The 56,697-nt window shown below is 69.4% G+C and carries 51 protein-coding genes and 1 pseudogene (1 of these 52 cut by a window edge); 29 read left to right on the top strand and 23 right to left on the bottom strand.

Annotated elements, in window-relative coordinates; genetic code table 11:
* The first annotated feature begins 259 nt into the window (after positions 1–259).
* From ACZ60E_RS08970 to ACZ60E_RS08960, 3 genes are all read left to right on the top strand, one after another.
* Entirely contained in the window at positions 260–481 is a 222-nt protein-coding gene (locus tag ACZ60E_RS08970) for a hypothetical protein (protein ID WP_385838099.1), read from the top strand.
* Positions 482–575: 94 nt separating this feature from the next.
* A complete protein-coding gene (locus ACZ60E_RS08965) occupies positions 576–1,655 on the top strand; it encodes a sporulation protein (protein ID WP_469439130.1) in 1,080 nt (359 codons plus the stop codon).
* Positions 1,656–1,859: 204 nt separating this feature from the next.
* Positions 1,860–2,543: a S1 family peptidase gene (locus ACZ60E_RS08960; RefSeq protein WP_384815838.1), complete on the top strand. Its 684-nt coding sequence runs from the start codon at positions 1,860–1,862 to the stop codon at positions 2,541–2,543.
* An 89-nt stretch (positions 2,544–2,632) separates the two neighbouring features.
* Here ACZ60E_RS08960 and ACZ60E_RS08955 read toward each other — a convergent pair whose 3' ends face one another.
* From ACZ60E_RS08955 to ACZ60E_RS08945, 3 genes are all read right to left on the bottom strand, one after another.
* Entirely contained in the window at positions 2,633–2,998 is a 366-nt protein-coding gene (locus ACZ60E_RS08955) for an ArsR/SmtB family transcription factor (RefSeq protein ID WP_384815835.1), read from the bottom strand.
* Between the two features lie 164 nt (positions 2,999–3,162).
* Positions 3,163–3,537, bottom strand: coding sequence for a hypothetical protein (locus tag ACZ60E_RS08950; protein ID WP_384815832.1), 375 nt, complete (start codon positions 3,535–3,537; stop codon positions 3,163–3,165).
* A 260-nt stretch (positions 3,538–3,797) separates the two neighbouring features.
* A complete protein-coding gene (locus tag ACZ60E_RS08945; protein WP_469439129.1) occupies positions 3,798–4,244 on the bottom strand; it encodes an anthrone oxygenase family protein in 447 nt (148 codons plus the stop codon).
* A gap of 91 nt (positions 4,245–4,335) precedes the next feature.
* Here ACZ60E_RS08945 and ACZ60E_RS08940 point away from each other — a divergent pair, with 91 nt between their 5' ends.
* Positions 4,336–4,914, top strand: a complete 579-nt coding sequence (locus tag ACZ60E_RS08940) for a TetR/AcrR family transcriptional regulator (RefSeq protein WP_384815827.1) — start codon at positions 4,336–4,338, stop codon at positions 4,912–4,914.
* Positions 4,915–5,196: 282 nt separating this feature from the next.
* On the opposite strand, the gene ACZ60E_RS08935 is transcribed toward ACZ60E_RS08940, so the two are convergent.
* The gene (locus ACZ60E_RS08935) at positions 5,197–5,805 is read right to left on the bottom strand and encodes a TetR/AcrR family transcriptional regulator C-terminal domain-containing protein (RefSeq protein WP_469439128.1); all 609 of its coding nucleotides are present in this window, start codon (positions 5,803–5,805) and stop codon (positions 5,197–5,199) included.
* A gap of 98 nt (positions 5,806–5,903) precedes the next feature.
* On the opposite strand from ACZ60E_RS08935, the gene ACZ60E_RS08930 reads away from it, so the two are divergent.
* Positions 5,904–7,139 carry an FAD-dependent monooxygenase gene (locus ACZ60E_RS08930; RefSeq protein ID WP_469439127.1) on the top strand — a complete coding sequence of 412 codons (1,236 nt, stop codon included), beginning with the start codon at positions 5,904–5,906 and terminating at the stop codon, positions 7,137–7,139.
* 91 nt (positions 7,140–7,230) lie between these two features.
* Here the strand turns inward: ACZ60E_RS08930 and ACZ60E_RS08925 are convergent, their stop codons facing one another.
* From ACZ60E_RS08925 to ACZ60E_RS08910, 4 genes are all read right to left on the bottom strand, one after another.
* Positions 7,231–7,647, bottom strand: a complete 417-nt coding sequence (locus tag ACZ60E_RS08925; RefSeq protein WP_469439126.1) for a hypothetical protein — start codon at positions 7,645–7,647, stop codon at positions 7,231–7,233.
* Between the two features lie 398 nt (positions 7,648–8,045).
* A complete protein-coding gene (locus ACZ60E_RS08920; protein WP_469439125.1) occupies positions 8,046–8,174 on the bottom strand; it encodes a hypothetical protein in 129 nt (42 codons plus the stop codon).
* A 273-nt stretch (positions 8,175–8,447) separates the two neighbouring features.
* A complete protein-coding gene (locus ACZ60E_RS08915; RefSeq protein WP_384815812.1) occupies positions 8,448–9,194 on the bottom strand; it encodes an SDR family NAD(P)-dependent oxidoreductase in 747 nt (248 codons plus the stop codon).
* Between the two features lie 91 nt (positions 9,195–9,285).
* On the bottom strand, positions 9,286–9,933 hold the full coding sequence (locus ACZ60E_RS08910) for an acyl-CoA-like ligand-binding transcription factor (protein WP_469439124.1): 648 nt from the start codon (positions 9,931–9,933) through the stop codon (positions 9,286–9,288).
* A 105-nt stretch (positions 9,934–10,038) separates the two neighbouring features.
* On the opposite strand from ACZ60E_RS08910, the gene ACZ60E_RS08905 reads away from it, so the two are divergent.
* From ACZ60E_RS08905 to ACZ60E_RS08895, 3 genes are all read left to right on the top strand, one after another.
* Positions 10,039–10,977 (top strand): zinc-binding dehydrogenase, encoded by a 939-nt coding sequence (locus ACZ60E_RS08905; RefSeq protein WP_469439123.1) that lies wholly within the window; start codon positions 10,039–10,041, stop codon positions 10,975–10,977.
* A 959-nt stretch (positions 10,978–11,936) separates the two neighbouring features.
* Positions 11,937–13,535, top strand: coding sequence for an MFS transporter (locus tag ACZ60E_RS08900; RefSeq protein WP_469439122.1), 1,599 nt, complete (start codon positions 11,937–11,939; stop codon positions 13,533–13,535).
* 53 nt (positions 13,536–13,588) lie between these two features.
* Complete coding sequence (locus tag ACZ60E_RS08895; RefSeq protein ID WP_469439121.1) at positions 13,589–14,086, top strand: FBP domain-containing protein; 498 nt, start codon at positions 13,589–13,591, stop codon at positions 14,084–14,086.
* A 198-nt stretch (positions 14,087–14,284) separates the two neighbouring features.
* On the opposite strand, the gene ACZ60E_RS08890 is transcribed toward ACZ60E_RS08895, so the two are convergent.
* Complete coding sequence (locus ACZ60E_RS08890) at positions 14,285–14,932, bottom strand: sulfite oxidase-like oxidoreductase (RefSeq protein WP_469439120.1); 648 nt, start codon at positions 14,930–14,932, stop codon at positions 14,285–14,287.
* A gap of 284 nt (positions 14,933–15,216) precedes the next feature.
* On the opposite strand from ACZ60E_RS08890, the gene ACZ60E_RS08885 reads away from it, so the two are divergent.
* Both ACZ60E_RS08885 and ACZ60E_RS08880 read left to right on the top strand, forming a co-directional pair.
* Entirely contained in the window at positions 15,217–15,489 is a 273-nt protein-coding gene (locus tag ACZ60E_RS08885; RefSeq protein WP_469439119.1) for a hypothetical protein, read from the top strand.
* Between the two features lie 151 nt (positions 15,490–15,640).
* On the top strand, positions 15,641–16,333 hold the full coding sequence (locus tag ACZ60E_RS08880; protein ID WP_469439118.1) for a M24 family metallopeptidase: 693 nt from the start codon (positions 15,641–15,643) through the stop codon (positions 16,331–16,333).
* Between the two features lie 150 nt (positions 16,334–16,483).
* Here ACZ60E_RS08880 and ACZ60E_RS08875 read toward each other — a convergent pair whose 3' ends face one another.
* The gene (locus ACZ60E_RS08875) at positions 16,484–17,161 is read right to left on the bottom strand and encodes a TetR/AcrR family transcriptional regulator (RefSeq protein WP_469439117.1); all 678 of its coding nucleotides are present in this window, start codon (positions 17,159–17,161) and stop codon (positions 16,484–16,486) included.
* Between the two features lie 109 nt (positions 17,162–17,270).
* Here ACZ60E_RS08875 and ACZ60E_RS08870 point away from each other — a divergent pair, with 109 nt between their 5' ends.
* The 4 genes from ACZ60E_RS08870 (at position 17,271) to ACZ60E_RS08855 (ending at position 20,134) form a co-directional block, all read left to right on the top strand.
* Entirely contained in the window at positions 17,271–18,245 is a 975-nt protein-coding gene (locus ACZ60E_RS08870) for an SDR family NAD(P)-dependent oxidoreductase (RefSeq protein ID WP_469439116.1), read from the top strand.
* Positions 18,246–18,279: 34 nt separating this feature from the next.
* Positions 18,280–19,086 carry a hypothetical protein gene (locus ACZ60E_RS08865; protein WP_384815785.1) on the top strand — a complete coding sequence of 269 codons (807 nt, stop codon included), beginning with the start codon at positions 18,280–18,282 and terminating at the stop codon, positions 19,084–19,086.
* A 342-nt stretch (positions 19,087–19,428) separates the two neighbouring features.
* Positions 19,429–19,896 (top strand): class F sortase, encoded by a 468-nt coding sequence (locus tag ACZ60E_RS08860; RefSeq protein WP_469439115.1) that lies wholly within the window; start codon positions 19,429–19,431, stop codon positions 19,894–19,896.
* Positions 19,897–19,966: 70 nt separating this feature from the next.
* Entirely contained in the window at positions 19,967–20,134 is a 168-nt protein-coding gene (locus tag ACZ60E_RS08855) for a hypothetical protein (RefSeq protein WP_469439114.1), read from the top strand.
* Here ACZ60E_RS08855 and ACZ60E_RS08850 read toward each other — a convergent pair.
* Positions 20,098–22,254, bottom strand: a pseudogene (locus ACZ60E_RS08850) (xanthine dehydrogenase family protein molybdopterin-binding subunit); the annotation flags it as partial. The gene ACZ60E_RS08855 and the pseudogene ACZ60E_RS08850 sit on opposite strands and share 37 nt — an antisense overlap.
* 45 nt (positions 22,255–22,299) lie before the next feature.
* Between ACZ60E_RS08850 and ACZ60E_RS08845 the strand changes: the two are divergent.
* The 6 genes from ACZ60E_RS08845 (at position 22,300) to ACZ60E_RS08820 (ending at position 28,810) form a co-directional block, all read left to right on the top strand.
* On the top strand, positions 22,300–23,622 hold the full coding sequence (locus ACZ60E_RS08845; RefSeq protein ID WP_469439113.1) for a hypothetical protein: 1,323 nt from the start codon (positions 22,300–22,302) through the stop codon (positions 23,620–23,622).
* Between the two features lie 149 nt (positions 23,623–23,771).
* Positions 23,772–24,932, top strand: coding sequence for an NAD-dependent formate dehydrogenase (locus tag ACZ60E_RS08840; protein WP_469439112.1), 1,161 nt, complete (start codon positions 23,772–23,774; stop codon positions 24,930–24,932).
* Between the two features lie 156 nt (positions 24,933–25,088).
* Positions 25,089–25,535 carry a cyanase gene (gene cynS / locus ACZ60E_RS08835; RefSeq protein ID WP_453790943.1) on the top strand — a complete coding sequence of 149 codons (447 nt, stop codon included), beginning with the start codon at positions 25,089–25,091 and terminating at the stop codon, positions 25,533–25,535.
* 51 nt (positions 25,536–25,586) lie between these two features.
* Complete coding sequence (locus ACZ60E_RS08830) at positions 25,587–25,850, top strand: hypothetical protein (protein ID WP_469439111.1); 264 nt, start codon at positions 25,587–25,589, stop codon at positions 25,848–25,850.
* Between the two features lie 178 nt (positions 25,851–26,028).
* Entirely contained in the window at positions 26,029–26,556 is a 528-nt protein-coding gene (locus ACZ60E_RS08825; protein WP_469439110.1) for a hypothetical protein, read from the top strand.
* A gap of 82 nt (positions 26,557–26,638) precedes the next feature.
* On the top strand, positions 26,639–28,810 hold the full coding sequence (locus tag ACZ60E_RS08820; RefSeq protein ID WP_469439109.1) for a TerD family protein: 2,172 nt from the start codon (positions 26,639–26,641) through the stop codon (positions 28,808–28,810).
* 319 nt (positions 28,811–29,129) lie between these two features.
* On the opposite strand, the gene ACZ60E_RS08815 is transcribed toward ACZ60E_RS08820, so the two are convergent.
* Positions 29,130–30,029, bottom strand: coding sequence for an alpha/beta fold hydrolase (locus tag ACZ60E_RS08815; RefSeq protein WP_469439108.1), 900 nt, complete (start codon positions 30,027–30,029; stop codon positions 29,130–29,132).
* Positions 30,030–30,086: 57 nt separating this feature from the next.
* Here ACZ60E_RS08815 and ACZ60E_RS08810 point away from each other — a divergent pair, with 57 nt between their 5' ends.
* Positions 30,087–30,683 (top strand): TetR/AcrR family transcriptional regulator, encoded by a 597-nt coding sequence (locus ACZ60E_RS08810; RefSeq protein WP_469439107.1) that lies wholly within the window; start codon positions 30,087–30,089, stop codon positions 30,681–30,683.
* A gap of 190 nt (positions 30,684–30,873) precedes the next feature.
* Here ACZ60E_RS08810 and ACZ60E_RS08805 read toward each other — a convergent pair whose 3' ends face one another.
* The 3 genes from ACZ60E_RS08805 to ACZ60E_RS08795 all read right to left on the bottom strand — a co-directional run bounded on the left by ACZ60E_RS08805 (position 30,874) and on the right by ACZ60E_RS08795 (position 33,700).
* On the bottom strand, positions 30,874–32,163 hold the full coding sequence (locus ACZ60E_RS08805; protein ID WP_469439106.1) for an FAD-dependent monooxygenase: 1,290 nt from the start codon (positions 32,161–32,163) through the stop codon (positions 30,874–30,876).
* 295 nt (positions 32,164–32,458) lie between these two features.
* Complete coding sequence (gene thpR, locus ACZ60E_RS08800) at positions 32,459–33,100, bottom strand: RNA 2',3'-cyclic phosphodiesterase (RefSeq protein WP_469439105.1); 642 nt, start codon at positions 33,098–33,100, stop codon at positions 32,459–32,461.
* 261 nt (positions 33,101–33,361) lie between these two features.
* Positions 33,362–33,700: a hypothetical protein gene (locus tag ACZ60E_RS08795; protein WP_469439104.1), complete on the bottom strand. Its 339-nt coding sequence runs from the start codon at positions 33,698–33,700 to the stop codon at positions 33,362–33,364.
* 562 nt (positions 33,701–34,262) lie between these two features.
* Here ACZ60E_RS08795 and ACZ60E_RS08790 point away from each other — a divergent pair.
* Positions 34,263–35,180, top strand: coding sequence for an endo-beta-N-acetylglucosaminidase H (locus ACZ60E_RS08790; RefSeq protein WP_469439648.1), 918 nt, complete (start codon positions 34,263–34,265; stop codon positions 35,178–35,180).
* Positions 35,181–35,351: 171 nt separating this feature from the next.
* Complete coding sequence (locus tag ACZ60E_RS08785; protein WP_469439103.1) at positions 35,352–37,220, top strand: leucine-rich repeat domain-containing protein; 1,869 nt, start codon at positions 35,352–35,354, stop codon at positions 37,218–37,220.
* A 164-nt stretch (positions 37,221–37,384) separates the two neighbouring features.
* On the opposite strand, the gene ACZ60E_RS08780 is transcribed toward ACZ60E_RS08785, so the two are convergent.
* The 6 genes from ACZ60E_RS08780 to ACZ60E_RS08755 all read right to left on the bottom strand — a co-directional run bounded on the left by ACZ60E_RS08780 (position 37,385) and on the right by ACZ60E_RS08755 (position 44,942).
* The gene (locus ACZ60E_RS08780; RefSeq protein WP_469439102.1) at positions 37,385–38,842 is read right to left on the bottom strand and encodes a glycoside hydrolase family 43 protein; all 1,458 of its coding nucleotides are present in this window, start codon (positions 38,840–38,842) and stop codon (positions 37,385–37,387) included.
* Between the two features lie 249 nt (positions 38,843–39,091).
* Entirely contained in the window at positions 39,092–39,736 is a 645-nt protein-coding gene (locus ACZ60E_RS08775) for a 3-oxoacid CoA-transferase subunit B (protein WP_469439101.1), read from the bottom strand.
* Positions 39,733–40,515 carry a CoA transferase subunit A gene (locus tag ACZ60E_RS08770; RefSeq protein ID WP_385837028.1) on the bottom strand — a complete coding sequence of 261 codons (783 nt, stop codon included), beginning with the start codon at positions 40,513–40,515 and terminating at the stop codon, positions 39,733–39,735. Before ACZ60E_RS08770 ends, ACZ60E_RS08775 begins: the two co-directional genes overlap by 4 nt.
* Positions 40,516–40,537: 22 nt before the next feature.
* Complete coding sequence (locus ACZ60E_RS08765; RefSeq protein WP_469439100.1) at positions 40,538–41,467, bottom strand: hydroxymethylglutaryl-CoA lyase; 930 nt, start codon at positions 41,465–41,467, stop codon at positions 40,538–40,540.
* Positions 41,468–41,648: 181 nt separating this feature from the next.
* On the bottom strand, positions 41,649–42,923 hold the full coding sequence (locus tag ACZ60E_RS08760; protein ID WP_469439099.1) for a hydroxymethylglutaryl-CoA reductase, degradative: 1,275 nt from the start codon (positions 42,921–42,923) through the stop codon (positions 41,649–41,651).
* Between the two features lie 186 nt (positions 42,924–43,109).
* A complete protein-coding gene (locus tag ACZ60E_RS08755; RefSeq protein WP_469439098.1) occupies positions 43,110–44,942 on the bottom strand; it encodes a helix-turn-helix domain-containing protein in 1,833 nt (610 codons plus the stop codon).
* 198 nt (positions 44,943–45,140) lie between these two features.
* Here ACZ60E_RS08755 and ACZ60E_RS08750 point away from each other — a divergent pair, with 198 nt between their 5' ends.
* Genes ACZ60E_RS08750 through ACZ60E_RS08735 form a run of 4 tightly spaced genes read left to right on the top strand, consistent with a single transcriptional unit; the run spans position 45,141 to position 51,443 of the window.
* A complete protein-coding gene (locus ACZ60E_RS08750; RefSeq protein ID WP_469439097.1) occupies positions 45,141–47,195 on the top strand; it encodes a hydantoinase/oxoprolinase family protein in 2,055 nt (684 codons plus the stop codon).
* 30 nt (positions 47,196–47,225) lie between these two features.
* Positions 47,226–49,376, top strand: coding sequence for a hydantoinase B/oxoprolinase family protein (locus tag ACZ60E_RS08745; protein WP_469439096.1), 2,151 nt, complete (start codon positions 47,226–47,228; stop codon positions 49,374–49,376).
* Between the two features lie 25 nt (positions 49,377–49,401).
* Positions 49,402–50,661 carry a CaiB/BaiF CoA transferase family protein gene (locus ACZ60E_RS08740; protein ID WP_469439095.1) on the top strand — a complete coding sequence of 420 codons (1,260 nt, stop codon included), beginning with the start codon at positions 49,402–49,404 and terminating at the stop codon, positions 50,659–50,661.
* On the top strand, positions 50,661–51,443 hold the full coding sequence (locus ACZ60E_RS08735; protein ID WP_469439094.1) for an enoyl-CoA hydratase/isomerase family protein: 783 nt from the start codon (positions 50,661–50,663) through the stop codon (positions 51,441–51,443). Before ACZ60E_RS08740 ends, ACZ60E_RS08735 begins: the two co-directional genes overlap by 1 nt.
* A 169-nt stretch (positions 51,444–51,612) precedes the next feature.
* Here the strand turns inward: ACZ60E_RS08735 and ACZ60E_RS08730 are convergent, their stop codons facing one another.
* A complete protein-coding gene (locus ACZ60E_RS08730; RefSeq protein ID WP_469439093.1) occupies positions 51,613–52,539 on the bottom strand; it encodes a LysR family transcriptional regulator in 927 nt (308 codons plus the stop codon).
* A gap of 280 nt (positions 52,540–52,819) precedes the next feature.
* Between ACZ60E_RS08730 and ACZ60E_RS08725 the strand changes: the two genes are divergently transcribed.
* Both ACZ60E_RS08725 and ACZ60E_RS08720 read left to right on the top strand, forming a co-directional pair.
* On the top strand, positions 52,820–54,163 hold the full coding sequence (locus ACZ60E_RS08725; protein WP_384812341.1) for an MFS transporter: 1,344 nt from the start codon (positions 52,820–52,822) through the stop codon (positions 54,161–54,163).
* A 40-nt stretch (positions 54,164–54,203) separates the two neighbouring features.
* The gene (locus ACZ60E_RS08720) at positions 54,204–55,853 is read left to right on the top strand and encodes an amidohydrolase (RefSeq protein ID WP_384812338.1); all 1,650 of its coding nucleotides are present in this window, start codon (positions 54,204–54,206) and stop codon (positions 55,851–55,853) included.
* A gap of 27 nt (positions 55,854–55,880) precedes the next feature.
* Here ACZ60E_RS08720 and ACZ60E_RS08715 read toward each other — a convergent pair whose 3' ends face one another.
* Positions 55,881–56,697, bottom strand: partial view of an MMPL family transporter gene (locus ACZ60E_RS08715; protein ID WP_469439092.1) — the 3' portion only. Its footprint extends 1,478 nt past the window's final position; 817 of the gene's 2,295 nt are visible here — the last part of the coding sequence; the start codon falls outside the window, past its right edge; it ends in the stop codon at positions 55,881–55,883.

Raw genomic sequence — 56,697 nt, 5'->3', positions numbered from 1 at the left:
TGGGAGCAGGTTCAGCCACTCCCACGGAAGGTTTTCGGACGTTCCGGCGGGAGGCCGTCCGTGCGGGCGGCTCGACCCTATACTTCTACAAGCGTGTAGATGACACGGCGGGCGTCCGGTTGCTCCGGGCTGCCCTGCGGACGACGGGCAAGGCTGGAGGGCACGCACCGGTTTGAGCAGCGCGTTATCCGACGGTACGGCCATCCCAGCGGCCACGCCGTCCGGACTATCCACTGGTTGTTTCCCTGGGAGGACTGTCATGGCTTCGATCGACCTGGACAAGGTGCTGGACAAGACGTGGGCGGACAAGAGTCTGCCGGAGATCCTGGCCGCACCTGTCTCCGCGCTGAGGGGCGTCTCGGACAAGGACGGTGAACTCCTCAAGGAGGCGTTCGGCGTCACCACGGTCGCCGAGCTGGCCGACCTGAAGTACACGCGCTGGGCACAGGCCCTGGCAGCCCTCGACACCTCAGCCAAGTAACCCTCGCGCCGGGCGGCGGACCCCACCCCCCTTCGGGGTCCGCCGCCCGACGCGGGCAAGAACCGTACGTACACATGAAGGAGAGAACGCCACGATGGTGTTCAAGCGGCTGCTCGGTTCGCTCGGCGTGGGCGGACCCACGGTGGACACGGTCCTCGACCCGGGCGCGGTGCTGCCCGGCGGGACCCTGAGCGGACAGGTACATCTGCGGGGCGGTGACGCCGACTTCACGATCGACCACATCACCCTCGAACTGGTCGCCCGTGTCGAGGCCGAGCACGACGACGGCGAGTCCGACGGCACGGTCGTCTTCGACCGGTTCACCGCCGGTGGCGGCTTCCGCCTCGCCGCCGGCGAGCTGCACAGCGTGCCGTTCAGCATGATGCTGCCGTGGGAGACCCCCGTCACCGAGCTGTACGGGCAAGGGCTGGGCGTCGTACTCGGGGTGCGCACCGAGCTGGCGGTGGCCGGCGCGAAGGACAAGGGCGATCTCGACCAGCTGGCGGTGCGCCCGCTGCCTGCCCAGGAGGCGATCCTGGAAGCGCTCGGACAGCTCGGCTTCGGCTTCAAGTCCGCGGACCTGGAGTATGGGCGCATCGGCGGCACCGGCCAGCAACTGCCCTTCTACCAGGAGATCGAGCTCGCTCCGGCGCCGCAGTACGCGCACCAGGTCAACGAGATCGAGGTGACGTTCCTCGCCACCCCGGGCGGCATGGACGTGATCCTGGAGGCCGACAAGCGCGGCGGCCTCTTCGCCGGAGGGCACGACGCGGTGACCCGCTTCACCGTCAGCCACTACGGCGTCGAACAGGTCAACTGGCTTACCGAGGTCGACAGGTGGATCAGCCAACTGGTCGAGCACCATGCCTCCCGCGGCGGACACGACGCGTATGGGCACGGCGAACCGCACCACGCCGGTGGCTCCTACGGGCATGGTGACCCCTACGTCGCGCAGGGCGGCCACGCCCACAAGGACGAACACGGCTACGGCCGGGGCCACGGCGATGGTCATGGGCAGCGCTCCGGTCCCGGTATGGGCACCGTCGTCGCGGCCGGCGCGGCGGGACTCGCCGTCGGTGTGGTCGGCGGCATGGTCGCGGCTGAGGTCGTCGACGAGGTGGGTGACTTCTTCGAAGGCGACGACGAAGACGAAGGCGGGGGCGACGAGGACTGACTCAGCCTCGCCCTCCTTCCCACCCTGAACAAGCGGTGACCGTCCGGGCCTTGCCCCTTACCGGCCCGGACGGTTCCGGAATCGAACTGGCCGCGCCCGACACCGAAGCGGGGACGGCCGGAGTACGTCTGTCGCTGCGCGCGCGGTACCTCCACCATGAGGGAACTGTCCGGTGACGGACCACCGATGACCCTGGGAGGGGCCGTGAGACGTCTGCACACCTGCCTGGCGATGCTGACCACAGCCGTGATGGCTGTGGTCGCCCTGTTCTTCGGCACTGTTTCGTCCGCGTCCGCCCTGCAAGTGACGACGATCCGGGGCGGCACTGTGCTCTACGCGGCCACCGGCGCCCAGTGTGTCGTCGGTTTCAACGCGACGGGCAACAACGTCTTCTACGGCGTGATGGTCGGCCACTGCTCGGGCACCCACACCACCACCTGGTACGCCGATGCCGCCCGCACCGTGCAGGTCGGGGTCACCGCCGGTGCCTCGTTCCCCATCGACGACTACGGGGTGGTCCGCTACACCTCGAACCTGCTGAACCTGCCCGGTGACATTGCGCTGGGAGGGGGCGTCTACCAGGACATCACCGGGGTGGCGAGCCCGGCGGTCGGGCAGTCGCTCTGCCACGTCGGCCGCACCAGCGGGGTCCACTGCGGAAGGGTGACCGCGGTCAACGCCACGGTCAACTACTCCGAGGGCACTGTCTATGGTCTGGTCAGGTCCACCACGTGTGCGGAGGCCGGTGACACGGGGGCTCCGGCGTACTCCGGCACCCTGGCCGTCGGCTTCCTGGTCGGATCGAGCGGCAACTGCACCTCCGGAGGGGTCTCGTACCATCAGCCCGTCGCGGAGGTCCTGTCACACTTCGGCCTGACCGTGTACTGAAGTCACGTCGGCACTCGACCCGACTCGGCAGGGTGCAGGTTTCGCGGAAGGGACCATCGGCCCCGAACTCGACCGCCGGTGTGGCGAAGTCAGGACTTTCTGCCTGCCGGCAAGGGGCCGGAAGAGGACTCGGTCTCGTGGACCTCGGTCAGGATCGCGTACTGCCCGGCGAGGAGTTCGGTGAGGATGCGGCGTGCGGCCTTCAGGAGGTCGGCGATGTCGCCTCCGGCGAGGGCGTAGATGACGGTGGAGCCCTGGCGGGTGGAGACGATGATGCCCGCCCGGCGTAGTACCCCCAACTGCTGGGACAGGCTGGACGGTTCGATCTCGATGTCGGCGAGCAGGTCCCGTACCGCGACCGGGCCGTGTTGCAGCAGTTCGAGAACCCTGATGCGTACGGGATGTCCCAGCATGCGGAAGAACTCGGCTTTGGCCTGGTAGAGGGGCACTTGCACAGCCGTTTGCTCCCTACGCGTGGGCGGTGGCGCCGAACGGGACTCGGTGCTCCCATCTGTGAGAACAGTCTGTCGCACCTCGTCCCGCCGGGACCTACGGAATGGACATGTATGGATGTCGAGAGTTGCAGAACTCTTCACATCGAGGGCATGCGAAATGAGGGTCAGACGGCGAGGTTTTCCTCCACTCGTTTGAGCTGGTGACGCGCCATCGCCAGATTCGACCTCGCTTTGTCCAGCACCAGGTACAGGAACAGGCCGTTACCGCTTCGGCCGTTCACCAGCCGGATGACGTGGTAATGCCGGTCGAGAGTGATCAGGATGTCCTCGATCTGGCTGGCCAGGCCGAGATGCTCCAGGGTCCGCATCTGCGCGCGGACGACATCGGTGTTGCCGGCGGCGGCCACCTCTAAGTCCAGGTCCTTGCCGCCGCCGAGGACACCGAGGGCCAGGCCGCTGGTGTAGTCCACGACGGCTGCCCCCAGTGCTCCCTCCACGCCTGTCATCAGCTCTTTGAGGGATACGTCCACATCGGCCATGTCCTGTCTCCGTTCGCGGGCCGGGCCGGGCTGTTCCCGCCCCGTTGCGCCAGCCACGCTAGGAGCAGGATCGCGAGCGGGGGCCGCATATGCACAGTTGAGCGGAAATGCAGCTGAGTAATGTCTGTTGAAGGTATGCGGCCGCTTTATCTTCGGAAGTGTTCGAAGTGCCTGGGATACGGGCCGCCGGGATTTCGGTGGCCTGTTGCCGCTCGGGGGAGTGGGACGGTGCGCCGCCGGCGTGCTGCCGGGCCGCGGGTTCAGGCGAGGGCCGCGACGAGCAGGGTGAAGGCCGCGATGATGACGGCGACGCGGACGTAGTGGAAGCGGAGCCAGCGGTTTATCTGCTCCTGCCAGTCCGCGGGCCGGTTTTCGGGGGTCCACGTCTTGTTCCGGTTGTTGATCGGGACGAGGAGCAGCAGCGACATGACCACGCTGATGATCAGCAGCACGGCCGCGATGACGACCAGGCCCGTGCCCTGTTCGTGCCATCCGGTGATGGCCCAGAGCGCGCTCAGGACGAGCGAACCGACGTACCAGAACGGCATCAGGGCGCCGAGCATCCGGCCCCCGTGGGCGTGGCCGAGCTGGCGGCTGTCCTCCGGGAGGGCGTTGAGGATCGGGTTCATGACGAAGGCGACGGCGAACTCCACCCCCACCATCAGGCCGACGATCACGGTGGTGAAGACCTCGAGTGCGTTGAGCATGGCTACCCCTCCAGAAATCTAGTGTTGCTAGATGACAAAGCAACGCTAGACCTACTGCCGCTTGATTGTCTAGCAGTGCTAGGATCGGGTCATGTCAGTACAAGAACGCAAGGAGCGCGAACGGGCGGCCCGCGAGCGCCTCATCGTGGCCACGGCCCGCGAACTCGCCGAGCAGCAGGGCTGGGAAGCGGTCACCACACGTCGGCTCGCCGAGCGCATCGAGTACAGCCAGCCCGTCCTCTACAGCCACTTCCGCGGCAAGCGCGAGATCATCGGCGCTGTTTCCCTCGAAGGTGCCACCGAGTTGGCGGCGGCGGTGCGGGCCGCGGCAGCCGCCGCGGACGGCCCGCGCGAGCGGGTCACCGCCCTCGCCCGCGCCTACCTCGACTTCGCCGCACGCAACCCGGCGGTCTACGACGCCCTGTTCCAGCTCGACGGCGGTCTGGCGTTCGCACGTGACGACACCCCGGAACCTCTCAAGGACGCCTTTGCCGCGTTGCTGGAGAGCCTGGGTGAGGTCGCCGGGGACGACGTCCATCCGGGACTGTTCACCGAGGTGTTCTGGGCGGCCCTGCACGGGCTGGCGACGCTGACCCGGGTGGGACGGCTGCCGTCGGCGGAGGCCGAGCGGAGGATGGAGCTGCTGGTCGACCGGCTCGCCGTGGTCTGACACACCGTCCCGGCGGATGTGCGGATGTGCGGATGTGCGGGTGGGCAGGCAGGCGGGCGGGGAGCGCAGCCGCAGTCCTCGAAGTCCCGCTGCCTGTCTGCGGCATCGCTTCCGGTCATCACTCGCGCCAGCGCCAGCGCCGACGCGGCGCACCTGCAGTTCGCCGGGCCCGGGGTGCAGGTGTGAGGGGTGGCAGCGTCTCCTCGTATCAGAGCCACGTGAATGCGTACGCCGACACCTGTGTCTCCACGGTCACGCTGTCATATGTGGGTGACGCGTCGATCACTTGAGGGTGCCGTCGTTGCCCGACGGGGGAGCGGCCCGCATTGAGATGCGGTGCACCAGGCCGTCCAGGATGAGGGTCAGGCCGGCCTCGAACGCTGACTCGTGGTCGATGACAGGCATGCCCGCCGGCGGATCTGAGCCGTCACTGGAGCCGGCGTCCGCCTGTTCCTCCAGGGCGCTGCCGACCGTGAAGCGGCTGGCAGTCAGCATCGCCATCTGCGCGTCCCGCTCGGGCACTCCGGAAGTGAGCAGGAAGTCCATCTTGCGGCGGATCCGGTCGAGGTCGTTGGCAGGGCTGCTGCCCGCGTGGAGGCGTGCGCCGTCCCGGCGCATCAGCAGGGTGTGCCGGAAACTCCGCGTGTTGTCCAGGAACCAGTCACGCCAGTCGTCGTCGAGGGTCGGCAGCGGGGCAGCCGCATGCGGCGCCATTGCCGACTCCGCCATGGCGGCAAGGAGGTCCTTCTTGGTGTGGAAGTACCAGTAGAGCGAGGGCTGTTCGACGCCCAGCCGCTTCGCCAGCTGCCGCGTGCTGACCGCGTCCAGTCCGACCTCGTCGAGCAGGTCGAGCGCTTCGGAGATGACGATCTCGCGGTTCACCTTGGTCACGTTGACAAATCTATCACTGATAGATGACTCTGGAGAGGAATCATTCACTGATAGATTTTGGGGTGATGGGGATGGCCGACGGATCGGGAACACGCCCCTTGAGGTTGAAGGTCCTGGTTGCAGGCGGCGGGACAGCGGGCCAGGCGCTGGCCTACTGGCTCACGCGGGGCGGCCACGAGGTGACCGTCGTCGAACGCGCTCCGGCGCTGCGGGCCACCGGCGCGCAGGTCGACCTGCGGGGACAGGGCATCGAGGCCGTCGAACGGATGGGGCTCCTCGACGCCGTCCGCGACAAACTGGTGGACGAGGCGGGTGTCGCCTTCGTCGACGCGCGCGGCAGGACCAAGGCGACGATCATGGCCAACACCTCCGGCCGGGGCCGACAGACCCTCACGTCCGAGTACGAGATCATGCGCGGTGACCTGGTACGCATCCTGCACGACGCGTCGAAGGACCACGCCGAGTACGTCTTCGGCGTGAGCGTGGACGGCTTCGAGCAGGACGAACAGAAGGTCATCGCGCACTTCTCCGACGGGTCCTCCGGTGAGTACGACCTTCTGGTCGGCGCGGACGGGCAGGGGTCGCGCATCCGGCGGGCGATCCTCCCTGCGGACTGCGACCCGTACTGGCGGGTCGGCATTCACATGGCCTACTGGTTCATCCCGCGCATCGCGTCCGACAGCAACATCCGGGACACCTACATGGTCCCGGGCGGCCGTCAGATCATGCGCCGCAGCCACAACCCGACCGAGACGCAGGTGTACTTCGTCATGCGGGAGGAGTCCGCGGAAGCCTCGGCGATCCACCGGGAACCCGTCGCGCGCCAGCAGGAGTTCTGGGCGAGCAGGTTCCGCGACGCGGGCTGGCAGACCGAGCGCTTCATCGACGGCATGCGGACGAGCCCCTTCTTCTACTCCCAAGAGGTCGTCCAGGTCCGCACCGACACCTGGTCCGAGGGCCGGGTGGTCCTTGCCGGGGACGCCGCCCACTGCGCCTCCCCTTACAGCGGCATGGGCATCTCCGGAGGTCTGGTCGGCGCCCACGTCCTGGCCGGCGAGATCAACCGGCACCCGGACGATCTGCCGACCGCACTGGCGAACTACGACAGCGTGCTGCGGCCCTTCGTCGACGAGATCCAGGGTGAGGTGAATCCGCGCCTCCTACGCCTGGGCATGCCGACGACCCAACGTGCGATCGACGCCTTCCAGTCCGCCACCGCCCTGGCCTGCTTCCTGCACGTCCCCGATCTCGCAGCCCGCTTCTCGAAGGAGGACCGCGGCGGCAACTGGCAACTCCCGGAGAACCCGGCGCCGATCAGAGCTGGAGCCGTCTGAAAGTCGGCCGGTCTTCGGGGGCGATGAGCACCGTCTGAAAGACGGCCGGGGTGCGGATGCTGTGGGGCACGGCCGCGGGTGCTCCGTCTAGTTACTCCGGCTGTGTCACGGTCAGGGACCAGCGGATGTTCTGCGTCGAGGCATCGACTCCGATCGTGAAGGAGCCTGGCCGCACTACGCCGGCTTCCATGGCCACCGAGCCTGTCCCGGCGGTACCGGCTGGGCAGTCGACCGAGAACGCAGCGACTTCGGTGTCCTGTGACTGCATGGTCACCCGTACGTCGCCGCCGCCTTCGCAGGCCACCGTGAGGACGGTTGGCAGACGGTCCCATGCACCGCCCGACGCGACTCCGCCGTCACCAATGTGTTCCTCCACCCACACCAGACCGTCCGGCCCGGGGTGGGGCAGAAGGGGATCGGTGACCGCGGCGGCGGGGCCTACGGTGCCGGCCGCCAGCGCACAGAGCGTCATCGCTGTCATCAGCAGGGCTTTCCTCATCCGGTTCATACCTACTCCTCGCCGATCTGTCATGGACGCCACAGTCTGGCGGGGTGATCGTCCCTGGGCCTGAGTACGCGTACTCAGGGACCGGCGAGTTGGCCGGAAGCGGCGGCCTCCAGTCTGTAATTCGTCGAGCGTGAGCGGGCGCTGGCCGGGTGTTGCCCGACAGGGGTGGTGGGACGGCGGTCGGCGGAGCCTTGTTGATACGGGCTCGGGGCTCGATGTCGACCAGTCGGCATGCCCCTCTCGCGAATCCGAATCGCGTGGACCACCAGCTGCACCGTGGTGCTGCTGATTGCCTACATGTTCTCGGAGTTCGGCCACGACGGGGGTTCCGGCATCGTGGCCGCCTCCGCCCTGCTCCGCCCCGAGGCATTCAGCGCCGTATCCCTGCTGAGCGTCCCCTACGTGTCGCCCTGCGGCCCCGCCCCGCTGATGTCTTCGGCCAGATCGTCGGGCCCGAGCATGAGTTCCATGTCCTCTACCTCCAGAAACCCGGCCGCGTGGAGGCGGAGTTCGAGCCCGACCCGCACTTCGTCACGGCCTGCTGCGCGAAGGCTTCCCCGCCGGGGCGCTCCCTGTCTGGCTGGGCGGCGCCGACCTCGGCGTCTATGCCGGGGAGCGGCGGCGCCCAGGACGCCCCACCACCTGGACGGCTGCGGCCAGCGGCCACTGGGTCCAGCAGGGGCGACTCGACGAAGTCAACTGCCTCTTGACCGACTGGCTTGCCGCCCTCCAGGGGGGAAGCGGGGCGGGTCGCTCGGGACACAGCAGCCGCTTCGGGGGCTGCGTGCGGCGGGGTGGTGTCAGGAAGCCGACATACCCGCGTCGATCTTGTGTTCGGCGCCCGTGATGTAGGAGGACTCGTCGGACGCCAGGAACAGCACCAGCGAGGACACCTCGTCCGGCTCCGCCAGTCGGCCGAGGAAGATCTGTGCCAGGGCGTCGCCGCCCTCCTCGTCGGTCGCCTCGACCATCATCGGCGTGTTGATGAAGCCGGGGTGCACGGAGTTCACGCGGATGTTGTCACCGCCGTACTCCTGGGCGGCGGCCTTCGTCATCCCCCGGCTCGCGAACTTGCTCGCGACGTACGCGAGGCTGGGGAAGCCATAGTTCGCCCGCAGTCCTGCCAGCGACGATATGTTCACGATCGACCCGATGCCCGCACGCTGCATCGACGGGATGACCGTCTTCATCCCGAGGAACTGGGAGTGCTGGTTGATGGCGCACACCTTGAGGTAGTCGTCCTCGTCGAGGTCCGCCGTCTTGGCGATCGGACCCAGGATGCCCGCGTTGTTCACCAGGACGGTCACGTCACCGAAGGCCGCTTCGGTCTCGGCCACGACACGCGCCCAGTCGTCGGACTTCGTGACGTCCTGCACCGTGTACCGGGCGCTGTCGCCGAGCTCGTCGGCGAGTTCCCGGATGGCGGCCTCGTTGACGTCCGTGAGGGTGACCTTGGCCCCCTCCTTGACGAAGCGGCGGGCGTGCGCGGCGCCCATGCCCCGGCCCGCTCCGGTGATGATCGCGACCTTGTCGTCCAGACGGCTCATGAGGGGACTCCTTCGTCCTGTGTGGTCCTGGGGGAGTATCCGACTTTCGGAACCCCATCCCAAAAATACACCTCGCCTCAGAAGTGTTCGGTCAGCCCCGGGCCGCACCGTCCAGGACCGCCTGGAAGGCATCGGTGATCGGACGTAGTGCGGCGTCCAGCTCGTCGATGTCGACGGCATCCGCGGCGGCGGCGACGCCGTCCGTCTCGGCCCCATCCGCCTCGGCCCAGCGCCTGAGCACCGCGACGTAGGCCGCCTGTACGGCGCCGCCGATCGCCGCTGGGGTCGGAGCGTCCGCGTCGAGTCCGGTGCGTTCGGCCGCGTACCGGCTCACCGTCTCGGCCCATACGTGCCAGTGCGCGGCGGCCTCCGCGACGAGCGCGGCATCCTGGTCGAGGACGCGGAACCGGTCGAGCCACGTGTCCGGCGCCGCTGCCCGGGACAGATGTGTCGACCGGACGACCGCCGCCCGCACGGCCGCCATCACGGGTACGTCATCGGCGTCGTCGAGAGCCGACCGCAGCCGCTCGACGGCACGGTCGAACTCGCCCCACACGATCCCCGCCTTCGAACCGAAGTAGCGGAACAGCGTCGATCGCCCCACTCCACCCGCGGTCATGATGGCCTGGAGCGTCGTCGCCTCGTAGCCGTCCCGGAGCAGCAGCTCGAAGGCGACCTCCTCCAGGGCTTCGCGGGTCGAGGCGGGCGGTCGCCCCCGGCGGGCACGGGAAGTCGTCATCACCCGAGCGTAGTGAAGTACTTTTGGGATGAGGTACCAATAAGGTTCGACGGTCGCCCGCACCGCGCGGCCGTCACCAGGAGACAAGCGTTCAAGGAGCAGACGATGCGCGCATGGCAGTTCACCGAAATCGGTAAGCCACTCACCCTGAGCGAGGTGCCGACCCCGACGCCGGCCGCGGACGAACTCGTCGTACACGTCCGCGCCGCCGGTCTCTGCCACAGCGACGTCGGATTCCTCGACGGCACGCTGACGCCGCTGCTCCCGTTCAGCCCGATCACGCTCGGTCACGAGATCGCGGGCGTCGTCTCGGCCGTCGGAAACGACGTGGCCCAGTTCACCGTCGGTCAGAGGGTCGTCGTCCCGGCCGCCATCGAGGGGCCTGGAACTTCGAAGAACGGCGGCTTCGCGGACGAGGTCGTCGTCCTGGAGCGACTTGTCGTCGCACTGCCCGACGGGGTGCCGTTCGACCAGGCGGCAGCCGCTACCGACGCCGGTCTCACCTCGTACCACGCGGTCTCGGTGCAAGGTAAGGTCTCCGCCGGCTCCCGGGTCGGGATCATCGGCCTCGGGGGACTCGGCTCACTCGGCGCGCAGACCGCGCTCGCACTCGGCGCCACGCTGTTCGTCGCCGAGAAGAACGAGCGCGTACACGACTTCGCCCGCTCGCTCGGCGCCGAGAGGGTCGCCACCGACATCACCGAGTTCGCAGGCGAGAGCCTCGACGTGGTCATCGACTTCGCCGGGTTCGGGACGACCACCGACGGCGCGATTCATTCCGTCCGACGCGGCGGACGGATCGTCCAGGTCGGCCTGGGCCGCGCCCGCGGCGAGATCGACCTCCAGGCGCTCACACTCAACGAGGTCGAACTCGTCGGCTCGCAGGCCGGTTCCAAGGAGGACTGCGCGGCGGTGCTTGACCTCGTCGCCGAGGGCAAGCTGTCCTCGCGGATCACCGAGATCGGCTTCGAGGACATCGCCGACGGGATCGGCCGGCTCGAACGCGGCGAGGTCATCGGACGCCTGGTCGCCACGTTCGGATGACCCCCACTCGGCCGCTGCCGGTACTGGCACCTACGCCAGTGCCGGCAGCGGTGCCGGTACCGGTACCGGCACTGGCTGGATCTTCTGCGGCTGTCAGCTTGTGTGGGGTACGGCTGACGTGCATCGTCCTCGAAGTAGAGCCGAGCGCCCAGTTCCGTCACCCTTCTCCGTAACGGGCCACTGCTCGTCCTTCCGGCCTCCGCCTCGCCGGCCCATGACTCGATCAGCTGCCGCACCGGCTTGAGCAGGCCCTCGCCCGGGCCGCAGACGTGTCGGGGCTGCACCAGCAGCTAACTGTCAGACATCGTCAGGGGCTTCCCGTCCGTACTGCCCGCCCTTCCGTCTCGGGCCGTCTCGGGGTCAGCACCACTTCAACTCCGTGCGCGTGTGCGTGGACGGTCGGTAATCCCGGTGGTGCCGTGGCGTCGATGGGATATCCTTTCCGGGATTTCGCGCGGCAGGTTCTCTGCCGTCCCGTTCGGCGCGCTCGGCGTCGACACGCACCGCGTGCCCTGCCCGGAAGGAGGCGAGAGACATGGACCGTGCTGAATGCGTTGCGGCCATAGTTGCCTCCGGCCGTGTGCCCTCGCTCCTCTGCGGCGCGCGGTAACTCTTCCCCCTTCCTGTTTCTTGTCTTCGGCGTCTTCCTGAGATGCCGTGTCACGAGATGTCCTGGCCTGCGCGGTTCGTCGCCGCGTGGGCCGCGGGGGCGCGCCCGAAGACGGGCCCTTCTTTTGCTGGTCACCGTGATCTCGGCACTCTCCGCCTCACGACCAGCAAGAGCGCCGGCGTGACCGACACGTAGCTGGTGAGGCAGGCCCCGGGTGCTGTCCGTGGTTCCCGCTGCCCTATCGCCATGCCGTGTCCCCGTGCTGCGTACACCGGCCCGTCGTCACCCCTGCGACCGTCCCTGGCCGGCTGTCTCGACAGCACTCCGACACGAAACGTGCGTGATCGTCATGAGCAAGAAGCGTCCCGAACGACCCGGCGGGGAATCCCTCCCGTCAGACCCTTCCGCGGTCACCGACCCTTCCACGGACCGCGAGGTTCCCGCCGCGACTCCGGAACCGGCACCAGCACCAGCACCAGCACCGGAACCGGCACTGGCACTTGCCTCGGATCCGAAGCGCTGGTGGGCGCTGGCCGTCATCGCCCTCGCCCAGCTGATGGTGATCCTTGACGGCACGGTCGTGAACATCGCCCTGCCCTCCGCCCAGCACGCTCTCGGTATGTCGGACGCCGACCGGCAGTGGGTGATCACCGCCTACACGCTGGCCTTCGGCGGGCTGCTGCTGCTCGGCGGCCGGATCGCCGATCTGGTGGGCCGCAAGCGCACCTTCGTCATCGGCCTGGCGGGGTTCGCCGCGGCCTCCGCGCTGGGCGGCGCGGCGGCCGGTCCCGGGATGCTGTTCGCGGCGCGGGCACTGCAAGGTGCGTTCGCGGCACTCCTGGCGCCCTCGGCCCTGTCGCTGCTGACGACGACGTTCACCGACCCCAAGGAACGGGCCAGGGCGTTCGGGGTCTACGGTGCGCTGGCCGGCGGCGGCAGCGCGGTCGGGCTGATCGTCGGCGGTCTCCTGACCGAGTACCTGAACTGGCGTTGGTCCCTGTACGTCAACGTGCCCATCGCGCTGGCCGCCCTGCTCGGCGCACCGGCCTTCCTGCGCGACAGCCCCGGCCGCCGGGGCGGGCACCTGGACGTACCGGGCGCGCTGCTGGGCTGCGGCGGGCTCGTCGCCCTCGTGTACGGCTTCAGCGAGGCCGAACCTCGCGGCTGGACCAGCCCGTTGGTACTCACGCTGCTCGTGGCCGGAGCGCTCCTGCTCACCGCCTTCGTATGGTGGCAGAGCCGCGCGGCGAGCCCGCTGCTGCCGTTGCGCATCGTCAAGGACCGTGTCCGGGCCGGATCGCTCGCGACGATGGGCTTGGCCACCATCGGCATGTTCGGCGTCTTCCTGTTCCTGACGTACTACCTGCAGGTCGTCCTCGGCTACCCGCCGGTGCGAACGGGCCTGGCCTTCGTGCCGATCTCGGCCGGAATCGTCATCGGCGCGACCCAGATCGCGGCCCGCCTGCTGCCACGCACGGCGCCGCGCGCCCTGATGTCGTCCGGCATGGTGCTGGCCGCCACCGGCATGGTGCTGCTCAGCAGCCTGACCGTGCATGCGCAGTACGTCACGCACGTGCTGCCTGCCCTGCTGCTGCTCGGTCTGGGCATGGGCCTGACCTTCATGCCGGTCTACGCGACGGCCACCGCCGGCGTGCCCGCGCAGGACGCCGGTGTGGCCTCGGCCGTCCTCAACACCGTTCAGCAGATGGGCGCTTCGCTGGGCACCGTACTGCTCAACACCATCGCCACCGGCGCCACCAGCCGCTACGTCCACTCGCACCTGCATGATCCGGCCCACGGCGGCACGACCCTCGACGAAGGCATGGTGCACGGCTTCTCCGTCGCCTACCGGTGCTCGGCGGGCGTCCTGCTGCTCGCGGCCCTGGTGGCGGGCCTCACCGTACGGCACAGGACGCCGAAGCATGCCGGACACGACGCACCGGTCTAGCGAGCCGGAGTCATGTCCCGCCATCGTCCACCTCACCCCCTGAAGGACCTTTCATGAAGCCCCTGACCGAGCACGACATCCGTACCTCGTTCGTCAACTGCTCGAAGGGGGAGGCCAAACGCCTCCCTCTGCCCAAGAACCTGGCGGACCTCGACCACTGGGACGACCTGGACTTCCTGGGCTGGTTCGATCTCTCCGCGCCCGATCGCAGGTATCTCGTCGTCGAACGCGCCGATGAACTCGTCGGCCTGTCCATGCGTTTCGCCTCCGGCAACCGCGGCTTCCTGCGCCGCAGCCTGTGCTCGTTGTGCCTGACCACGCACCCCGGCAACGGCGTCTCCCTCATGACCGCACCCAAGGCGGGCCCGGCCGGCCGCGGAGGCAACTCGGTGGGCGTCTACATCTGCGCCGACCTGGACTGCTCGTTGTACGTACGGGGCAGGAAGAAGGCGGCACCGGGCGCCCGCATGGAGGAGTCCCTCACGGTCGAGCAGCAGATCGAGCGACTGCGCGGCAACCTCGACGCGTTCGTGGAGCGGGTCTTCCACTGAGGCCGACAGGGGCTCGACGACCATCGTCGCCGAGCCCCTGCTCACTCCTTGAACCGCCGTCACCACCGGTGCTGTTGTAGGTCCAGCCGTTGAACCCCGCGAGTGCGCTGGTCGTGGCTTCCGGCAGGAGCGCTGCGCTGCGACGGCACAGGACGCAGGACGTGATGACCGGTGGTCGGCCGACTGGGTGCCTCCTGGTCAGGAGGTCGGGAGTGCCGGTCCGTCGCCCTCCTGCTCCTGGTGGGAGTAGCGCTGCTCCTTCCAGGGGTCGCCGATGTTGTGGTAGCCGCGTTCTTCCCAGAAGCCACGCCGGTCCTCGGTGAGGTACTCGATGGCGCGCAGCCACTTGGCGCTCTTGTAGCCGTAGAGGTGAGGGACGACCAGGCGCAGGGGGAAGCCGTGTTCGGCGGTGAGGGGTTCGCCGTTGTGGTGGGTGGCCAACAGGGCTTCGGGGCTGGTGAAGTCGGCGAGGCGGAGGTTGGCGGCGTAACCGTATTCCGCCCAGGCCATGACGTGCGTGACGTCTGCGGCGGGCGGGACCAGTTCCAGGACGGCCGTGGTGGGGATCCCGTACCACTCGTGGTCCGTGGAGGTGGGGCCGGTCGCGCAGTGGAGGTCGGCGACGACCGTGCGGCGGGGGAGCGCGGTGACCTCGTCGAAGGTCCAGGCATGCTCGTCGCCGGTGGCGGTCGCGCCGAAGACACGCAGGTTCCAGCGCTCGGGGCGGAAGCGGGGGACCAGGCCGTAGTGCGACACGGGCCACCCGTGCACATGGCGTTGGCCGGGTGGAACGGGACGAGGAGCGCTGGGTGCGCTGTCCGTCGCTCCGGGGTGGTTGCTTCCCACGCGGGCTCCCCTCCTCCGACCGGCCTGCCATCACGCAGCTTAGGTGCTCGATCCGAGGGTGGTTGTGACCGGGGCTGGGGTCGGGGTCGGGGTTGGGACCAGGGCCGGGAGGTAACAGGACACGCTGCCGGTACGGCCACGGCCCCGCGTCCGGATCCTGGTCACCGGCGACGAACTGATCCACTCCGGGCGACCTGGCCCCGGCCAGGTACGCGACGCGCTGGGCCCGTTGCTGCCACCGGCTGGCGTACGCACTCGGCGGCGAGGTCACCGACGTCCACCCCGTGTCGGACCACCCCGCCGGGTCACTGGCCGACCCCGTCCTCACCGCGCCGCATGACACCGAGGTGATCGTGGTGACCGGCTCCACCTCGGTCGGCGCCACCGACCAACTGCGACGGCTGCTGACAGAGCAGGGCGCACGCTGGGTGGTGGACGCGGTCGCCTGCCGCCCCGGCCACCCCCAGCTGCTCGTCCTGCGCGGCGCGGCGCTCGCCGCCGTACCGCACGGACTGGTAGCCCAACACCCGGTGCCACTGATCCTGTTGACGCTGTGAGAAGAGGCGCATGCCGTTCGACGGCTCTGGCCGCGTCGCCCCCGTCCGGTGATGTCGCCCCCCGTCCGGTGATGGTGATGCCGCCGTGTGGGGCGATCTGCCCGTGAACTCCGGTTGCCGAAGATCGTTACCGGCCTCTACGGTCAGCCCCATGGCGGATGACGAACCCACGCGCGCGGCGCGCCTGCTCGATGCCCAGGCGAAAGCCGTCCAGCTTTTCGCGGAGATGGAGGAGCGCGGGCTGATCGCGCCGGGACGGGGGGAGCGGGAGGTCAGCGACCAAGTCCGGGATCTCGCGAACGAGCTGTTCGGCACGACCCGGCACTGGCACAAGCGGATCGTGCGCTCCGGGCCGAACACACTGAAGCCTTACCGGGAGAACCCGCCGGACCGGCTGATCGGCGAGGACGACATCGTGTTCGCCGACTTCGGTCCCATCTTCGAGGAGTACGAGGCCGACTTCGGGCGGACCTTCGTCCTGGGCGACGATCCGGTCAAGCACCGTCTGCGCGACGACCTTTCGGAGGTGTTCGCAGCGGGCAGACGGTTCTTCGAGAGCGCCCCGGACATCACGGGCCAGCAGTTGTACGCCGAGGTCGAACGGCTCGCCGCCGCTTCCGGGTGGGAACTGGGCGGTTGGCACGCCGGGCATCTGGTCGGCGCGTTCCCGCACGAGAAGATCGACGGCGCTGAGACGGAGTCCTACATCACCGCTGCCAACGGCACTGCGCTGCGGCGACCCGACAAGACCGGACGGCGTAGCCACTGGATCCTTGAAGTTCATCTCGTCGACCAAGAGCGGCAGTTCGGCGGCTTCTTCGAGGAACTGCTCACCCTGGGCTGAGCTTGTCCGTGCGCGCTGGTACGGCCAGGCCCGTCGGGGATGACGCGCCTGGCCGCTCGCGTCGCCGGTAATCCGTAGGTCGCTGTCTGAAGGATTGGTCGTCTGAGGTATTGGTCCCGGAAGCCGCGACAGCCCGCAGCCTTCCGGTTTTCAGCCTGCTTGCGGATTGCGGGGGAGCACGCCCAGGAGCGTTGCGGTCAGGGCCAGCTTCAAGGAGTCCTTCAGCTCCAAGTGGAAGCGGGCCAGGTCGGGTTCGGCCTCGTAGGCTGCCTGGAGGCTGGGTGGGGGAGTGCTGTAGGCCGACAGCGCCCCGGCCAGCACCATGGTCTGCAGACTGAACAGCGTCGCGGTCTCGCCCAGCTCGGGCAGGTACTTCTGGATCAGGGCGGTCATGGTGGTCAGGCGGTCCAGGGAGGCGCGCTTGTAGCGTGCCACGACCTCGACGGAGACATTGCGTTCCAGGACGGTGCCCTGTGCGCCGAAGAGGTCGCACAGCACCACGCGGCCGGAGAGCGAACCGCCGAGTATCTCGGCCACCGCCGTCGCCCGCTCGGCCATCGGCAGATCTTCGTCGACGCCGGCGGCCAACTCGCCCGCCAGTTCCGTCAGCCACTCCTGCAGGAAGTGGTCCAGCAGTTCCAGCAGCACCGCCTCGCGGGACTCGAAGTAGCGCAGCACGTTCGGCTTCGCCAGGCCCACCCGGCGGCTCAGCTCGTTCAGGGTGACCGCGGCCACGGGCATCTCGTCGAGCATCGCCGACGCCATGGCGAGGATCGCCCGTCGGCGGATCTCCCGCTGCTCTTCGGTTCGCGCCCGCTGGAAAGTCACGATCACCAGCCTAACTTAAGTACCTGCGGTATGTTGACGACGTACCGAGAGTACTTTAACGTCGTCGGCACAAGATACCTTCGGTACGTTAGCGAGTCAGGGGTCAGACATGAGCGACAAGTGGACGACGGCGAACATTCCGGACCAGCGCGGGCGGGTGGCGGTGGTGACCGGTGCCAACACCGGACTGGGGTACGAGACCGCCAAGGCGCTCGCGGAGCGCGGGGCGTCCGTCGTGCTCGCCGTGCGCAACACCGAGAAGGGCGAGCAGGCCGCGGTCCGCATGACCGGCGACGTGACCGTGCAGGCGCTCGACCTGACCTCGCTCGACTCCGTCCGGACCGCGGCGGCGGCGCTGCGGTCCCGGCTCGACCGGATCGACCTGCTGATCAACAACGCCGGCGTGATGTACACGCCGAAGCAGACCACCCGCGACGGCTTCGAGATGCAGTTCGGCACCAATCACCTCGGCCACTTCGCGCTCACCGGGCTGCTGCTGGACCTGATGCTGCCGGTGCCCGGCTCGCGCGTGGTGATGGTCAGCAGTACCGGCCACCGCATCAGGGCCGCGATCCACTTCGACGACCTGCAGTGGGAGCGCACGTACAGCCGGGTCGGCGCCTACGGCCAGTCCAAGCTGGCCAACCTGATGTTCACGTACGAGCTGCAGCGCCGGCTCGCCGGGCACGGCACCACCGTCGCGGTGGCCGCGCACCCCGGCCTGTCCAGCACCGAACTCGCCCGCAACACCCCCGCGGCCCTGCGGCTCCCGCTCACCTGGCTCGCGCCGCTGATCACCCAGACTCCTGCGATGGGTGCGCTGCCGACCCTGCGCGCCGCCACCGACCCCGCCGCGTTCGGCGGCCAGTACTACGGCCCCGGCGGACGCAACGAGGTCAAGGGCCACCCCCGGTTGGTCACCTCCAGCCCGGAGTCGTACGAGGCTGCTGTCCAGCGGCGCCTGTGGGCCGTATCCGAAGACCTCACCGGGGTGACGTTCCCCGACCTTCAGCCCGCACCAATCCCGGGCGGAAGTGGCTTCGGATCAAAGAGTGACAGCAATCGCTCGCGGTCTGATGACTGACGGTCACCAGGCTGTCCGGAAGGGATGTTCCTTCATGACGCACACGCGTATTCGACAGCTGACCACGTTCCTGGCGGTACCCGCCGCCCTCACCCTCGCAGCGGCCACCCCGGCGTTCGCCCACGACGGTCATGGTTCGCAGACGGAGGGCCACAGCTATCAGGTCGACCTCAAGCAGTTGAACGACAGTGGGGCGAACGGAACGGCCATGCTCCAGCTGGACGGCACCAAGCTGACCGTCAAGATCGAAGCGTCCGGCCTGGTCCCGGGCCAGCCCCACGCCCAGCACATACATGGCTCCACCAAGGGGCACGACTTCCACTGCCCGGATGCCAGTGCCGACAAGAACGGCGACGGAATCGTCACCACGGCCGAAGGGCTCCCCGCCTACGGCGACATCAACATCTCCCTGACCACCAAGGGTGACACGTCCAAGGACAGCGGCCTGGCCGTGGACCGGATGCCGGCCGCCGACAAGGACGGCAAGCTGTCCTACGAGCGCACGATCACCGTCTCGCAGCAGGTCGCCGACCACATCAAGGACCTGCACGTCGTCCAGCACGGCATCGACCCGAACAACAACGGCAAGTACGACTTCGGCAAGGGCAAGAGCGAACTGGACCCCAAGCTCCCCCAGGAGGCCACAGCCCCCGCCGACTGCGGCATGCTCCAGGGCGCGTCCGTCGGATCCATGCCGTCCGGCGGGGTCGAGACCGGCTCCGGAAGCACTCAGGGCGTCGAGTCGCCCGCTGTGATGGCCGCCGGTGGTGCCGCGGTCCTGAGCGCCGGAGTCCTGTTCGCCGTGCGCCGGCGGGCGCTGAGCGGTCGCCGCGAGGGATGACACCCATCGGCAGCGAAGCCGTCAGGCACCGAACGGAAGGAGACCGCGGTGAGCAGGCCCGAGGACGGTCCCGACACCACACCGAGCTCTGACGAACCTGCCCACGGCTCCCCGCAGGCCCCGGTACACCGGGGCCTGCGGGGAGCCGTGCTGATCGCGGCCACGGCCCTGCTGGTGGTGGGCGGATCACTGCTGGCTCTGGGCGCGGTACGTCAAGAACCCGCACCACCTGCCGTGTCCGAGCCCTCGTCAGCCCCATCCTCCTCTTCACCTTCTTCACCGTCTTCGGCGTCTTCCGCGTCGGGACAGCGGGCCCCGCGGTCCGACGAGGCGACGAACCGGGTGGCTCCGCTGTCCAGTTCCCCGCCCGTGCGGGTGAAGATCCCCGGGATCAAGGTGTCGTCCGCCCTGGAACGCCTCGGGCTGGACGAGAAGAACGTCATGGAGACACCACGAGACCCGGCGAAAGCAGGCTGGTACACGCCCGGCCCCACCCCCGGCGCTCAGGGGCCCGCCGTCATCGCAGGTCATGTCACCTGGAACGGCAGCCGTGCCGTCTTCTTCGACCTCGCCACCCTCGTACGCGGCGACTCCATCGACGTCGCCCGACAGGACGGCACCACCGCACACTTCGCGGTCGACCGCGTGGCTCAGTACCCCAAGAACAAGTTCCCGACCATCGACGTCTACCGCAACATCGACCATGCGGGACTGCGCCTCATCACCTGCGGCGGCACGTACTCCAAGGCCCGTAATCACTACGCGGACAACATCGTCGTCTACGCACACCTGACGGGCCACACACCATGAGTACGCGCTGAGGCGTCGGGCAGGCGCAGGAGCGCGTGGTGCATGGCTTCGGGCTTCGGTCGGGTATGTCATGAAGGTGATCGAACCGAAGCTGCGGTCCGGCGCCCTGATCTACAACGAGAACCAGGACCGCGAGTTTCTCGACCACGTCCAGACTCCCGGCAGCGGCTACCTCAACCTGCCGCTGCTGAGCGGTTCCGCCTACAAGCCGCAGGGCGAACTGTCCATGCGCTGCTGACCACCACCTTTCTCGTCGAGGGCGAGCCACACCCGGTCCCGGGTGAGGGGGAGTTCCGTGAAGCGGATGCCGGTCGCGTCGCGCAGGGCGTTCGCGAAGGCGGGGGCGATCGGGTTGAAGGGGCTCTCGCTCATCGACTTGGCGCCGAGCGGGCCGATGGCGTCGGTGGTTTCCATGAAGTGGACCTCGGTGCGGGGGATGTCGGCGTACTGGGGGAGTCGGTAGCGGCGGAACGCGGCCGTCTCCACGGCGCCGTGCTCGTCGACGCGGACGTGTTCGAAGAGGGTCGCGCCCAGTGCCTGGGCGACGCCGCCCTCGACCTGGCCGTGGCACTGCATCGGGTTCATGACCTTGCCCGCGTCGGCCGCGTGCACGCTGCGCAGGATGCGGATCTCGCCGGTGCCGGGGTCGACGGCGAGACGAACCACTGGGCGTTGAAGGCGACCGAGCGGGGCGTGCCGCCGAAGTGCCCGTCGGCGGCGAAGGTGACCCCGACCGCCTGCGCGGACACGTACAACTCCTTGAGCGGGAGGCGTCCGCCGGGGTGCAGCACCGCTTCCTCGGCGAGCCGGCAGTCGGCGCGGGGGATGCGCAGATGGGCGGCGGTGAAGTCGAGGAGCAGGTCGGCGAGGGCGCGGGCGGCGCGCAGGGTGGCCTTGCCCGCGACGACGACGCCGGTGGAGGCGAAGGCGCCGGTGTCGTGCTCGACGACATCGGTGTCGGACTGGCGGACGGTGATCCGGTCGACAGTGGTGGCGAGTTCACCGGCCGCGATCTGGCGGTGCACGGTGGTCGTGCCGTTGCCGAACTCCGCGGTGCCGGCGGCCAGATCGAAGGAGCCGTCGGGCAGAAGAGCGGCCTTGGCGTCGGCGATGTGGCCGCCGGGCGGCCCGGTCGCGATCATCGCGAGGGCGGCGCCCTCTCCGACGAGCCAACCCGCCGGGACGGGTTCGGACACGGGCTGGCGCCGGGCGCGGCGCACGATGCCGACGCGCTGGTCGAGGCCGTAGCCGGCGATGTGCAGGTCCTCTTCCTCGCCACCCGCCGTGATCATGGGATCGCCGGGTCCGATGACGTTCCTTGCCCTGAAATCCAGGGAATCCAGGCCGAGTCGGCGGGCGAGTTCGTCGAGAGCCGACTCCATGGCGAACATGACCTGACCGAGGCCGTAGCCGCGGAAGGCACCGGCCGGGACGGTGTGCGTGTAGACGGAGTAGGCGTCGACCTTCTTGTGCGGGGCGCGGTAGACGGCCATGGACTCGCCGACACTGTGGAACATCACCGCCGGACCGTGATTGCCGTACGCGCCCGTGTTCGCCACCACCCGCAGCTGAAGCGCGGTCAGTCTGCCGTCGCGGCGGGCTCCCGCCTTCACATGGATGGTGAACGGGTGCCGGGTGGTGGCCCCGTAGAACTGCTCGGCGCGCGTGTACTCCAGCTTCACCGGCCGGCGCAGCCGCAGCACCGCGAGGGCCACAATGTCCTCGACGAGGATCTCCTGCTTGCCGCCGAAGCCCCCGCCGACACGTCCCGCGACGACCCGTACCCGCTCGTGGGGCAGGTCGTAGAGGGCGCACAGGGCCCGCCGGGTGAGGTACGGCGTCCGTGAACTCGTACGCACATTCAGCCGGCCGTCCTCGTCGAACCACGCCACCGCGCCGTGCGTCTCCAGGCCGGCATGCTGGACCCGCTGGGTGCGGAAGGTCCCCTCGTACACGGCGTCGGCCTCGGCGAAGCCCGCTTCGACATCGCCGATCTCGCCGTGCGCCTCCCCGACGACGTTGTCCCGCGGGCGGGCGATACGTGCCGTCGTCGCGTCCTTGTCGTGCACGACGGGTGCGCCCCGGCCGCATCGCCTCCTCCGGATCGACGACCGCGGGCAGCACCTCGTACGTCACCTCGCTGCGCCGACAGCCCTCCTCGGCGGCGGCCTCACTGCCGGCCACGACGGCGGCGACGGCGGCGACGGCGGCGACGCGCTGGCCGATGTGGCGGACGGTGTCGTCGAGGACACGGTTGTCGTCCGGATCCTCCGCCGGGTGTTCGTGACGGGCGGTCGAGAAATGCCGGTCGGGCGCGTCATGGTGGGTGAACACGGCGTGCACGCCCGGGGCGCACAGGTCCCCGACGACCTGATCGAGGCCTGCGTACGGCATCGTCTGCCGGTGGCGGCCGTCCCGGCCCAGGTCATGTTCCGGGCCGTCATCGACAAGGTGTACCTCCAGCAGTGGGGCGAGCTGAGCCGACACCACGCACTGCCCGCCAGCGCCCGAGCCCGGCTGAGCCGCCTCGTAGCGCAGGACGCCGGCCCGGATGCGGTCCTCGCCGCTGCCTTCGCCCACCTCGGACCGGGTGCAGTCGCGTACGTCCTCACCGCCACCGGCCGCACGGTCGCGGCGACCGGTGGCGCACCCGCCCTCCCCGCTCCCGAAGCCACCGCACTCCTGGCGGACGGCACCGGCGCCACGGTGCCGATCGCCGACGCCGCCGCGACCCCGTACGAACGCCGGCACCTCTACGTGCCCGACCCGGACGCCGCGCCCCCACGCATGCTGCACGAGGTGGCCGCGATCCTGGGCCGCTGCCAGGAAGCACAGGCCCGCCGCCGGGCCGCCGCCCACCGGAGGGCGGCCGAACTCGGCGCGCTGCTCGCCCGCCCCGACGCGGAGAGCACCGCGGTGGCGGCTGCCCTGCAAGCCTGCGGACTGCCTCCCGGCGAGGGCCCGTACCGTGTGATCACCGCTGAAACGGGTGCCTGGGGTGAAGGACCGGTGGATGGTGCGCTGGAGGAAGGTGCACTTACGGAAGGTGCACTTACGGAAGGTGCGTTGGCGGAAGGTGCGCTGTCGGAGGCCGTGGCTCATCTGGCCGGGCCGGGACCTGCCGCGGTGGGCCGACTGCCGGAGCGCACGGCATTCGCGGTCGTCCCCGGATCCGTCACCCTCGACGGAGTCTGGGCCCTTGTCGCCGCGTGCGAGCCCTCCATACCCCTGCACGGCGGCACCGGGGCACCGGCCGCAGGGCCACGGGACCTGGCCGGAGCACTCACCAGAGCCCGTTACGGCCTGGCGTCGGCGCAGAGCGCGTCCCCCGATGCCTCGCTCCTCACCGACGCCACCACCCTCACCACGCTCAACACGCTCCTGACCGGTGTGCCCGCCGAGGTCCGCAACGCCTGCAGCCGTACCGTTCTCGGTCCCCTCCTCGACACCACGAACGCCTCCGCGGCCCCGCACCGCGGAAGTGATGCACCTGCACGTCAACACCGTCCACTACCGCATCCAACGCGTCGAACACTTCACCCACCGCGACCTGTCCGGCCTCACCGACCGCCTCGACCTGTGGACCGCGCTGCTGTGCCACCAGCCCGCTGCCGGGGCTGTCGCGCGCCCACGTTCGTAGGCTTCACGGGCCGCGACCGGTCGACGGCTCCCGGTCGCGTCTCCCTCGGCGACCTTCGCTCGGCAGCCCTCGAACGGCATGGGTGAATTGCTGTGGACGTACGACGTACCTCACCGGTGACGACCGCTGATAGCCGTCGGCTATACGGACATAGCGAGAATCGCTTTGACCAGGGCAATCGACTGCGTGGATCGTGAACTGCACCCGCAGTCAACGCAGTTGAGGAGCCGTGATCATGGCGAAGGTGCTCTGTGTGCTGTACGACGACCCGACCGACGGATACCCGACCACGTACGCCCGTGACGACCTCCCCGCGATCGACCAGTACCCGGGCGGTCAGACCACGCCCACTCCCGAGGCCGTCGACTTCACGCCGGGCCACCTCCTCGGCAGCGTCTCCGGCGAGCTGGGCCTGCGCCGCTTCCTGGAGAAGGCGGGTCACACGCTCGTCGTCACGTCCGACAAGGAGGGCGACGGCTCGGTCTTCGACCGGGAGCTGCCCGACACGGATGTGGTGATCTCTCAGCCGTTCTGGCCGGCGTATCTGACCCCGGAGCGCATCGCGGCGGCACCGAACCTCAAGCTCGCCATCACGGCCGGGATCGGCTCGGACCATGTCGACCTGGACGCGGCCATCGCGCACGGCGTGACGGTCGCCGAGGTGACGTACTGCAACAGCATCAGCGTCGCCGAGCACGTGGTGATGATGACGCTGTCCCTGGTCCGCAACTACCTGCCGTCGCATCAGGTGGTGCTCGACGGCGGCTGGAACATCGCGGACTGCGTGGCCCGCTCCTACGACCTGGAGGGCATGCACGTCGGCACAGTCGCCGCCGGTCGCATCGGCCTGGCAGTCCTGCGCCGCCTGGCCCCCTTCGACGTACAGCTGCACTACACCGACCGCCACCGCCTCCCCGAGGCGGTCGAACGCGAACTGGGCCTGACCTTCCACGAGAGCGCCGCCGACATGGTCCCGCACTGCGACGTCGTCACCATCAACGCACCGCTCCACCCGGAGACCGAAGGACTCTTCGGCGACGAACTGCTGGGCCGGATGAAGCGCGGCGCGTACCTCATCAACACGGCACGCGCGAAGATCGCCGACCGGGACGCGATCGACCGCGCCCTGCGCAGTGGTCGGCTGGCGGGCTATGCGGGTGATGTCTGGTACCCGCAGCCCGCCCCCGCCGACCACCCCTGGCGCACCATGCCGCACCACGGCATGACCCCGCACATCTCCGGCTCCTCTCTCTCGGCCCAGGCCCGCTATGCGGCGGGCACCCGCGAGATCCTGGAATCCTGGCTCGCGGGCCGCCCGATCCGCGACGAGTACCTGATCGTGGACGGCGGCGCACTGGCGGGCACGGGCGCCCACTCGTACTCGGTCACCAAGTGACGGACCGTTCGGACCGCGTGGGCCGGGGGTGATGGGTGGAGGCCGCTGTCGAGCTGCTTTCAGGCGGGGCTGATGTGCATGTTCGTCGACTTCGCCCGGGCGGTGGCCTCCGCTCTGAAATCGCGGCCAGAACCGTCCTCGTCGAGGGAGACGCAGATGCTCAGCAAGCAGGAAGCGGCCGACGCCGTACGCCAGGCCAAGGTGACGACCGGGGTGACGTGGGCCCAACTGGCAGAAGCGGTCGGGAGGCCGCCGGCCTGGACCACGGCGGCCTTGCTCGGCCAGCACCCGATGAGCAAGGACGAGGCCGCAACGGCGGCGGCCCTGCTCGAACTCGGCGAGGACGCCGCCCTCGCCTTCCAGCTCCAGCCGACCAGGGGAGCGCTGGACGCCGCCGTCCCCGTGGACCCCACGATCTACCGCCTCTACGAGATCGTCCAGGTCTACGGCCCGACCATCAAGGAACTGATCCACGAGCAATGCGGTGACGGCATCATGAGCGCGATCAACTTCCGACTCGACGTCCGGCGGGTCCCCGACCCCGCGGGCGACCGGGTGGTCATCACCCTCGACGGAAAGTACCTGCCGTACCAGTGGGAGTGAGCCCTGTACGGGGTTAAGAGTCTTTACCAATCACCGGATGCTGCCCTGCTCTTGAACTGGCTCATCGCAGGGAAAGGGCGAGGCAGGCCGGTCGAATCGGTCCTTGAGCTGATCAGTGATGCGCTGCTTGAACTCAGACAAACGATCGTCACCGAGCAGGCCGGACGGGCTCTTCACGGTGACCTGAACGCCATCTCCATCATTGCGGCCCTTGGTCAGGTGTGCGGCATGGACGTGTCCACGGAGGTTTTGAACCACCTACTGACCGAGCAGACACCCTCCGCTGACACCTGGGGAGACTTGCCGACGCCCTGACCGGACAACCTTTGACCGAGTCACTCAGTAGATGGGCCCTGGCATCTCCGGACCCCGAGATTCGCGACATCGGTGCCGGAATCGCGGACCTTCCGGATGAGACAAGGAGAACGGAGCATCGGGCGCCGTAGGGTCGGACAGTGGTCTGACGGCACCCGCAAGGACGAAGAGCCCACTCGTGCCGCCTATGTACGGAGGAGGGTCAGACACCACGGGAACCATCCTCAAAGGCCTGCAACGAATCCACTGGGGTGATCTGGGCGCTGCCGGGGGAGCAACAGCTCGTGACATCCCGGCTCTGCTGTCCAAGGCCGCGTGGGCCGACGAACAAACCGCACGCCTTGCCGTGGACGAACTCGGCTCCCTCATCTGTGAACTCGGTTTCGTCGTTCACGAGGCGACTGCGTCCACGATTCCCTTCCTCATCGAACTGGCCGGTGCCCCTCACGTCACGTGCAGGGCCGAGGTGCTTGAACTTCTACTCAGCGCCTTCAACGGGCGGCAATGGAGCGCCGCAGCCCAAGCGGCCCCTGCCAAATACAGCGGCAACTACCGGGATCAGGTCGGCTGGGAAGCTGAAACGCAGCACGCCGTACGTGCCGGGCAGGCCGTGTACAGGGGGCTCGTCACCGCGGCGGATCCGCAGGTCGCAGTGGTCGCCGCCAAGCTTGTGCGGGCCGTGGGGGAGTTGGCGGCGCAACCGTGACGGTCCGTCCGTTCAGGTGCGCGGACACCTCCGCGTGAAAACTCCTGTGCGTATGTTCGTACGTCTCTGCGATCATCCCTGAATGGCGCACGATTTCGACGCACTGGTCATTCGGCACACTCACCGTCTTTCTTCTCCTCGGGGCTCCGCCGGTCAAGGGGCCGTCGTGGCGCGGCAGTTCGACGCGGCGCTGACATCGGCGGGCTTCAAGCTGTCCGCCCAGCTGCTGGAGCGGTTGTCGGGGCTGTCCGAGGCCGCCGTTCTGCATACCGCCAGGCGGACCCTGCGGACGGTGAGCGAAATGGTGGGCGACCATGTCCGGCACAACTCGTATTTCATCGACTTCCCGGCGAACGTGCCCGACACCGAAGAATTCTGGATGCGGTGCGTGACGAAGGCGCTCGCCGACGAGACGTCGCGCGAGAGCGTGCTGACGCAGTTGACGCACGGGGTGCTGGATCTGCTCAGCCTTCCGGCCTACGGCCGTTACCAGCACACCTACGAGGAGATGCTCGCCGCGCAGGACGAGCTGATCGCCTCGGCGCGGGACCGGGTGACCGTCCTGCACCTCGGCCGGGACCTCGACGACGAACTCACAGCCCTGTACCTGGCTTTGGCCGGCTCCACGACCCCCTTGGGTGAGGAGTATCTGCTCGACCTCAAGGCCCTCGCCGGGCGGTGCGCGCTCGGCCCGCAGCCCGAGGCGATCCCGGTCCGGGAGAACCGGGCGGTCGTCAACGCCGCCCGTCTCGCCGTGGGTGCGGACCTCCTGCTGGACACCGTCACCGACGTACTCCGGCTGGCCTGCGCACTGTCGGGCGGCGACATGACACTGCAGGAACCGACCCGGTTCCGTACCCTGTCGCGTCCGGCCCGCCGCGCGCTGCTCGCGGGCCTCGACGCCGTCATCGCGGCGAACCCCGCCAAGCTGGCCGACGTACACGCCCACCGGGAGCCGTTCAAGCGGCTCGGTGAGCGTCTGCACCCGCACGAGTACCCGCGCTGGCCGCACGCCGCCGACGTGTTCGCGGTGGCGCGGGGCGAGAAGTCGGCGCGGTCCTTCGACAGCCGTGTCGAGAAGCGGCTCGACGAGTTCGACGTCCCCGGTGCGGTGCGGCTGCTGCAGTCCGCTCCCGGCAAGCTGTTCCGCTCCCTGGACCTCCTGCTGCGTACCGCCGCCGACCAGGGGGAGCGGGATGCGGTGGTGGCAGCTGCGGTACGGGTCGCCCCCGAGGTCTCCGGCCGGGTCGTGCTCTCCGTCCGCGAGCACTTCCACAACCGGGAACGGGAGGCCGGCGAAGCCCGCATCTTCATCAACCGCCGCGGCCGTGGCTGGGTGACCCCTGACGCCCGGCCGCCCGTCCCCGCCGCCCACCGCGACCGTCTGATCAGCGCGCTGGACGCCGAAATGCGCCGCAGGCTCCCGGCACCACGCCGACTGCTGCTCGATCCCGACGTCCTCGACGTGGCGCTCCCGCTCAGCGGCAGGGCGGCCGCGGCAGGGCTCGGTGTCCTGCCGCGCGGTTCACTTTCCACGGTCGACGGCGAACAGCTGCGGTTCTTCGTGTACTGGAAGGAGACCGGGAAACGGACCGATTACGACCTCTCGGCGCTGCTCCTCAACGCCGACTACAGCACTGACACCTGGCTCTCCTACACATCGCTCACGGCTGCCGGAGCTGAGCACTCGGGCGATATCACCGAAGCGCCCGAGGGAGCCTCGGAATTCATCAACGTGTCATTGGGCCGGATACGCAGCACGTTCGTCGTTCCACAGGTCAACATCTACGCCGGTGAGGGCTTCGAGGAAGTCGCCGAGTCGTTCTTCGGCTTCATGCTGCGAGACGGTGAGCAGCAGGGTCGGCCGTTCGAGCCGCGCACGGTGCGAATGAAGTCGGAGCTTCGCGGAGTGGGCCGAGTGGCGCTGCCGCTGGTCTTCCGTAGGGAGGACGACGGCCGGTGGCGTGCGAAGTGGCTGCACCTGTACCTGAAGGGCATCTCGTCGGCCAACCGCGTCGAGGAGAACCAGGTGTCGGTGGCCAAGGTGGTACGCGCCCTCGTGGAGCGTGAACAGTTGACGGTGAGTTACCTGGTGGACCTGATGTCCGGCGACTCCACGGTGGTGGACCTGTGGGACGGCGGGCCGGTCCCGGACGAGCCCGTGCTCTACATCGGTCTCGAACGTCCCGAGGGTCTGCACCCGGACTCCGAGGTCATCACCCTCGAAAATCTGCGCGACGTGATCCCGGGCTGAGTGCTAGCGTTCATCTCGGTGAGGCCATGAAGGGGCTTCCTTCTCAACTTCCTGCAATGAACTAAGTTCTTTCGCTTTCCTCACCGTCGAATTGCTTCGGGCGGTGCCCGCGTTCACCACGCGGGCACCGCCCGAATCGTTTTCGGAGCTGCTCCACACAGACGCAGGCATAGGCATAGGCACGGGCATAGGTGCGGCCAAAGGGTGCGATGCCTCCGGCGGGTCGACCGGTGGAGGAGGGCGAAGGCCTGCTCCACGGCGGAGCGGAGTGTACGAAGCCCCGCCTATGTGCGTGCAGTTGAGCCGGATGGCGTGTCCGCTATCGGTCGGTCACGAGGAAGTCCTCCAGGGCCTCGACGAGCCGTGCCGGCTGCTCCTCGGCCGGGTAATGGCCGCAGTCGTCGAGGACGACACTCGTGACGTCGTCGGCCGCCAGCCGCATCGTCTGGGCGGCATTCTCGCCGCTCCACAGCGCGCCGCCGACGCCGAGCACCGGCAGCGTCAGCCGGGTCTTGGCGCGCCGCTCGTTCTGCGCGATCGTCTCGTCCAGCGCCCGGTAGTACGCGAAGCTCGCCCGCAGCGCGCGGGGGTCCGCGGTGATCGCGTCGACGTAGACATCGACGGCGTACGCGGGGATCGCGGTCGGTGTGGCGGCCTTGGTGGCGAACTGCCAGCCGAAGAAGAGCTGTTCGCGTCCCCGGACCAGTTCCTCGTTGAGGTCGGTGAGCCGGTTGAAGCCGAACTGCCAGAGCCTGAGGTTGACCGCGGCCGGGCCGAAGAACGGCGGGGACGGCGTGAGACCGGGGATCACCGCTTCGAGGATGGCGAGTCGGCCCACCCGCTCGGGGTGATCAGAGGCGAGGGCGTATCCGGTCCACGTACCGATGTCGTGGCCGACCACGTCGAACCGGTCGTGCCCGAGGGCGGCCATCAACGCGACCAGGTCGGCGGCCAGTGTGCCGGCGTCGTACCCGTCGTCGGGCTTGTCGGAGAGCCCGGCCCCGCGCGAGTCGACGGCGACGACGGTGTGCTCACGGGCGAGCGCGGGCATGACCTCCCGCCAGGCGTACCAGGTCTGGGGCCACCCGCCGATCAGCAGCAGCGCCGGGCCGTGCCCACCGGTGACCGCGTGCAGCCGTAGTCCGTTCACCTCCACGAACTGGCTCGTGAAGACGTCGAGGAACCCGTCGGGCAGCCGCAGCGAACTCAAGCTTGTCATGCGGGAGACCTTACGCATCTTTGAACGATCGATACAAGATGTGTAGGCTGACGGACCATGGCAGGCCGTAAGCAATTCGACGTGGACGAGGCACTACGACGCGCGATGCACGTCTTCTGGCGCTGGGGCTATTCGGAGGCCTCGATCGACCGCCTGACCGAGGGCACGGGCCTGGGGCGGGGATCGCTCTACGGCACCTTCGGCGACAAGAGCGCGCTCTTCCGCAAAAGCCTCCTGCGGTACGCGCAGGCCTACCAGCCGTTGTACGAGCGGGCGCTGTCCGGCCCCCACGCGAGCCCGAGTGACGTTGTGGCCGCCTTCCTGCAGGTCGCCCTGAACCGCATCGCTGACCCGACGGTCCCGGACGGCTGCCTGCTCACGGTGTCGGCAACGCAGTTCCCGGCGCTCGACGTGGAGGGCCGGGCGTTGGTCCGCGCCGCGATCGACGGTTTGCGGGCGAGGCTGGAGGAGGCGTTGTCGGCGGCGGGGGCCGGTGAGGAGTCGGCGGCGGAGTTGGCATTGTGCACGCTGGCGACGAACGGGTCCCTGGCCGTGCTGAGTCGCGCCGGCTACTCGGGCGAGGACCTGGCAATCGTCGCGACAGCGGCCGCTGAGAATGCCAAGGCTCTGCCGAACCGATCGCAGGGTGGTTGATCGGTGCGGTCCACTGGGAGGTGCGACGTGATGAAGCGCAGCATCCGGGCATCCGTTTGCCACTGCGGCCTGCGGCCTGCGGCCTGCGGCCTGCGACCCAGGACACCAGCCATCTCGACCACCTCCTGCAGCGGTGGCCAGCACCACTGGTAGGGGACTGACAGGCCCGGCAGTGGTCCCTCTCGACTCGTTATGCGAGGGCGGATGGGGTGATCGGTGTTTCCGCCGGGGCTGCGGAGTCCGGCACTCCCGCGTAGTCGGGCAGTTCGACGCCGTTGATCGCGCGCCCGACCAGCTCGGTGAACCACTCGCCGGTGAAGTCCGGGAGCGGTTCGGCGTCCGGTCCGGGGATGTCGCGGCTGCGGGCGTTCAACCTGCCGATCTCCTGGTTCGCCTCGACGTACGAGCGCATCAGCGCCTCGTAGCGGGGGAACCCGGAGGCGGGGTCCCATCCGGCAGCGGCCAGCTCTCCGGCCAGCACGTAGGCGCCGACCAGTGCCAGCCCGGTGCCCTGCCCGGACATCGGCGACGAGCTGAACGCCGCGTCCCCGAGCAGCACCACCCGTCCACTCGACCAGCGGTCCATCACCACCTGGGCCACCTGGTCGAGGTAGAAGTCCGGAGTGTCGTCCAGGTGCGCGAGGATGTCCGGGGTCAACCAGCCCAGGCCCGTCATCCGCTCCCGCAGCAGGGCCTTCTGCGCTGCGACGTCACGGTGGTCGACGTCGAAGTCGGCCGAAGCGAAGTAGAACATGGCCATCGCCCGGGTGGCGTCCTGGATGGGCCGCAGCAGGGCGGAGCGCCCGGACTCCTGATCCTGGTACTCCAGCAGCCAGCGGTCCAGCCCGAACTCGTTGGGCACGCTGCAGAAGGCCAGCACCTGCCCGAGGTGGCGGAGGAACCGCTCATGCGGCCCGAAGACCATCGCCCGCAGCTCCGAGTGCAGCCCGTCTGCCCCGACCACCAAGTCGAAGCGCCGCCGGTCGCCGCCCGCGAAGACCACGTCGACTCCCTCCGCGTCCTGGGCGAGCCCGGCGATGCGGTCGCCGAAGATGTACTCGACGCCGTCGCGGGTGTCGTCGTAGAGCACCTGGGACAGGTCCCCGCGCAGGATCTCGATGTCCGCGATGAACCCGTCGCCACCGTCGTCCTCGGCACGGAAGGTCTCCAGCACCCGCCCGTCCGCGTCCACGGTGTGCGCGCCGGCGGTGTCGGTGCACGCTGCGCGCACCGCCGCGTCCAACCCCATGCGCGCGATGACCTCCTTGGCGATCCCGCGCGCGTCCACCGCCTGCCCGCCGGGACGCAGCCCGGGAGCCCGCTCCACCACGGTCACCTCGGCCCCACGCCGGCGCAGCCAGTGGGCCAGCGCGGGGCCCGCGATGCTCGCCCCCGCCACCAACACCCTGGGACCACTCACCCGCGCCCTCTGCCCGTCCGTCCGGATCGCGTGCCCCTGGTCGGAGTCGTCGACGCTCATCACAGCCTCCATCTGCTTCCTCCCGCGCTGGAACGTCCCCAGCGCAGGCCCACCGCTTTCGGTGTGTCCAGCCGTATCGACCGCGGATCCGCACGGAACTCATCGGTCACCGCAGACATTGATGAGAAACATCGACTTCGATGAGACTCAGGCCGACGACTTCCTTGCCTCGTTCTTCGCGAACCACGCGGGCGCGTCCTCGTACGGTCGCCGCGCATATACGACGCGGCGCGCGCGGCGCAGTGCTGTGCTGGGATGTGCTGAGATGTCTCGCCAACGGTCGGGGGTGAGCTGATCACCAAGTGCCGCCGGAAGCCGTTCGGCCCCGCTTCAATTCAGATGCGTGCGGATCCTCTGAAGTGACGGCCAGAGTCCATGCGTCGATGTCCTGATAGCGCCGAGGGCCCGGGTGGCCGTTCACCGTGCTGCCGACCAGGTGGAGACGTTCGGTCTGCCAGGGGCATCCGGTGAAGCCGTCGAGGCAGCTGGCCGCCGCTGTAACGGACGTGATGTCGTAGCGGCGAGCGCGGGCCAGCGTCAGGTGGGGACGCAGCGGACGTTCGGCGAAGGCGACGCCGCAGTCCTTGATCCGCGCCCGTACTGCTTCGGCCAGCTCGTGCAGCTGGTCGATGTCGCCCTTGATGCCACTCCACAGCACGCGCTCGTCGAAGTGTCCGCCACCGAGCAGGGCCAGTTCGAGAGGAGGGCGGGCAGCCGCCAGGTCGGCGAGGGGCGAGCGAAGCCGCTGGACTGTCTGCACCGGGAGCTCGCCCAGGAAGGCCAGGGTGATGTGCCAGTCCTCGATACGGTTCCAGCGCAGGCCGGGGTAGGCGGCATAGGCCGGGCTCAGCGCGTGCGCCAGCTCGTTCTTCGCGTCGTCGGGCGGGGCGAGGGCGACAAACGCGTGCTGGGTGGCGGTGTGGGGCGGTTCGGTCACGGATGCCTTCTTACCTCATGCGTCCGCGCGGCCGAAGACTGACTGCCCGCAGCGCGGACGTCCGTTGCGCATCCCTGGTAGCCGTCCCCATCACTGACATGGCGATCGAAGTCGCCGACGCTTGTTCCGCTTACAGACAGTCCCACCCGGTCGCCGCGCTCCGCAGGACGCTTTCCCGTCTGCCGGACTGCGATGCCTCGATCAGGTTCGAGGAACTATTCGATCAGGCGGAGCCGGGAACGGGGAGCCGGGTCGTAGGTGCTACTCGGAACGCCACCAGCCCTGTCCGGTGTGCCAGTGCCTCACCCACCGCAGGAAACCGTCGGTATGCGGTTCGGGCGGGGAATCGGCGTACGGCGTGGCGCATCCGTCACCGAGCCACCACACCTGCCCGCGTTGAGGTCCGGTCACCACCAACGTCCAGTAGTCACCCGTTCGGTCGCTGCCCAGCAGCACGGAGCCACACTGATAGACCTGATGCAACAAGGCGGAGTGCAGTGCGTGGTCGTAGTAGTCGTACTCCCACTGCCATTCCTCGTGCAGGGGGAAGGGCAGGTCCGGTGTTCGTGCGGCGGTGCCGTCGAACGGCTCCGGGCTCAACCAGCATTCCCCCTCCCATCCGGACCAACTGGCCGGCTTCACTCCCAGAGGCAGCAGCCCGCCTTCGTCAGGAGGCCCCTCATCCGTTCCGTTTGCGACCTCGGCCACGAAGGTGCGATAAGGCTCCGGCAACACCAGTGCCTGCCGGGCCTCCCAGGACCGAAGCGCCTCCCAGCCAAGAGGAGGTCGACGAACCTCGGATGGAAAAAGTTCACGCAACTGAGCCATCGCATCTTCCATGCCTTACAGGTACCACCAGCCACCGACACTGGCCTCGTATACGGGGCACAGATGGCTCTACGGCAAGTCGAACGATCGCTGACCCAGTTAGTGACGAGACAACGCTGATGGCCGAGAAGCATCACAGGAAGCGGTGTCCAAGGCGCTCGAAGAGGATGCAGACCACCGCTGAGTCGCCAAGTCCCGTTAGTAATAAGCGAGTTGCAGTGTGATGTGAGTGGAAGGTGGGAAGGAATCGCACACTGCTGTCGGGGCCCGGAGCGCTTGTTGTGCGGGTTCGGGCAGGGCGAGCGCCGGCCATGCGACAGGAGACCGATCAGTGATGCTCACCCGTGTACGGAGCAGGATGCAGGCAGCCGCGGTCGTTCTCTCGACCGTCGCGGCCCTCGCCCTCGGCTCGACCGTCACGACCCACGCCACGGCGGCCCCGGCGCTCAGGAAGGCCGGACCGACCGCGGTGGCGTACGTCGAGGTCAACAACAACAGCATGCTGAACGTCGGCAAGTACACCCTCGCCAACGGCGGCGGCAACGTCTTCGACGTGGCCGTGATCTTCGCGGCGAACATCAACTACGACACGAGCACGAAGACGGCACAGCTGTATTTCAACGCGAACGTGCAGCGCGTCCTCGACAACGCCGCCACCCAGATACGGCCGCTGCAGCAGAAGGGCATCAAGGTCGTCCTGTCGGTGCTGGGCAACCATCAGGGGGCGGGCTTCGCCAACTTCCCGTCGCAGCAGACGGCATCGGCGTTCGCCAAGCAACTGTCGGACACGGTGACCAAATACGGTCTCGACGGCATCGACTTCGACGACGAGTACGCCGAGTACGGCAACAACGGCACCGGACAGCCCAACGCCAGCTCGTTCGTCCAGCTGGTGACCGCCCTCCGTACGAACATGCCGGACAAGATCATCAGCCTCTACAACATAGGCCCGGCCGCGTCCCGTTTGTCCTACGGCGGTGTCGACATCTCGTCCAAGTTCGACTACGCCTGGAACCCGTACTACGGAAGCTGGCAGGTCCCCGGCATCGGACTGCCCAAGTCGAAACTGTCGCCGGCGGCCGTCGAGATCGGCGGGACATCGCAGAGCACGGTCACCACTCTCGCCCGCCGCACCGTGAGCGAAGGGTACGGAGTCTTCCTGACGTACAACCTCAACGGCGCCGACCGCAGCGCGGACATCTCCGCGTTCACGAGGGAGTTGTACGGCAGCACCGCCGTCTACACACCGTGAGCGATTACCCACTTGGGTGTGTTGCGTTGCGCGTACAGGCCTCCCGACCCTTCCACCCTCCCGACTCTGCCGAGCCTGGGAGTGGTGGACGAGGTCGTCGTCGAACGGGTGGGCGTCGGGCTGTGAATGGTGTTCACGGGCCGTCAGGAGCGGAGTTGTAAGGTTCTGGCCATGACTTCGATCACCGGCCGCGGAAACCCGGACGAACTCGTCGTGGCCTTCTCCGACTTGCTCGACACCGCCAGTCAGACTCAGGCTCGCAAAGCGGTGCGCGAGTTGGTGGTGGTCGTCGACGACGGCGCCGCGCTGGAGCTGGCCGCCCGTTTCGCGCCGGTCGCGGACCTCGCCCTGGACACACTGCTGCGACTGTGGCCGACGGTCGGTGATCCGGACGGCTACGCCGCGGCCCTGCTCGCGCCGGCCTTCCGCCGGGAGGGCCGTACCGAGCTGACGTTGAAGCGCGTGACCTCGGTGTCGGGCCTTCGGCACCTCACCATGCTGCGCACGCTGACGCTGGACCGCTGCAAGGAGATAACCGACCTCACGGAACTCGGCGCGCTCACCGACCTGCGCCACCTCGACCTGAACGGCTGCGCGGGAGTCGAGGACCTGACCCCTCTCGGCGGACTCACCCGGCTCACCCGGCTGAGCCTGCACCGCTGCCGTCCGGTGTCCGACATCAAGCCGCTGCTGACCCTCGGCCAACTGCGCCACCTCGACCTGAGCATCACCCGGGTCACCTCGGTGATCGATTTCCCGGCGGCCTTCCCCCTGCTTGAGCACCTCAACCTGCGCGGCTGCCGGTCCTTCAAGTCCCCGGCACAGCTCTCCGGTCTGACCCGCCTCACCCACCTCGATCTCGGCTGGACGGGCGTGCGGGACCTGACCGGCCTGACGAACGTGCCCGCACTCACCTCCCTGCGCCTGGAGAGCTGCAAGCAGCTTCGTGACCTGACCGGCATCGCCGCGGCAGCCGACCTCTCCGAGCTGGTCATCGAGGATTGCACCCGTTTCCATTCCTTCCGCGGCTTCGGGCACCACCCCCGTCTGACGAAGCTGGCGGTCAAGGGCTGTCCTGAGCTGTTCGACCTGCACGGACTCTCCGCCCTGACGCACTTGACGGAGCTGCGGATCGCGGACAGCGAACGGTTCGCCTCCGTCGCGGGAGTCGGATCCCTGCCCTCGCTGGAACGGATCACCTTCGAGAACTGCCCCGCGCTGGCGGACGTCACTGAGCTGGCCGGCCTTGCCGGTGCGTTCCGGCTCGATCTGGACGGGCTGGGCCTGATCCGGGACCTCTCCCCGTTCGCCTCCCTCCCCGGCCTCCGCGGACTGGGTCTCGACAGGTGTTCCGGGCTGCTCGACCTCACCGGCCTCGACTCCCGCAGTGCCCTGGAGGAACTGGCCGTCAGCCGTACCGAAAGCCTGCGCAGCCCGGGTGACCTGGGTGACCTGCCGACCCTGCGTGAACTGGAGTTCAGCGGTCTTCCCTCGCTCACCGACCTCGGCCGTCTGGAAGGCTTGACAGCGCTCACCAAGGCCGGTGTGCGGGACTGCGCGGGGCTCAAGGACATCAGCGGACTGGCCGGTACCCCGGTCGCCGACCTGACACTCCACCGGACCCCGGGCCTCGACTCGCTCGACGTCCTGGAGACGTGCCCCGACCTGCGCGTACTGAGCGTGGACCGGATTCCGCAGCTGACCGATTTCCCCGCCCTCAGTTGGCTGACCCGGCTCTATCTCTCCCACCTGGACTGGCAGGATCTGTCGCCCCTGGCCGGTCTCACGTCGTTGCAGTCGTTGCGCATGGGCTACCTGGACGAAGTGACCGACATCAGTACGCTGGCCGACCTGCCCGACCTCAGCGAACTCCTCTTCGGCGGCCACCACGCCCTCACCGAGCTCGGACCCCTCCTCAAGATGAAGTCGTTGCGCCGGCTCAACAAGTCACTGCAGATGAACGGACAGATACTCCAGGGCCGACGTGATCCCGTCCTGGCCGAACTCGCGGCGCGCGGACTCGCGATCGACCAGCGCTGACAACCAGCGCTGTCCGCCCACGAAACCGGCAGCAGCCGCACCAGCCGCAGCCGCAGCAGCCCCGGAAGGGCTGCTGCGTGCCGGCCGATCGCATCCGTCACGATGGCCGGCCGAGCCCGCTCTGCAGAACCTGCTGTGCGAAGAGCTGCTGTGCGAAGAGCGCGTCAGTCCGTGTAGACCTCGGCGCGGTCCACGCTCACGAACGCCGCCCCGGCGGACGAGTTGCGTTCCCCGGTGACCCGTACCTGCACGGTGTGCGTGCCGTACGGCAGACGTGGGCTGAGGTACTGGAGCGTCTCGCCGGTCCGGATGGCGCCGTAGAAGTCGACGCGCTGTTCGGCGCCCCCGTCGACGCGGATGGCGGCTATGCCGTTGCCGGTGTCCTTCACGGACAGCAGCGCGATCCTGGTGCCGGTGAACGTGAACGTCGCGGTGTTGCCGGTCCCGTCGCTCCAGTGGTCGTCGCCCCAGAAGCACTGCGCGGCGCAGCCGGTGCCCGAGTTCCACGAACCCTGGTACGTCACCGTGCCGTTGCCGCTGGAACGGCCGTCGTCGTTGATCCAGTGGTTGCCTGATCCGGGGTCACCGGAGGGCAGGTTCTGCGTGGCTCCCATGGCGAGCGGAGTGCCGAGGTCGGGGCCGCCGTCGGCCCGCCAGCCGATCTTCTGGGCGCGCGTCGTTCGGTTGCTGTAGGTGAGGTCCGACGTGGTCTTGGCGTGGTAGATGATCCAGTCCTCCGTCCCGTCGGGGGAGCGGAAGAAGGCGTGGTGGCCGGGACCGAACACGCCCCTGGCGTCGTTGCGTGCGAAGACGGGCCCGCTGCGCTGCGTCCAGTTGCCGGCCACCAGCGGGTCCGCTCCGCCGGGCAGGGACATCTCCCACACCTGGTAGTCGGGCTTCCCGGTGTCGCACGTCGAGTAGGTCATCCAGGTACGGCCGTTGCGATACAGGAACTCGGGGCCCTCACGGACCTCCGGGCAGCCGCCCGCCCCGTTCAGCGCGACGGCGTTGCCCGAGACGGTGTACGGGTTCGACATGGGCGCGATGTTCAGCCCGTTGTGCTGGTACGCGTTGATGCCGCTGTAGGCGAGATAGAGCCGGCCGTTGTGCTGGAGGATCCCGGGGTCGATGGCGAAGTCGTTCGTGTGGTTGGGCGGGGTCAGCTTCGCCTTGAAGTGGTAGGGCCCCGCAGGGTCGTCGCCGGCCGACTCCAGGACGTAGAGCCGGTGGTGGTCGTCCACTCCGTCGTCGGCCGTGTAGTACATGTACCAGCGGCTGTCGAAGCGGTAGAACTCGGCTGCCCAGATGTGCTGGTTGCGCGAGGTGTCGGTGTCCGTCCACACGGTGATCGGTTCGGCGTCGAGCAGGGTTCCCAGCGAGGGGGAACGCCACATCTTGATGCTGCCGCCCTGTGTGGTGGTGAGGTGGTACGCCCCGTTCGCGTACGTCATGAACGGGTCGGGCCCCGTGTTCAGCGGATTGCGGAAGGTTCCCGAGGCTGCCGCGCTCGCACTCGCCGCCGCAGTCGGTGATGTCGTGGCGGGGGCCTGCGGAGCGCAGATCAGGCCGATCAGCAGGGCGAACAGGGCGGTTGCCAAAGAGGTGATGGGCCGGGCACGCATCGCTGGCTCCCCACGTATCGAGGTCCTTGTGTGACGGACGGCGCGACATGAGCTGGTGGGTGCTCATGGCAACACAGCGATTACATCGTTGTAAAGAGGTGGGTGCAGAGATTCTGACGTGCCGGTAGATTCCAGCGGGACGCGCGCGGAAAGGCCTCGTCGGGCCCGCCACCCGGCCGAGGCGGCCCGCGCAGCCCTCCGCCGCGTCCCGTCGACGGGCCCGACCGTGAACCGGCGGGTGCGGGCGGGTCAGCCGACGGTTCGCCGGGCGTCGTGCAGCACCGCCGCGGTGCGGTCGCGGACCGTGTCGGCGTCGACGCCGGGTACGGTTTCGTGGAGCGTGAGTCCGTCCGGCCCGACGTCGATGACGGCGAGGTCGGTGATGATGCGGTCGACCACACCCTTCCCGGTCAGCGGCAGGCTGCAGCTTTCGACGATCTTCGGTTCGCCGGTTCTGGTGGTGTGTTCCATCAGCACGATGACGCGGCGGGCGCCGTGGACGAGGTCCATGGCGCCGCCCATGCCCTTGATCATGCGGCCGGGGACGGTCCAGTTGGCCAGGTCGCCGGCCGCGGAGACCTGCATGCCGCCGAGGACGGCGACGTCGACCTTGCCGCCGCGGATCATCCCGAAGGACAGCGCGGAATCGAAGACGGAGGCGGCCGGCCGCAGCGTCACCGTCTCCTTGCCGGCGTTGATCAGGTCGGGGTCGACATCCGCGCGCAGGGGATGGTCACCGACACCGAGCAGGCCGTTCTCCGAGTGCAGCACCACGTCGATGCCTTCGGGGACGTACGCGGGGATCAGCGTCGGCAAACCGATGCCGAGGTTGACGTACTCGCCGTCGCGCAGTTCGGCCGCCGCGCGGGCCGCCATCTCTTCCCGGGTCCTCATGCGGTCACCTCTCGGGCCGTCAGCTTCTCGATGTCTTTCGCCGTGGCCTGTTCCGCGGTCAGTACGACGACGCGATGGACGTAGATGCCGGGCAGATGCACCTCGTCGGGACCGAGTTCGCCGGGCTCGACCAGCTCTTCGACCTCGGCGATCGTGACCCGTCCCGCCATCGCGGCCAGGGGGTTGAAGTTCCGCGCCGAGGAATGGAAGGCGAGGTTTCCGTAGCGATCGCCCCGGGCCGCCCGGATCAGCGCGAAGTCCGTGGAGAGGCCGTGTTCGAGGACGTAGTCGCGCTCGACGCCTTCCGTGGTGAAGCGTCGGGTCTCCTTGGGCGGCGAGGACACGAGGACCTCGCCCTCCGGCCCGTAGCGCAGCGGCATGCCTCCGTCGGCGATCACCGTGCCGACCCCGGCGGGTGTGTAGAAGGCGGGGATGCCGCAGCCGCCTGCGCGAAGCCTCTCGGCGAGGGTGCCCTGCGGAGTCAGCTCGACCTCGACCTCACCGGCGAGATACTGCCGGGCGAACTCCTTGTTCTCGCCGATGTACGAGGCGGTGATCCGGCGGATCCGCCGCCGCTCCAGCAGGATGCCAAGGCCTCGCCCGTCGGTGCCGCAGTTGTTGGACGTCACGTCGAGGTCCGTCGTGCCGGCATCGGCGAGAGCTTCGATGAGTACTGTTGGGATGCCACAGAGCCCGAACCCACCGACCGCAAGGCCGGCACCGTCGGCGATGTCGGCCACGGCCGCGGCGGCACTCCCGACGATCTTGTTGACAGGCATACGCGTGCTCTTTCTGGGTCGGTCAGCCGCCGGCGAGGGCGCGGACGGTGCGGGAAGGGCTGGGCCGGCCGAGCAGATCGGCGAGCCACGTACTCGTCTCGACGAGCTTGTCCAGATCCACTCCGGTGTCGATGCCGAGGCCCGCGAGCTGCCACAGCAGATCCTCCGTGGCCAGGTTGCCGGTGGCGGACTTCGCGTACGGGCAGCCGCCCAGGCCGCCGGCGGAGGCGTCGACGGTGGTCACTCCGTGCCGCAGAGCGGTCAGGGTGTTGGAGAGGGCCTGGCCGTAGGTGTCGTGGAAGTGCACCGCGACGCTCTCCACCGGTACGCCGCCCGCGGTGAGGGCGTCCAGCAGGGCGGCGACCCGGCCGGGAGTGGCGACGCCGATGGTGTCGCCGAGGGACAACTCGGTGCAGCCCAGCGCGATCAGCCGGGTGGCCACGGCCACCACCTGCGGAATCGAGACCTCGCCCTCCCAGGGATCGCCCCAGCACATGGACAGGTAGCCGCGCACCCGCATCCCTGTTTCGCGGGCCCGTCCGACGACCGGCGCGAACATCTCCAGGGACTCCTCGACCGTCCGGTTGAGGTTGGCCCTGGCGAAACTCTCCGTCGCCGAACCGAACACCGCGATGTCGTCCACCCCGAGGTCGACGGCCCGCTCCAGGCCCCGCATGTTGGGGACCAGCACCGGGTACCGCACGCCCGGCCTGCGGTCGATGCGACGCAGGACCTCCTCCGCGTCGGCGAGTTGGGGCACCCACTTCGGATGGACGAGACTGGTGGTCTCGACCACGCGGTGCCCGGCGTCGACGAGGCGCTCCACCAACTCCGCCTTCACGGACGCCGGTACGGTCGCGGACTCGTTCTGCAGCCCGTCGCGGGGACCGACTTCGCAGACGGTGACCCGGGCGGGGAGCCCGGGCAGCTGATCGATGCCGTAGCCGGTCACTGGGAAACCTCCGGTGATGCAGCGCAGTTGACACGGCCGGGGCGAAGCACCGCGGCCGTACCGGGGATCGGGGATGGACGCGTCGGCGGCGCGACGTGGGCGACGGGCGTACGAGGACCTGGACCGGGTCGCCCGTCCGGGCACCGTGCGCCCGTTGGCAGCGCGCGCCTGCTGGTCGGCGTCAGCGGCCGGCCCGCATCTCGGCGAGGACGCGCTGGGCATGGTCGGCGCGGACCTGCCTGTCCGCGACGAGACGGGCGACGAGGGCAGGCACTTCCTCCGCGCTCGCGCCCGCCGTGAGGGCGACGTTGCGGGCGTGCAGCGACATGTGCCCGCGCTGGATGCCCTCGGTGGCCAGCGCACGCACCGCGCCGAAGTTCTGCGCCAGTCCGACGGCGATGATGATCTCTGCCAGCTCGGTCGCCGTGGTGACACCGAGGAGGGCGATCGAGGCCTGCGCCACCGGGTGCAGCTTGGTCGCACCGCCCACCAGACCGACCGGCATGGGCAGTTCCAGGGTGCCGACGACGTTTCCGTCGGCGTCCTTCTCGAACCGCGACATCGAGGTGTAGCGCCCGGTGGGAGAGATCGCGTGCGAATGGGCGCCGGCTTCGACCGCGCGGGTGTCGTTGCCGGTGGCGAGCACGACCGCGGAAATGCCGTTCATGATGCCCTTGTTGTGGGTGGCCGCACGGTACGGATCGGCCTCCGCGAGTGCCGCCGCGTGCACGATGTCGTCGACCACCGACTCGCCGCCCAGCGCCTCGGCGTCGAAGACCGCCCGCGCCCGGGAGAGGCGCTGGTCCGCCTTGTTGGTCAGGATCCGCAGCAGCGTACGGCCGCCCGCGATCTGGCCGGCCCGGACGGCGACGGCCTCGGCCATGGTGTTCACCGCGTTGGCGCCCATCGCGTCGCGGACGTCCACGTGCAGATGGGCGACGACGTAGGTGCCGGCCCGGGACGGAACGACCCGCACCGAGATGTCGCGGACGCCACCGCCGAACTCGACCAGCTTCGGGTCCTGCGCGTCGGCCAGTTCGACGAGTTCCTGGCGGGCCTCCAGCAGCCGGAGCCGGCCCGCCTCGGGGTCACGTACACCGATGATCTGGACCTGGGCCTGCATGACCGGCTCGGTGGACGAGGTGAAGAAGCCGCCGTGGGCGCGGGCCACCTTCGCCGAGTTCGAGGCCGCGGCGACCACGGAGGCCTCCTCGCTGGCCATCGGCACGAGTACGTCACGGCCGTTGACGACGAAGTTGGTCGCCACGCCCACGGGGAGCTCCATGACCCCCACCACGTTCTCGATCATGTGGTCGGCCAGCTCGACACCGAGGCCGTGCTGCGGGGCGAAGGCGGCGATGCGCTGCGGATCGACGGTGGCGGACTCCGCCACGATCCGCCGGCGTGCGTCGACGGACAGGTCCCGTAGACCCTGGATACGGCTGGTGCGCGGCATGCGGCCCCTCCACTGCGTCGTGGTCACCGAACGGCTCGGTGCGGTAGGCGACGCTAGTTCCGTTCCGCCGACTCAGGTATGGGTGAATGGCCCATGTGCACTGCCGATCCGCTGGACGATCGGCCCTGCCGAGTCCGGAGTCCGCCCGCGGAGCCAGCCCGTCGGGTGCGCAAGCCTCTCCGGCGCTCACACACCTCTCGTGAGGTGGGCCAACTGGACCGCGACCGTGATCCGGAAGAGCCGGTCGGGCTCCTGCCAGTCCGCTCCGAGGAGTTCCGCCGTGCGTTCCAGCCGCTGCAGCACCGTGTTCTTGTGCAGGTGGAGGGCGCGGGCGGTGGCGACCGGACTCATCCGGTTGCCGAGATAGGCGGCCAGGGTGGGCACGAGCTTGCCTGCGTGCGCGTCGTCCCAGTCCAGCAGCGGGCCGATGACACGCCGCAGATACGTCGCCACACGCGGCTCACCGGGACCGAACAGCGCCGTGTACGGAAGGTACGCGTCGGCGGTGACGGCCGCGTCGTCCAGTCCGAGGGCGGGCAGGACGCCCACACAGGCCGACGCCGCCTCGATCTGGGCGCGCAGATCGTCGTCCAGGTCCGCGAAGCCCGCGCCGACCGCCAGCACGGGTGCCCGTACGGTGCGGCCGACGGTGGCGTGGACGGAGGCGCTCGCCGCGGCCGGGTCGGAGTCGGTGGTGAGGGCGATCACATGATCGGCGTACTCCCCGATCAGTCCGCTCTCGCGGCGCAGGCCGCGGACGGCCTCATGACGCAGTTCGGCGGGCAGCGCGACCACGACCACGGAACGCAGTTCGTCGAGCCGGATGCCCCGCGCGCGGGCCCGGGTGGCGAGGTCGGCATGACGCTCGGGGTCCGCGGAGAGCAGATCGGCCAGCAGGTCGCTGCGTACCCGCTGCTCGGCCTCGATCATGGCGTCCTGCTTCAGATTGAGCAGTGCGGTGATCTGGGCGGCGCGTTCCGCGGTGCGCAGCTCGACCGGCCCGAAGGCAACCTCACCCGGCTCCAGCAGCAGCGCGCCCAGCAGGGTCGCGCCGGCCAGGACGGCGACCACGTACCCGCCGTCCGTCGGGGTGCACCGGCCGCTGCGGCGGCTGCGGTCGACCGCCGTGGCCACGGGATCCTGGAGACGCCCCACATCGAGGAGCGTCACCCGGCACCGCAGGGCCCGGCCGAGCGCGGTGGCGACATCGGACGCCTCACTGCCCTGGAGCACCAGACCGGTGAGCTCGCTGTGCACCTCGCTGGCCCGCTCCATGGCCTCCACATGACGGGCGAGCTCGCCGTAGGCGTGGCGGGTCTCGTCGGCCGCGTCCTGGGTACGGGCCAGCAGCCGCGCGGTCTGCAGCACGACGGCGGCATGGTCGGCGAAGGCCGACAGCAGGGAGATCTCCTCCGGGGCGAACTCGTGCTCGACACGGTTGGCGGCGAACAGCACACCGATCACCTCGTCACCCGCGAGCAGCGGCACGCCGAGCATCGACACGAGACCCTCCGCGGTCACGGCGGAATCGATGCCGGAATCGTGCGGCGCCTGGGTCATCGTGGCGTAGGAGGACGTCCAGCAGGGCCGGCGTCCCTCGACCACCCGGCTGGCCAGGCCCATCCCGGGCGGAACCCGCAGCCCCGGGAACGACGGCGCGACCGTCCCGAGAGTCGTACGCACCAGCAGCTCGCGGCTGTCCTCCTGATACTCGGACAGATAGGTGACGTCCGTGCCCATCAGGTCGTGCGCCCGCTCCACGAGCCGGCCCAGCAGCTCGTCGACGTCACGGAGCTGGGCGAGCTCACGCGCGGAGGAGAACAGTGCCGCCAGCTCCTGACCACGGCGCCGCCACCGGTCGGAGGTCGCGCGCAGCCGCCGCAGCTCCTGACCGATGCGCACACTGTCCTGCCGGGAGAGGGACACCGTCGCCAGCAGCTCGTCCACGTCCGCCTCCTGCTCGGCGGACGCGGCCTGGAGCAGGCTCACGACCACGTCGACCGGAAAAGTGTCCGCCATGTGCGAGCCTCGCCCTCTGTGCCGATGAGCCACCGGCCGTTCGAATCCAGTGGACCGAACATACATAGCCGCGCGGTGACGGCGCACGTAGCGTCCACAGCAGCGCCGAGGCAGGGAAGCCTGCGCGAGCCGCCCATCGGGCCGCCTTGCGCGGGCCGGGCGCGCACAGCACCGACGCAGTCAAAGGAGACAGCGAGCATGACTCTTCATGTGGGCATCGACGTCGGTGGGACCTTTACCGACGCCGTGGCGGTCGTCGACGGGGTCGCCGTACGGGGCAAGGCCTTCTCGACCAAGGACGTGACCACCGGCATCCTGGGTGCGCTGGCGGTGCTCCAGGAACGCGCGGGAATGAACGAGGCCGACTTCTTCGCCGCCGTGGACCGCTTCGTGCTCGGCAACACCATCGTCACCAACGCGGTGGACGAACAGAAGTTCGCCCCCGTGGGACTGCTGACCACACAGGGCTTCCGCGACACCCTGCGCATCGCCCGGTCGGCCCGCACCGACGAGCGCGACCCGCACAAGATGGCGGCGCCGCCGGACATCGTGGAGCGCCGCCGCATCATCGAGGTCGCGGAGCGGGTCGACGCGCACGGCACGGTGCTGGCGCCGCTCACCGACGACGCGATCGCCACCGCGGTCGACGCGGTGCTGGCGGCCGGCGCGGAGGCGATCGCCGTCTGTCTGCTCTGGTCCTTCCGCAACCCGGCGCACGAGAAGGCGATCGGGGAGTACCTGGACGCCCACCACCCGGACGTCCCGTACACGCTCTCCAGCCGTCTCACTCCCGTGTACCGCGAGTACGAGCGCATGGTCACCACCGCGCTGGACGCCGCGGTCAAACCGATCGTGGCGTCCCACTTCCACCAGCTCGCCGACGAGCTGCGTGGCCGGGGACTGCGGGCGCGGGTGCAGATCATGCAGGTGCACGGGGGATTCCTGTCGGTCGAGGAGACCAGCAAGGCCCCGATCCAGATGTTCAACTCCGGCCCGGTCGGCGGTGTCACAGGGGCCCGCCTGCTGGGCCGGCAGCTCGGCCGCCGGCGCGTGCTGACCGCCGACATGGGCGGCACCAGCCTCGACGCGGCAGCGATCATCGACGACGAGTTCCGGCTGCTGCCGCGGGCCGAGATCGGCGGCCTGCCCACCAGCCTGACCGCCGTGGACATCGAGACCATCGGCGCCGGCGGCGGCAGCCTCGCCTGGGTCGACGGCCGCAACCTGCTGCGCGTCGGCCCGCACAGCGCGGGCTCCACACCGGGCCCCGCCTGCTACGGCAAGGGCGGCGCCCGCCCGGCGGTCACCGACGCGGCGCTGGTGCTCGGGCTCATCAACCCGCACTACTACCTCGGCGGCACCGTCCCGCTCTACGAGGACCAGGCCCGCGCCGCCCTGCGCGAGCACGTCGCCGAACCCCTGGGCATCACCGAGGACGCCGCGGCCGAAGGCGTCTACCGGCTGGCGACATCCCAGATGTCCAACGCGCTGCGCAAGATCACGGTGAACCGGGGACACGATCCGCGCGAGTTCACCCTCGTCGGCTTCGGCGGCGCGTGCGGTCTGTTCGCGGCCGCCATCGCCGCCGAGGCGGGCGTACGCGAAGTGGTCGTCCCGCGCAACGCCGCCGTGTTCTCCGCGCACGGCCTCATGCACGCCGACTCCGTGTTCTCCGCCGTACGGACGAGCCCGTGGACGATGGATCAGCCCGCCGCCGACCTGGACAAGGAGTTCACCGCCCTGGAGGAGCGCGCCCAGGCCTGGTTCGAGGCCGAGGGTATCCCCGAGGACCGGCGTGAACTCTTCCGCGAGGCCGACGTCAAGTTCATGGGCCAGATCTTCGAAGTCACCACCCGGCTGCCCGCGGGCACCTTCGGCGAAGCCGACAAGGCCGCGCTGCGGACCCGGTTCATCGCCGACTACGAGGAGGAGTTCGGCGCCGGAACCGCCTGGGCCGAGGCGGACATCCTGCTGGTCAACTCACGGGTACGGGCCGTCGGGCGCAGCGACGTGCAGAAGGTCGAACGGGTCGCGGGCGGCGAGGAACGGCACGAGCTCAGCCGCCGCAAGGTCCTGGAGCCGCTCACCGGCAAGCGGCTGGAGATCGACGTGCACCGCGGATTCGGAGCCCTCGGCCGGGCCGAAGGACCGTGCCTGCTGGAGGAGCCGGACACCACGGTGTACGTGCCGAGCGGTGCCACCGTCGCACTCACCGACGGCGGCGACTTCCTGATGCGCCTCGCCGACCGCTGACTTCCGCCCCGTACGTCGAAGGAGACGACCATGAGTGGCACCCCGCACAACCTGCCCGACGGCTTCGACCCGGTCACCCTCGAAGTGATCCGCATGCGCCTGGACTCCATCGTGGAGGAGATGGGCATCGCGATGATCCGCTCCTCGGGCTCCCCGGTCATCACCGAGGCCGGCGACTTCAACACCGCGCTGTTCGACCCCACCGGCCGCATCTACGCCTACTCCGACTACGTCCAGTTCCACATCGGCTCCGGCAGCGTCGCCGTACGGAACCTGGTGAAGGCCATCGAGGGGGAGCAACTGTCGCCCGGTGACGCGTTCATCAGCAACGACCCGCACACCGCCGGCGCCAGCCACCCGCCGGACACCAACGTCATCTCGCCGATCTTCCACGGCGACGAGCTGATCGGCTGGGCACAGTCGCAGGCGCACCTCATCGACGTCGGCGGCATGACCCCCGGCGGCTTCGCGCCCGGCGCCCACGACTGCTACGCCGAGGCGCTGCGGCTCCCGCCGGGCGTCAAGATCTTCGAGCGCGGCGAACCCGTCGAGTGGGTCCGCCGCATCCTCCTCAACAACGTCCGCGTACCGGCCCTGTTCTGGAACGACGTGCGCTCCCTGGTCGCCAGCAACAACACCGGCATCCGGCGGCTGCTGGCCACGACGGAGGAGTTCGGCCTCGACCGGTTCCGGGACTACACGAAGCTGTCCTTCGAACTGGCCGAGCAGGTCGTGCGCGACCGCGTCCGCGAGATCCCCGACGGCACCTACACCGCCGAGGAGTGGACGGAGCACAACGGACACGTCGACGAGCTGTACCGCGTCGCGTGCACGATGACCAAGCACGACGACCAGGTGACCTTCGACTTCACCGGCTCCAGCGAGCAGACCGACGGCTTCGTCAACTGCAGCTACGGCGCGCTCGTCGGCAGCGTCGCCAGCGCCATCGTGCCGATCCTCGCGTGGGACGTCCCCTTCAACGAGGGGGTCATGACCGCGTTCGACATCCTCGCCGAGCCCGGTTCGATCGTCAATCCGCGCCCTCCGGCGCCGATCAGCAACGGACACCTGACGACCGGGGCCCGGGTCAGCCGCGTCATCACGAAACTGATGAACGAGGCGTGCCGCACCAGCACCGACGACGTCATCCGCGACCGCACCCAGGGCGTGTGGGGCGACTCGTGGACGGGCGGCATCTCCGCGGGCACCACCGACGACGGCGAGTACTTCGTGCTGTTCAACATGGACGGCGGCGGCATGGGCGCCGGCGCCCAGCCGGAGAGCGACGGGCTCGACTGCGCGGGCATGATGACGCAGGTCAACAACATGCTGCCGGACGTCGAGATGAACGAGATGCTCTACCCGGTGCTCTACCTGTGGAAGCAGCTCAGCGTCGAGAGCGCCGGGCACGGTGCCCACCGCGGCGGCCTCGGCCTGCGCTTCGCGTGGACCCTGCACGGCGCCCAGGAGGTCACCCAGACCGTGTTCGCCCCCAACGCCCAGGTGGTCGCCGACGGCTTCGGCGGGGGACTGCCCGGCGGAGGCAGCGGCCACGAGGTCTGGCGCCGCAGCAACGTCGCCGACCTCCTCACCGAGGGCCGGGTGCCCGACCCCGGCACGCTGGACAGCGCGGAGCGTGAACTGCTCGCCATCAACCAGCAGTCCGTCAGCATCCGCGACGGTGACGTGCTGGTGCAGTGGATCGCCGGCGGAGGCGGCTACGGCGACCCCCTGCTCCGGGACCCCCGGCTCGTCGCCGCCGACGTCCGGGACGGATACGTGACCGAGGAGACCGCGCGGCGCACCTACGGCGTGGTCGTCACCGACGGGACCGCCGACGAGACGGCCACCACGCGGGCGCGCGCCGCGCTGCGCGAGGAACGCCTCGGCCGCAGCCCGGAGCGGCCCGTCCCGGCCGACTCCCCGGCCCGGGCCTCCGCACCACAGCGCGACGCCGACGGCTGGCACGTGCCGGCCAGCGGCGCCCGCCTGGGCGCGGGCGACGACTGGCGCGACCAGGCACACAAGGTCACCCACGTCGCGGCCGAGCGACTCGCCGAGCACGGAGTGCGCGTCCGCCCCCGCACCGACGGCTGGAAGATCGTCATCGACGAGTTCTACAGTCCCTCGTGCGGCACCCTGCTCGATGCCCGTGTCCGGGTGGACACCGGCGCGAGCTGACCGAGAACCGGAGCAAGGAACCAACATGACCTTCAACGACGCCGGGCCCCTCGCGGGCATGCTGCCCGGAGGACTGTCCGAGGGCGCGCTGCGCGGTGTGGTCGTCCTCGACATCACGCGGGTGGTGGCGGGGCCGTTCTGCTCGATGCTGCTGGCGGATCTCGGCGCGACCGTGATCAAGATCGAGAACCCGAAGGACCCGGACTACGCCCGGGACTTCCCGCCCAAGCTCACGGCGGACTCCGGCGAGGAGTTCAGCGGGTTCTTCGCGCAGTTCAACCGCAACAAGTTCGGCCTGACCATCGATCTGTCGACCGACGGGGGCAAGGAGCTGCTCAAGAAGCTGGTGCGGCGCGCCGACGTCCTCGTGGAGAACTTCCGGCCGGGCACGATGGACAAGCTCGGCGTCGGCTTCGACGTCCTGCGACAGGAGAACCCGCGCCTGGTGTACACGGCGATTTCCGGCTACGGGCAGAACGGCCCGTACCGGCGCCGGCCCGCCTACGACAACAGTGCGCAGGCCACCGGCGGCCTGTGGTCGATGAACGGCTTCCCCGACCGGCCGCCGGCGCGGGTCGGCACCATCATCGGAGACCTCTCCGCCACGCTGTACGCCGTCATCGGCACCCTCGCCGCCCTGCGCCACGCGGAGAAGACGGGCCAGGGGCAGATGGTCGACATCTCCCAGCAGGACTCGGTGCTCAGCCTCACCGAGAACGCCGTCGTGTCCTACACGGTCGACGGCAAGGTCCCCGGCCCCCTCGGCAACGAGCACCCGTTCGTCAAGCCCTACGAGCTGTACCCCTGCAAGGACGGATTCGTCTTCTTCGGCGGCTACACCGACAAGTTCTGGCGGCTGTCCTGTCAGCTGTTCGGACAGCCCGAACTCGCCGACGACCCCGAGATCGACACCATGGCCAAGCGGTTCACCCCCGAGGTGTACGAACGCCGGGTCCGGCCACTGCTCCACCGGTGGTTCGAGGACAGGACGAAGACCGAGCTCGAGGAGATCGTCGGGGACGCCGTACCGCTGAGCGCGATCAAGGACATCGCCGAGGTCGTCGCGGACCCGCAGATCGCCGCGCGCGACATGGTCGTCGACGTCGAGTATCCCGACTTCGGCGAGCTGCGGATGTTCGGATCCCCGGTCAAGCTCGGGGACACACCCACCCAGCCGCGCGGCCTGGCACCTAAGGTCGGCGAACACTCGGACACCATCCTGCGGGCACTCGCCGACCTCGACGAGGACGCGATCACGCGACTGCGGGAAGAGGGAGCCATCTGATGGGCGGCATCACCCTCGACAGGGACGGCGACGTCGCGATCGTGCGCTTCGACCGCCCGGAGAAACTCAACGCACTCACCCTCGCGATGTACGACGAACTCGGCGCGGCCTTCGCCGAGGTCCGCGACAACGACGCGATCGCCGTCGCGGTCCTCACCGGCAGCGGCGACCGGGCCTTCTGCGTGGGCGCCGACCTCACCGAGTCCATCCCGGCACTGGCGGAGGGCCGCTTCGACATCTCGCGGTGGGACGCCGCGCACCAGAAGCACACCTCGCTGTTCAAGCCGGTCATCGCCGCGGTGAACGGCCTGTGCCTCGGCGGCGGATTCGAGATCATGCTGTCCACCGACATCAGGATCGCGGCCGACACCGCGCAGTTCGGCCTCCCCGAGAGCGGCGTCGGCGTCGTGCCGGCCGGCGGGACGCTCACCAGGCTCACCCGCCAGATCCCCTACGCGTGGGCGATGGAACTGATGCTCCAGGGCGACCGCGTCACGGCCGAGCAGGCGCTGCGCTACGGGGTGCTCAACGAGGTCGTCCCCGCCGCCGACCTCCTCGACGCCGCGCTGCGCCGCGCCCACCGGCTCGCCACGCGCAGCGGTACCGCCCTGCGGACCATCAAGGAGGCCGTGCTCCGCCTCGGCGACCTCCCGCAGGACCAGGCCTTCCACAGCGAGGCCCTCTACGGGCAGAAGGCGTTCACCTCACCGGACGCCCGTGAGGGGCTGAGCGCGTTCACCGAACGCCGCGAGCCCGACTTCCCGTCCCGCGCACGACCATGACGTACGTGGCCGGCGCCAGCGCGCCGGCCACCACGACGGCTGCGGCCCCCACACCGAGACACATCCCCAGGAAGCCGCTGCCACCGGACACCACGGGCAGCGGCTCGACCTGTTCGCCGCTCCGCCGGGAGACCGTGCCTTCCAGGCGCCAAGCGCGCGGTCGGCCGGCTCAGCCGTGATCCGGCGCATCGGGAGCAGCAGGGGAGCGACTGCCCGGCTTTCGGCCGCCGTCGTTGGCCATGAGCCAGCTCGACAGCTGCCGTACGGCCGCGTCGATCTCGTCGTGCGCGTAGTGATCGGGGTCCCACCCGGCGTACAGGGAGATGGCCAGCGGACGGCCCTGGGCGGTCAGAGGGCGCACGCTCAGGTCGAACTGCGGATGGTCGACGACCACGCACACGCCGTGGCCCGCGGCGGCCAGAGCCTGTGCCATGGCCTCGGACTGCGGCTCGAAGGCGGGCCTGAGCGGCGTGCTCTGCTCGTACAGGGTGGTGTCGAGGGCGCGCCGCACGGCGCTGGCCCGGCTGCTGACGATGACCGGGTGGTCGAGCAGACCCGCCAGCTCCAGGTCGCCGCCCTCCTGGGCGACGGGGTGGGAGGCGGGCATCTGGGCACTGATCCGACGGCCGCCCAGCCGCCGCGCCGCCATGCCGCCGGGCGGCGGAGCGGTGGAGATGCCGATGTCGACGTCCCCGGCCAGCAGCCGCTCGTACACCTGGTCCGGCTCACAGCCCCGGGCGTCGGTGAAGGGGCCGCCGAGCTCGGCGACGTACGGGGCGATGAGATGCGTGATGGTGGAGTTGGGGCAGGCCACGCGGAACTGGAGCGGGCTCTGCCCGGACACGGCCTGCAGCAGCTCCGTGCCCTGCGCGGCCCGCAGCGTGAGATCCCTGGCGACGGGTACGAAGCGGCGCCCGGCCGCCGTGAGCTGGACCCCCGTGCTGGTGCGCCGGAGCAGCTCCGCGCCCAGTTCCCGTTCGAGGGAGCGCAACTGCCGCGAGACGGAGGGCTGGGCCACATGGACGCGCGCGGCGGCGGCCGTCATCGAGCCGGTGTCCACCACCGCCAGGAAATACCGCAGGACCCGCAGTTCCATCGTGCCTCCGTCGTACCGCGACCGCGCCGCCGCCGTGTCTTCACCGCCCGGCCCCGCCACCGTATCCCCGCCCGGACCCAGTCATGCCTCCGAGGTATGACCGTACAGCTCAGAAGGTACTGGACCGTATGGCCGGTCGGCCACGAAACTATGGCCGACCGGACAACACCGTTCGAACGGGCACCCGCAGCGTCGCGGTCAACGCAGGACCTTGTGCCGCCTCGCGCCGCGCACAGGTCACATCCCCCGCCGGCACCGCCGCTTATCCCCGGAGTCAGCCATGCCCCAGACCACAACCACCGCCGGCCGCAAAGCCAGACAGGCCACCACCGCGTCCTTCATCGGGACCGCGGTCGAGTGGTACGACTTCTACATCTACGGCACCGCCACCGCCCTGGTGTTCGGCAAGCTGTTCTTCCCCACCGCCAGTCCCACCGCCGGCACCCTCGCTGCCTTCGCCACCTTCTGGGTCGGCTTCCTGGCCCGCCCGCTGGGCGGACTGATCTTCGGCCACATCGGTGACCGCGTGGGACGCAAGAACGTCCTCGTCACCACCCTCGTCCTGATGGGGTCCGCCACCACCCTCATCGGCCTGCTGCCCACCTACGCCACCATCGGCGCCGCCGCGCCGGTCCTGCTCGTCCTGCTCCGCGCCGTGCAGGGCATCGCGGTCGGCGGCGAATGGGGCGGGGCGGTGCTCATGGCCACCGAGAACGCCGAGCACAAGCGCCGCGGCCTCGCGGGCATGTGGGTCCAGCAGGGCTCGCCGGCCGGGTCCATCCTGGCCACCCTCGTCTTCATCGCCGTCGGAAACCTGCCCGACGACGCGTTCATGACGTGGGGCTGGCGCGTCCCGTTCCTGCTCTCCGCCCTGCTGGTGATCATCGGTCTGGTGATCCGGCTGAAGGTCACCGAGTCCACCGACTTCGAGAAGGCCAGGCAGCAGGAGGACGCCGCCCCGAAGATTCCCGTGGTCGAGCTGTTCCGCACCTCCCGCGTGCTGGTCCTGCTCGGTGTGGGTGCCAGCGCCATGGGTATCTCGTCCGCCTACTTCACCAACACCTTCGTGCTGTCCTGGGCGACGAGCGACCTGGGCGTGCACCGGCAGACCATGCTCGACATCCTCCTGATCCTCGCCATTCTGCAGTTCCTGTGGCAGCCCCTGGCGGCACTGCTCGCCCAGCGCGTGGGAACGGTGCGGGTGATGGCGGGCGCCCTGATCGCCAACATCGTGGTCGCGGTGCCGATGTTCCTCCTGATCGCCACCCGCAACAGCACACTGATCGGGGTGGGACTGGCCCTGGGCGTCCTCACCGGATGCAGCTACTACGCGCTGCTGGCCGGTTTCCTGTCCCAGGCGTTCCCGGTCAAGGTCCGCTACACCGGCGTCTCCCTGGCCTACCAGCTGTGCAGCACCATCATTGGCGGTTCGACCCCCTTCGTCGCCCAGTGGCTGCTCACCCGGGGCGCCGGCCACTGGCCGGTGGTCGGCTACTACATCACGCTCCTGCTGCTTACCACGGTCAGCGTGCTGGCCCTGGCCCGGTACCGCTCGGGTCACCGCGACGACGCCCCGGGGACCGACGCCCGGGAGAAGCGGGAGAGCATCCCCACCGTCGCCTGAGCCGGCCACACGCCCGAACCCCATTCCTAGGACCCAAGTCATGCACCTGGACGCACTGTTCACCAACGGCCGCTTCACCACGCTCGACGCGGACCGGCCCACCGCACACACCCTCGGGGTCCTCGGGGGCCGCGTCGTCGGCCTCGACGAAGAGGTCGCCGGATGCACCGCCGACCGGGTCCACGACCTGGGCGGAGCCCCGGTGGTGCCCGGCTTCAACGACGCCCACCAGCACCTGAGCATGCGAGGCCGCCGCCTCCTCGAACTCGACCTGCACGCGCGGACCGTCCCCACCCTCGACGCCCTCTACGCCGCGGTACGCGAACGGGCGGCGCGGCTGGGCCCCGACGAATGGCTCTTCGGCGCGGGCTACGACCAGAACAAGATCGGCGCCCACCCCACGGCCGAAGCCCTGGACGAAGCGGCCCAGGGGCGCCCCGTGTGGCTGGAGCACGTCTCCTGCCACATGGGCGTGGGCAACACCGCGGCCTTCACCCGCGCCGGCTTCACCGACCGGCTCGGTGTCCCCGACCTCGACGGCGGCCATGTCGAACGCGACCCCGACGGCAGGGCGGTCGGCCTGCTCCAGGAAACCGCCCAGCACCTGGTGACCCGGGCGTTCCGCCCCTCGCCCCTCGACTCGGTCGTCGCCGCCATCAAGGCCGGCAACGACCAGGGCGTGACCGAGGGCATCACCAGCCTCACCGAGCCGGGCATCGCCGCCGCCGAACACGTCGGGCACGGCCCGGCCGACCTGCACGCCTTCCACCGGGCCGTCCAGGAAGGCGCACTGAGCATCCGGACCACGGTCATGCCCTACATGACCGTCCTGCACGACCTGGGAGCCGTCGGGGACGGTGACACCTGGTTCGGGCTCGACCTGGGCCTGCGCAGCGGATTCGGCGACGACCGCCTGAAGATCGGCGCCACCAAGATCGCCACGGACGGCTCGCTCATCGGCCGCTCGGCACACATGTGCTGCGGCTACCACGACGAACCCGACAACGTCGGCTTCCTCCAGTTCGACGAGCAGTGGCTGCACCACACGATCACCCAGGCGCACCGGTGCGGCTGGCAGATCGCCGCCCACGCCATCGGGGACGCCGCCATCGACGTCGTCCTGGACGCCTTCGAGGCCGCACAGGCGGCCCACCCGCGCCGGGACGCGCGCCACCGCATCGAGCACTTCGCCGTCGCCTCCGACAAACAGGTCCGCCGCCTGGTGGAGAACGGCGTCGTCCCCGTGCCGCAGGGGCGCTTCGTCTCCGAGATCGGCGACGGAATGATCACCGCGCTGGGTCCCGAACGCGCCGAACTCTGCTACCGCATGCGCAGTCTCCTGGACGCCGGGGCCGTCCTGCCCGGGAGCAGTGACGCCCCGGTCGCGCACGGCAGTCCGCTGCTCGGCATACACGACATGGTCAACCGCCGTACCGCGGGCGGCGCCCCGCTGGCCCCCGCCGAGGCGCTCACCCCCGAACAGGCCCTGTACGCCTACACCGTGGGCTCCGCCTACGCCGAACACGCCGACGACCGCAAGGGCCGCCTCTCCCGTGGCATGCTGGCGGATTTCGCGGTCCTCTCGGACGACTTGCTGACCGTCGACCCGCGGCGGATCGACACCCTGTCCGTCGGTGCCACGGTGATCGGCGGAACCGTGGTCCACGACACCGGCGCTCTGTCCGGGTAGGACACCCCCGGACGCGGTGACCTGCCGTCAGTGCTGGTGCCGGCTCCGAGACTGAGACTGAGACTGAGGGTCGGGCTCGGGCTCGGGCTTGGACCCGGGCTCGGGCTCGGGCTCGGGTTCGGGTGTCGGGGGAGAGGTGGTGGCGGCGCGGCGGAACAGGGCCGGGGTCCACCAGTTGGCGCGGCCCAGGAGGATCATCGCGGCGGGCAGGACCACCGCCCGGATGAGGGTCGCGTCCAGCAGGATCGCCGCGGCGAGGCCGACGCCGAGCTGCTTCATGTCGAGGGTGGACAAGGTTGCGAAGATGGCGAACACGGCGACCATGACGACGGCCGCGCCGGTGACCGTACCGGCGGACCCGGTGATGCCCCGGGCCACCGCCTCCCGGGTGGGCACACCCTCCTGGACCAGTTCCCGGATCCGGCTGACCACGAAGATGTGGTAGTCCATCGACAGGCCGAACAGGACGACGAACAGGAACAGCGGGAGCCAGGTCACGATCGCCCCGTTGGACTCGAAGCCGAGCAGGCTCTCCGCCCAGTGGTGCTGGAAGACCAGGGTGAGCAGGCCGTAGGAGGCGCCTGCCGAGAGGGTGTTGAGGAGGATCGCGGTGAGGGCGACGACCGGGGAACGGAAGATCGCCATCAGCATGAGGAAGGTGAGCAGCAGGACGAAGCCGATCGCCCAGGGCATCGCGTCCGTGGCGTCCTCGGTGAAGTCCGCGGTCAGCGCGACCGGTCCGCCCACCGCGTGTTCTGCGACCGTGACCTCCTTCAGGGCCTGCGGCAGCAGTCGTTCGCGCAGCAGGCGCAGGGCGTGCTCGGCGTCGGGGGTGCCCGCGCGG

It is taken from the genome of Streptomyces sp. NPDC102514 (assembly GCF_055584525.1).
Note: the sequence above shows the minus strand (reverse complement) of the source record. Positions and strands in the feature narration are given on the sequence as shown.

What these genes read in the sequence shown, in the direction of transcription:
- ACZ60E_RS08790 (WP_469439648.1), top strand. Translation starts at nt 34,263, where the DNA reads ATGCTCACCCGTGTACGGAGCAGGATGCAGGCAGCCGCGGTCGTTCTC.
- ACZ60E_RS08750 (WP_469439097.1), top strand. Translation starts at nt 45,141, where the DNA reads ATGACTCTTCATGTGGGCATCGACGTCGGTGGGACCTTTACCGACGCC.
- ACZ60E_RS08900 (WP_469439122.1), top strand. Translation starts at nt 11,937, where the DNA reads ATGAGCAAGAAGCGTCCCGAACGACCCGGCGGGGAATCCCTCCCGTCA.
- ACZ60E_RS08755 (WP_469439098.1), bottom strand. Translation starts at nt 44,942, where the DNA reads ATGGCGGACACTTTTCCGGTCGACGTGGTCGTGAGCCTGCTCCAGGCC.
- ACZ60E_RS08880 (WP_469439118.1), top strand. Translation starts at nt 15,641, where the DNA reads ATGGCGGATGACGAACCCACGCGCGCGGCGCGCCTGCTCGATGCCCAG.
- ACZ60E_RS08810 (WP_469439107.1), top strand. Translation starts at nt 30,087, where the DNA reads ATGGCAGGCCGTAAGCAATTCGACGTGGACGAGGCACTACGACGCGCG.
- ACZ60E_RS08945 (WP_469439129.1), bottom strand. Translation starts at nt 4,244, where the DNA reads ATGCTCAACGCACTCGAGGTCTTCACCACCGTGATCGTCGGCCTGATG.
- ACZ60E_RS08840 (WP_469439112.1), top strand. Translation starts at nt 23,772, where the DNA reads ATGGCGAAGGTGCTCTGTGTGCTGTACGACGACCCGACCGACGGATAC.
- ACZ60E_RS08745 (WP_469439096.1), top strand. Translation starts at nt 47,226, where the DNA reads ATGAGTGGCACCCCGCACAACCTGCCCGACGGCTTCGACCCGGTCACC.
- ACZ60E_RS08905 (WP_469439123.1), top strand. Translation starts at nt 10,039, where the DNA reads ATGCGCGCATGGCAGTTCACCGAAATCGGTAAGCCACTCACCCTGAGC.
- ACZ60E_RS08775 (WP_469439101.1), bottom strand. Translation starts at nt 39,736, where the DNA reads ATGAGGACCCGGGAAGAGATGGCGGCCCGCGCGGCGGCCGAACTGCGC.
- ACZ60E_RS08940 (WP_384815827.1), top strand. Translation starts at nt 4,336, where the DNA reads ATGTCAGTACAAGAACGCAAGGAGCGCGAACGGGCGGCCCGCGAGCGC.
- ACZ60E_RS08865 (WP_384815785.1), top strand. Translation starts at nt 18,280, where the DNA reads ATGACGCACACGCGTATTCGACAGCTGACCACGTTCCTGGCGGTACCC.
- ACZ60E_RS08735 (WP_469439094.1), top strand. Translation starts at nt 50,661, where the DNA reads ATGGGCGGCATCACCCTCGACAGGGACGGCGACGTCGCGATCGTGCGC.
- ACZ60E_RS08820 (WP_469439109.1), top strand. Translation starts at nt 26,639, where the DNA reads ATGGCGCACGATTTCGACGCACTGGTCATTCGGCACACTCACCGTCTT.
- cynS (WP_453790943.1), top strand. Translation starts at nt 25,089, where the DNA reads ATGCTCAGCAAGCAGGAAGCGGCCGACGCCGTACGCCAGGCCAAGGTG.
- ACZ60E_RS08915 (WP_384815812.1), bottom strand. Translation starts at nt 9,194, where the DNA reads ATGAGCCGTCTGGACGACAAGGTCGCGATCATCACCGGAGCGGGCCGG.
- ACZ60E_RS08770 (WP_385837028.1), bottom strand. Translation starts at nt 40,515, where the DNA reads ATGCCTGTCAACAAGATCGTCGGGAGTGCCGCCGCGGCCGTGGCCGAC.
- ACZ60E_RS08855 (WP_469439114.1), top strand. Translation starts at nt 19,967, where the DNA reads ATGAAGGTGATCGAACCGAAGCTGCGGTCCGGCGCCCTGATCTACAAC.
- ACZ60E_RS08895 (WP_469439121.1), top strand. Translation starts at nt 13,589, where the DNA reads ATGAAGCCCCTGACCGAGCACGACATCCGTACCTCGTTCGTCAACTGC.
- ACZ60E_RS08925 (WP_469439126.1), bottom strand. Translation starts at nt 7,647, where the DNA reads ATGAACCGGATGAGGAAAGCCCTGCTGATGACAGCGATGACGCTCTGT.
- ACZ60E_RS08815 (WP_469439108.1), bottom strand. Translation starts at nt 30,029, where the DNA reads ATGACAAGCTTGAGTTCGCTGCGGCTGCCCGACGGGTTCCTCGACGTC.
- ACZ60E_RS08780 (WP_469439102.1), bottom strand. Translation starts at nt 38,842, where the DNA reads ATGCGTGCCCGGCCCATCACCTCTTTGGCAACCGCCCTGTTCGCCCTG.
- ACZ60E_RS08910 (WP_469439124.1), bottom strand. Translation starts at nt 9,933, where the DNA reads ATGACGACTTCCCGTGCCCGCCGGGGGCGACCGCCCGCCTCGACCCGC.
- ACZ60E_RS08950 (WP_384815832.1), bottom strand. Translation starts at nt 3,537, where the DNA reads ATGGCCGATGTGGACGTATCCCTCAAAGAGCTGATGACAGGCGTGGAG.
- ACZ60E_RS08805 (WP_469439106.1), bottom strand. Translation starts at nt 32,163, where the DNA reads ATGAGCGTCGACGACTCCGACCAGGGGCACGCGATCCGGACGGACGGG.
- ACZ60E_RS08970 (WP_385838099.1), top strand. Translation starts at nt 260, where the DNA reads ATGGCTTCGATCGACCTGGACAAGGTGCTGGACAAGACGTGGGCGGAC.
- ACZ60E_RS08870 (WP_469439116.1), top strand. Translation starts at nt 17,271, where the DNA reads ATGAGCGACAAGTGGACGACGGCGAACATTCCGGACCAGCGCGGGCGG.
- ACZ60E_RS08965 (WP_469439130.1), top strand. Translation starts at nt 576, where the DNA reads ATGGTGTTCAAGCGGCTGCTCGGTTCGCTCGGCGTGGGCGGACCCACG.
- ACZ60E_RS08785 (WP_469439103.1), top strand. Translation starts at nt 35,352, where the DNA reads ATGACTTCGATCACCGGCCGCGGAAACCCGGACGAACTCGTCGTGGCC.
- ACZ60E_RS08720 (WP_384812338.1), top strand. Translation starts at nt 54,204, where the DNA reads ATGCACCTGGACGCACTGTTCACCAACGGCCGCTTCACCACGCTCGAC.
- ACZ60E_RS08730 (WP_469439093.1), bottom strand. Translation starts at nt 52,539, where the DNA reads ATGGAACTGCGGGTCCTGCGGTATTTCCTGGCGGTGGTGGACACCGGC.
- ACZ60E_RS08760 (WP_469439099.1), bottom strand. Translation starts at nt 42,923, where the DNA reads ATGCCGCGCACCAGCCGTATCCAGGGTCTACGGGACCTGTCCGTCGAC.
- ACZ60E_RS08740 (WP_469439095.1), top strand. Translation starts at nt 49,402, where the DNA reads ATGACCTTCAACGACGCCGGGCCCCTCGCGGGCATGCTGCCCGGAGGA.
- ACZ60E_RS08725 (WP_384812341.1), top strand. Translation starts at nt 52,820, where the DNA reads ATGCCCCAGACCACAACCACCGCCGGCCGCAAAGCCAGACAGGCCACC.